Source organism: Enterococcus sp. DIV0086, assembly GCF_050498705.1.
Lineage (GTDB): Bacteria > Bacillota > Bacilli > Lactobacillales > Enterococcaceae > Enterococcus > Enterococcus faecalis.
Genome location: NZ_JBNIDN010000001.1, coordinates 403,700 through 461,370 on the forward strand (window position 1 = coordinate 403,700; position 57,671 = coordinate 461,370).

The window sequence follows — 57,671 nt, forward strand, 5'->3', positions numbered from 1 at the left end:
ATGGCAAACGATATACCATTAAACTAAGAGAAGATGGCAAGTGGTCCAATGGTGATGCTGTAACAGCCAATGATTTCGTTTTTGCTTGGCGTAAATTAGCGAATCCCAAAAACCAAGCCAATTACTTTTTCTTGTTAGAAGGAACGATTCTGAACGGAACAGCTATTACAAAAGAGGAAAAAGCACCAGAGGAATTGGGTGTCAAAGCGCTTGATGATTATACTTTGGAGGTTACTTTGGAAAAGCCTATACCGTATTTTACGTCGTTATTGGCATTTTCTCCATTTTTCCCACAAAACGAAGCATTCGTGAAAGAAAAAGGACAAGCCTATGGCACTTCTAGTGAAATGATTGTATCTAATGGTCCGTTTTTAATGAAAAATTGGGATCAGTCAGCGATGTCGTGGGATTTTGTGCGTAATCCCGACTATTACGATAAAGAAAAAGTAAAATCAGAAACGATTCATTTTGAAGTTCTTAAAGAAACCAATACCGTTTATAATTTGTACGAATCAGGTGAATTAGATGTGGCTGTCTTAACAGGAGATTTTGCTAAACAAAATCGAGACAACCCAGACTATGAAGCAATCGAACGGTCAAAAGTCTATTCCTTACGTTTAAACCAAAAAAGAAACGAAAAACCATCCATTTTTGCAAATGAGAATGTCCGCAAAGCTTTAGCTTATGCTTTGGATAAAAAAAGTTTAGTCGATAATATTTTAGCAGATGGTTCAAAAGAAATTTATGGGTACATTCCAGAAAAATTTGTATATAACCCAGAAACGAATGAAGATTTTCGTCAAGAAGCAGGCGCCCTTGTCAAAACAGACGCCAAAAAAGCCAAAGAGTATTTAGATAAAGCAAAAGCAGAGCTAAACGGAGATGTAGCCATTGAACTTCTTTCAAGAGATGGTGATAGTGACCGAAAAGTTGCTGAATTTATCCAAGGCCAGTTACAAGAAACGTTGCCTGGTCTCACTATTAATGTCAAAACAGTTCCTTTAAATAATGCGATTGAATTAATGAGAAAAGGGGATTATGAATTGTCTGTTGGCATGTGGGGACCCGATTATCAGGATCCAATGACTTTCTTAGAAAGCTCAGTTAGTGGTAACCGTATGAACTATTCTAGCCCAACGTTTGATCAACTAGTTGAAGAAGCAACAACTAAATACGCAAATGATCCTGAAACTCGTTGGCAAACATTAATTAAAGCTGAAAAAGTATTGGTGGAAGAAGATGCCGCTTTAATTCCTTTATACCAAGAGGCTCGTAGTCAGCTTATACGACCAGGTGTCAAAGGTATTCAGTATCATAACTTCGGTGCAACGAGCACATATAAGTATGCCTATAAAGAATAAATTAGTGAACGAGCGTGGGACAAAAATCACTTTGGATTTTTGCTCCACGCTCAAAAACTGATAAACGGCGGGAACAGAAACAACACTACGCGTTGCTCCGATCTCAACAACTTCTAAGGTGTTTTCTCGACATGCGTCTCGTCACAGTACAGCCTTCAAAAGAGCTACAGCTCTAAGAGTTGCGATGTTTCACTGTGAAGCATGAACAGATGAAATCATCGTACCTACTTGGTTCTCGGAGTTAAACACTTCTGTCCCGACCTCTTCCCGATAAGAGCTTCTTTTTTGTTAATAGTCAACAATTAATAAAAAAATAATTGAAAAAGGTTGACAAAAATAATGATACTCGTTAGAATAAGCACTGTTAACAAATGAATAGCGTTTTCATGTGACTAGATAATACTAGGCATGGAAGAATTTCGTAATACAATGTGGTGTACAATGGTTACGCAACATGTTTAACGGGATTGTTCTATGCTTTTTTTGTTGTTTTCACTGAAGATGTTAGAATTACTTCTGCAGAAGAGGGTCATTTATGAAAATTAAAAAGGTGCTAAATCAAAATGCTGTACTTGTTCTTGACGAAGGACAGGAGAAAGTAGCTGTCGGTAAAGGCGTCGGGTTTAATAAGACTAAAAATGATGTCTTATCTCGACAATTGGTGGAGCGGATGTTTGTGATGGAGCCAGAAGGACTGAAAAAACTTCAAGTACTGCTATCACAAATTGAAGACAAATACTTTTTAGCGAGTGAAGAAATTATCCAACATGCTGAAACGGTATTGGGTGAAAAGTTGAATGAACATATTAATATTGGGTTGAGTGATCACATTGCTTTTGCAGCTGAAAATATTCAAAATAATATTATTGTTCGGAACAAGCTTTTAAGTGAAATTGAGATTTTATATAGTGAAGAATTTGCTATTGCTCAATGGGCTGTAGAATATTTAACACAAACCTTAGAGATTCCATTTAGTTATGATGAAGCGGGATATATTGCAATTCATATCCATAGTGCTCGCAGCGGGCGTACTGATAATAGTAAAAGTATCCGTGAAGTTACAATCGTTTCTGAAATTATTCATTTAATCGAGCAGGAATTGGCTATTGATATTCATGATGATAAAAATAGTCTCAGTTATTCACGTTTGGTGAATCATTTACGTTTGTTTATTCATCGCTTCCAACAAAATCAATACGCTGTTTTAGATGAAGAAATTTTGGAAGTCGTAAAGAAAAAGTATGCTGAAAGCTATGAAATCTCAAAAAAAGTACAAGTCTTATTAATGAGAAATTTTCATTATCAAGTACCAAATGAAGAACTTGGTTATTTATCGATTCACATTGAACGATTAAGAATGACCAAATAATAAAAATTAAATAGTTTATGTGAGGAGTTACGTATAATGAAAGCGTATATGCAAAGAATGGGACGTTCGTTAATGTTACCAGTTGCTGTATTACCGGCGGCTTCTTTATTAGTCGGTATTGCTAACTGGATCGTGGGAACAATCGGCGCTAGTCCAGCCACAACTTTTCTAATGAATGGTGGTTTGGCTATCTTAAACAACTTAGCATTATTATTTGCGGTTGGTTTAGCGTTAGGAATGTCAAAAGATAAAGATGGATCGGCAGCATTAGCTGGTTTAGTCGCTTATTTAGTGCCAAAAACTGTTTTAGCGCCTGCTTCTATCCAAGCCATTAAAGGCTTCAAGGATATTGCTGAAGTAAACCCAGCCTTCAACAGCATGGACAACAATGTCTTTGTCGGGATTGTCGCTGGTTTAGTTGCTGCGGCAATGTATAATCGTTTCTCTGGTGTGAAATTGCCAATGGCTTTATCATTCTTTAGTGGAAAACGTTTAGTTCCTATTATGTCAGCTATTTCGATGTTAGCAATCTCAGCTGTCTTATTCTTCTTCTGGCCAGTTGTTTATAACGGATTAGTTGCTTTTGGTAAAGGAATCTCTAGCTTAGGTTTCGTAGGAGCTGGCTTGTATGGTTTCTTTAACCGACTATTAATTCCAACAGGCTTACACCATGCCTTGAATTCTGTTTTCTGGTTTGATGTTGCTGGTATCAATGATATTGGGAACTTTTTAGCTGGTCAACAAGCGTTAGATACTGGTAAAGCAATTGTAGGACAAACAGGGATGTATCAAGCTGGTTTCTTCCCAGTAATGATGTTTGGTTTACCAGCAGGCGCGTTTGCTATTTATCAATGTGCACGTCCTGAGAAGAAAAAAGTTACAGCTTCATTAATGTTAGCTGCTGGTTTTGCGGCTTTCTTTACAGGCGTTACTGAACCTTTAGAATTCTCATTTATGTTCGTTGCTTGGCCTTTATATGTTTTACATGCAGTCTTTACAGGTATTTCTTTAGCATTCGCTGCGTTTATGCATTGGACAGCTGGCTTTGCCTTTAGTGCAGGTTTTGTAGACTTCTTCTTAAGTTTGAAAAACCCAGTCGCAAATCACCCAATGATGTTGGTGGTTCAAGGACTTGTCTTTGCGGCAATTTACTACTTCGGTTTCCGTTTTGCAATCACTAAGTTTAACTTAATGACACCAGGACGTGAAGAAGGCGATGGCGAAGAAACGCCAGATGTTGCAGAAGGTGACAACAAATTTGCTTCTCTAGCTCGTCGTATTTATGATGGTTTAGGCGCTGATGCTAATGTAACTTCTATTGATAACTGTACAACTCGTTTACGCTTAACAGTGAAAGATACAGGCAAAGTGGATCAAGCAAAAATTAAAGCAACTGGGGTTCCAGGTGTGAAAGTCATTGATGACACCAATATCCAAGTGATCGTTGGTACGGAAGTACAATTTGTTGCTGACGAAATGCAACGATTATATAACCACCAAGCGCCAGCAACACCAGTCAAAGAAACACCTGTTTCTAAACCAGTTGTTGAAGAAAAAGCACCAGTTTCAACAAAAGAAACTGAATTATATTCTGTAGCGAATGGGAAAGTTATTCCTATTTCTGAAGTACCAGATGATGTTTTCTCAGCAAAAATGATGGGTGACGGTTTTGCTGTCGTACCAACAGACGGCGAAGTTTCAACACCCGTTGCTGGTAAAATTACTAGCATTTTCCCAACAAAACATGCGTTAGGTATCCAAACAGATTCAGGCATTGAAGTATTATTACACATGGGTCTAGATACTGTTGAGTTACAAGGTGGACCATTTACATTACATGTTGAAGAAGGCCAAGTTGTAAAACAAGGCGATAAAATTGCAACCATTGATTTAGCGGCATTAGAACAAGCTGGCAAAAAATCAGATTTAATTGTTGTTTTCACAAATCAAGATATTGTTGCTCAATACGATTTACAAAAAGCAGGTCAAACGACTTCAATGAATGATGTAATCGGAAATGTTACCGTAAAATAAAAGTAAAAAAGGGCTAGCCGTAAGGCAGCCCTTTTTTGTATTCTTTGAAAGTATTAGTGTCTGTAGAGCCAGTAATTCAAAATCGCTTGCTCTGCAGATTTTTATTTATAAATAGCCTTAGAAAGTTTCGCATAATTGAACACTTTAACCACTCACAAAAATGGCCAATGTAACGGACAGAAAACAAGGAAGCGTTTTCTTTTATATGGATTATAATAAATATATCAAGGAGGGGTTGCTATGAGTTCGAAAAAAGAACGTGGACAAAAATTGTTGTTACTTCTCTCAAAAAAACAAGATTATATGACTGCAGAAGAATTGGCAAACTGCCTAAGTACTTCTCCTAAGACAGTTTATCGTTTGATAAAAAAAATTAACGATGAATTTTCAGAAGGTTCACTCATATTATCTGAGAAAGGACGAGGATACAAGCTAGACTATGAACGATTTATGGAACAGAATCGACATTTAGTCGAAAAAGAAAGTGATTTTTCGCCAAGGGAAAGACGCAATCGAATTCTGGAGGAATTGTTGTTAGCTTCTCCACAAGCTAAAAATGTTTATGAATTATTTGCAAGATATTATGTTGGCGATTCTGTGATATTTAGCGATGAACAACAATTATCCGAAGATTTAAAGAAATATGATTTAACACTCAAACGGAAAAATCGAACGTTGGCAATTATCGGTGAGGAAAGAGCTATCAGGAAAGCCATTTCCGATAGAATACAACTGTTGAACATTATCGATATTGAGGATCTTCGAAACAACAAAGCATTAAATTTTAATAATTATGATGTCCTTTTTACGTTAGATCAAGTCAGGAACATTGAAAAAAAACTGGATATTACTATTCCACATCCATATAACGTAAACATCTTTTCGAATCTTTATATCTTAATTAGTCGTTCACGAAAAGTAGCTATTTCTGAAAAATACCAATTATCTAACGAAGAAGAACAAGAATTAACAAAGGACTTAGTACTCAAAAAGGTCGCGCAAACAACGATTCAACAGATTGAAACTTATTTAAATAAGAGACTGCCTAACGTTGAAATTTATTACTTATATCAATATTTGGTTTCTTCTAGGATGCAAGGTTCGTTTAGTAAAGTAACTAATTTTTCTTTCAAAGTAATGCAAATTACTCAATTTTATTTAGAGGAAATGAGTGCACAACTAAAAATTTTAACTGATAATGATCAGCTACTTCTTGAATTGGCTAGTCATATAAAACCAATGATAAATCGTCTTGAAAACGGCATACATGTTAAGAATAGTTTATTGGATCAAATAAAAATGACGTATGAAACAATTTTCAGAAAAATTGTGCAAGTTTCTAAGCAAGTAAGTAAAAACTATCAACTGCCGGCTATAAACGAAGATGAGAATGGGTTTATTACATTGTATTTTGCGCGAATGATTGAAACCAATCAGTTACCTATTCGTACTTTGATTATGTGTACCACTGGAATTGGAACTTCAGAACTATTGAGAGTAAAAGTTGAAAAGAAATTCCCTGAATTACAAATTGTTGAAATTATTGCCACACGAAATATAAAGAAATCATTAAAAGATTATTCTGATATTGAATTGATTCTTACAACGATTCATTTATAGGAAAAGGTCCCCATTAAATCATTGTTGGTAAGTGCCATGTTTACAATGGATGATCAGTATCGATTACAAAGAAAAGTTGAGGAAATCTATCATGAACGTTAATCCTTTATACCAAGTTTTCCTAAACCAAGAACTTCTTTCAAAACAGCAAGTATATCAATTCATTGCAGAAACAGCAGCACCTTTGTTAACGCTCGAAGAAAAAAAGCAGATTGAGGAATCTTTGGTAAATCGTGAGAAGATGGGAAGTAATCAGATTGCAGAGCAAGTTGTCTTGCCACATTTAGAGAATGCACTCTTGAAAAAAAGTGAAATATATCTGATTGGCTTAAAAACAGAAATCCAAGAATGGACGGCAGACATTAAGCAAGTGAAATTAATTATTGTCATCTTACTAAAAGAAAATGAACAGTTAAAAGTAAAAAAAGAAATCAGTCGATTTACTAGAAAATTAGCAAATGAAGACTTCTTAGAAAAGTTGTTGCGTTTAAAAACAGAAACAGATTTTTATAAAATTATAGAAAAATTTGAGGAGGAAAAATAATGAAGATAGTCGGCGTAGCAGCCTGCACAGTAGGAATTGCTCACACATATATCGCACAAGAAAAATTGGAGAACGCTGCAAAAAAAGCAGGAGTTGAGATTCATGTAGAAACACAAGGGACCATTGGGATTGAAAACAAACTAACGGATGAACAAATTAAGGAAGCGGACATTGTTATATTAGCCATTGATGTAAAAATTTCTGGAAGAGAGCGTTTTGATGGGAAACGAATCATTCAAGTACCTACAGAAGTTGCTGTAAAATCACCCACTAAACTAATTGAAAAAGCAGAAGAAGTTATGACACAAGAAAAGTAATCTTCTAGGAGGAATTGTAATGGAAGTAAAGGATATCATTGACTTAAAAACCGTTAAAACGAATATGAATGTAAATACAAAAGAGGAAGCGTTAAAAGAATTAGCCAATCTTTTGCTTGAAAATGGCAATATTTCAGATGAAAAAGGCTTTATAAAAGATATCTATGCTAGAGAGGCGGAAGGCCAAACAGGCATCGGAAACTATCTAGCCATTCCACATGGCAAAAGTGCGTATGTAAAAAAAATAGGCGTGGCCATTGGTATTAATGGTACAGAAATTCCTTGGGAATCTTTAGATGATAATGGCGTAAAAGGAATCATTCTTTTTGCTGTGGGTAATGATCATAAAGAAACAACTAGCCATCTTAAACTATTATCATTGTTTGCCAGAAAACTCGGAAATGATGAAGTAGTGAGAGAATTCCTTCAATCAAAATCGCCAGAGGATGTAGTAAAGGCATTCTCTTAATGAAATTACTAAGACAGCATATTGTGGATGTTTTCTACAGAAGAATCCACAACAGTAATTTTTTTAAATAGAAAATAAAATGAAAAGAACAATGTTTAGGAGGATAAAAATGAAAAAACTAAAAGAGTTAAATCTTAAAGGTCATTTATTAACAGCAATCTCATATTTAATTCCAATTGTCTGTGGCGCTGGCTTTTTAATTGCAATTGGTATGGGGTTTGGTGGCTCAAGTCAAGGAACCTTGGTGCCAGGTGAATTTTCGCTTTGGGATGCTTTAGCTACTATGGGTGGCGCTGGCTTAGGCTTACTGCCGGTTGTTATATCTACTGGCATTTCCTTTTCAATCGCTGGTAAACCTGGAATTGCTCCGGGCTTTATTATTGGTTTAACTGCGAATGCAGTTGGCGCTGGCTTTATTGGTGGTATCTTAGGTGGTTACTTGGCAGGATATCTTGTATTAGCTATTTTAAAATATGTGAAATTACCAAACTGGGCGAGAGGGTTAATGCCAACATTAATTATTCCATTTTTAACCTCAATTACTGGTGGATTAATCATGGTATATATTATCGGGACCCCAATAACGGCATTTACTTCATTATTAACGAACTTTTTAGATAGCTTAGGTAACTCGTCATTATTAATTTTTGGTGGTGTAATTGGTTTATTAAGTGGTATAGACTATGGCGGACCCATTAACAAAACTGTTTTTGCCTTTGTTTTGACAATGCAAGCGGAAGGACTTAATGGACCAATTACAGCATTGCAATTAGTAAATACAGCAACGCCAATAGGCTTTGGATTAGCTTTCTTCTTTGCTAAATTATTTAGAAAAAATATTTATACAAAACTAGAAGTTGAAACGTTAAAGTCTGCCGTACCAATGGGCGTGATTAACATTGTTGAAGGTGTTATTCCTTTAGTTATGAATGATATTGTCCGAGGAGTCATTGCTACAGCGATTGGCGGCTTCGTGGGTGGCGCAACAACAATGATCTTAGGGGCAGATGCGACTGTTCCATTTGGCGGTGTTTTAATGATTCCAACAATGAGTAAACCGCTGGCTGGCATTATTGCAATTGTTGTAAACGCTGTGGTTACCGGTTTAGTTTTAGCTATTATTAAGAAAGATGTAACTGAGAAAGATATGGAAGCTTTAGTAGAAAAAGAAGAAGAGGAGATAAACTTGGAAGATATTCAGATTTTCTAAACAAAATGAAAAAGCGCAACAAAATTAATGCAATTTATATTGCCTGTCAGAGATGTGTCAACGTCTGAATATAACGAGTTAGAAAAATTTTCAAAAACATCAACCAAATAATCAGATAGAAAGAGTTGAAAATTAGAATGAACAAAGTTGAATTTTCTCCGTCACTAATGACGATGGATTTGGACAAGTTTAAACAACAAATCACCTTTTTGAATGATCATGTTGCTTCGTATCACATAGACATTATAGATGGTCACTATGTGCCAAACATTACATTATCTCCGTGGTTTATTGAGGAGTTAAGAAAAATTTCGAAGCTCCCAGTATCTGCCCATTTAATGGTTACGAATCCAAGCTTTTGGGTACAACAACTAGTAGATATCAAATGTGAATGGATTTGTATGCATGCAGAGGTTTTAGATGGTCTAGCATTTCGCCTAATTGACCAAATTCACAATGCTAATCTTAAAGCAGGGATCGTCCTTAATCCCGAAACGCCTATTGAATCAATCTTTCCATATATTGAATTGTTGGATAAAATCACAATCATGACCGTTGATCCAGGCTTTGCTGGCCAGCGATTTATTGAAGGAACACTTGATAAAATTGTTGCTCTTCGTAATTTACGTGAAGAAAAAGGGTATCGTTATGTAATTGAAATGGACGGCTCATCGAATAGAAATTCATTTAAGCGAATTGATGCTGCAGGACCTGATATTTATATTGTTGGTAGAAGCGGATTGTTTGGATTGAATGAAGATATTGAAAAAGCTTGGAGAATGATGAGTAGAGACTATGAAGAAATGACTGGGAAAAAAATTCCATAAAACATTTGACTGTTTGTTAAAAGAATAGATAAGTTGTATAAAGTCAAGCCTAGAAAAGAATTTTGTTCATTCTTATCTGGGCTTTTTTGATGCAATAAATAAGCGCCAATAGAACAAAATTACTTGTTATTCTATTCTAGGTGAAAACGTTCAATCTTGCGAAGTTACGGTTTGTTCACAAAAAAGTTACTTTTATTAAATAAAACTAAAGAAGTAACAAAAACTTCGCTTTTTTCAGTTATTTCAAGTAACATAGAACGTATCTTAAAAGAAAAAGTTTGGATGATTCGATGCGTAGAGTAAGAAAAATAATTTATAAAATCATGCTACTTTTGTTTGTTGGTTTAGTTGCTGGTCTTGGCTATCTTGGCTATAAAATACATCAAAATGTTGAAACGGTAATGACCTTTGAAAAACAAGTAGAAGCAGAAGTCAAAAAAAATAAAATACCTGAATACAAAACATTAGCTTTAGCGATTATCTATACAGAGTCTAAAGGGAAATCTGGCGATATTATGCAGAGCAGTGAAAGTGTTTATGGACAACAAGAAGTGATTGAAACACCAGCGGAAAGTATCGCACATGGCGTCAAATTTCTCGCGGAAGCGTTAGCGAAAGCAAAAGAAGCTGGCTGTGATGAATGGACAGGCGTACAAGCATATAATTATGGACTGGATTATATTCAGTTTGTTAAAGAACGCGGCGGGAAACACACGACAGAGTTAGCAGAAGAATATTCAAGAGAAGTCCTTTCACCGTTGCTAGGGAATGACCAAAATACGAAATATCGTTATTATCGTTGGCAAGCGTTAGTTTACAATGGTGGTTACCTTTATCAAAATGGTGGCAATATGTTCTATGCGGAAATTGTCAAAATGAATCGTTGGTTTATTGAAAAGTTAAATTAAAACGAGAAAAGTCTAAAGAATTCTTTCAACTTACAGGAATTTTTTAGGCTTTTCTTGCAGTTTCATGAAAATGCAAGTAAACTAGAAGGGATGTAACTGATTAATTGAAAAGGTAGGGAAAGAGCTGGATGTTGAATAAAGTCGACCTGAAAAAAGGGTTAAGTACAGAAGAAGTTGCCAAGCAGAAAGAGTTAGGCCTTCAAAATAATTATGAGGAAAATGTAGCAAAATCTACAAAAGATATTATTTTTGATAACGTCATGACGTTATTCAACTTTTTAAACTTTGCAATCGCTGTTTGTTTACTATTTGTCGGAGCGTATTCCAATCTGGCTTTCTTAGCGATTATTATTGTGAACATGTCAATCGGGATTTTCCAAGAAATTCATGCCCGTAATTTAGTTCAAAAATTATCTATTGTGGCAAAAGAAAATGTTCATGTTGTTCGAAATGGCGTACAACAAGAAATTGATACAAAAGAACTAGTTATGGAAGATATTGTTATTATCTCTGCAGGGGAACAAGTTCCTTCTGATATGGAAGTTATTGACGGTAAAGTCGAAGCGAATGAAGCGTTGTTAACAGGTGAATCAGATTTAATTGAAAAGGAAATCGGCGATACCTTGCTTTCTGGAAGTTTCATTGTTAGCGGACAAGCCTATGCCTGTGTTATCCACGTTGGTGCCGAAAACTATGCTGTGAAAATCACCCAAGAAGCCAAAGTGCATAAACCAATTCAATCAGAGTTAGTCAATTCGATTCGTAAAGTCTCTAAATTTACAAGTTGGGTGATTATTCCTCTGGGGATTATTTTATTTGTTGAAGCTTTTTGGTTAAGAGATGCTGGCATTAAAACATCTGTTGTTGCTTCTGCAGCTGCTTTGTTAGGGATGTTACCAAAAGGATTAGTACTATTAATTAGTATTGCGCTGACAACAGGTGTCATTAAGTTAGCCAAAAAACGTATTCTAGTACAAGATATGTACTCAATTGAAACATTGGCCCATGTGGACACTTTGTGTTTAGATAAAACTGGAACGATTACAGAAGGTAAAATGAAAGTGCAAAAGGCGATTATCTTGCATGACAAATATGAAGAACTCTTCCCACAGATTATCGGAAGCTACCTATCTGAAAGTACGGATAATAATATTACAATGCAAGCAATTCGTGATTATTATGAAGTATCCAATCGATTTGGCGCAAAAGAAGTCTTGGCTTTTTCTTCTGAACGAAAATGGGGGGCTATTGAATTTCCAGAAATTGGGACAGTTTATTTAGGGGCTCCTGAGCGTTTGGTAGACGATAGTCGGTTGCCAGAAGCTGTTTTTACAGCACAAGAGAATGGGTATCGCGTCTTGATGTTAGCCATTGCGGAACAACAACCGTTAAACGAAACCAAAATGCCTTATTTAGAGCCATTAGCAATTCTAGAAATTGATGATCCAATTCGCCAAAATGCCAAAGAAACACTGGCTTATCTAAAAGAAGAAGGAATCGACTTAAAAGTAATTTCTGGTGATAATCCGGTGACTGTTTCAAATATTGCTCGTCGTGCTGGGCTACCCGGTTATGAGTCTTATATTGATTTGTCGACCAAAACGACAGAAGCAGAAGTGCGTGAAGCAGTTCAGCAATACACAGTGTTTGGACGTGTATCGCCTCAGCAAAAACGAACCATTGTACGTGAGTTGAAAGACACAGAGCATGTGGTGGCGATGACCGGCGATGGCGTCAACGATGTTTTAGCGTTACGAGAAGCGGATTGTAGTATCGCCATGGCAGAAGGAGATGGCGCTACTCGGCAAATTTCTAATCTAGTTTTACTAGATTCTGATTTTACAACGTTACCAGATGTCTTATTTGAAGGACGACGTGTGGTAAATAATGTAACCCGAGTTTCCAGCGTTTTCTTCATTAAAACGATTTATTCGTTTATTCTCTCAATCATTTGTGCCTTAACGGCCATTGCGTTCCCGTTCATTCCGATTCAAGTGACCTTGATTGATTTAGCAATTGAAGGATATCCAGCCTTCTTCTTATCTTTCGAAGGGGACAAACGAAAAGTTGTCGGGAAGTTTTTACCAACGGCTTTGAAAAATGCGTCTGTTAATGCGCTTTTAGTTGTAGCGAATATCATTGCTGTTTATCTGATTGGACAAAATCAAGGATTTTCTTCTTTAGACACCACGACGTTAATGTATTATTTATTAGTTGGAATTAGCTGTATGGCTGTTGTTCGAGCATGTCTGCCTTTAAATCCATTACGCATTTTCTTGGTTTTCAGTACCATTATTGGTATTTATGTAGCAGCTATGTTATTCCACAACATTTTAGAAATTGGTTTCTTAACTTCGCAAACAATGGGTCTCTTCTTTATTATGATGGCCATTAATATTGTGGTACGTGTAGCAATTGGTTTCGTACAAATGAAACGTGCTGGAAAAACAATTAAAGATTTATAAAAAACAGAGGTTGAGTTAAAAGCATTCGTCTCCAGAAATGCAGTTCTTCTTTAAATCTTGAATGAAGTCGGAGCAAGCTTGATGTTTAACTGATTATTTTAAGAGTTAGTGTCTGGGGCAGGAGTCAGGATGACTTTTGTCCTAGATACTTTCTTTTTTTGTTGAGTTGAAACAAGATACTTGAAAAACAGAGATTATGTGATACAATAAATCATGTGTAAATGTGTCCATTGGAATTCGCACTGAAATGACAGTGCGTTTTTTAAACGGTCAATCACATGAGTTAGCACAATGCTATTCTTAGGAGGTGAGGACAATGGCACAACGCATTCCTCAGGAAGTCATTGAGGAAGTTCGTCACCGAACGAATATAGTAGATATTATTGGGCAGTATGTCCAGTTAAAAAAATCCGGTAAAAATTATATGGGTTTATGTCCGTTTCACGAAGAACGTTCCCCTTCATTTTCAGTAGCAGAAGACAAACAAATTTTTCACTGTTTTGGCTGCGGGAAAGGTGGAACTGTTTTTAATTTCTTGCAAGAAATTGAAGGCATTAGTTTTCCAGAATCCGTGAAACGTGTTGCAGATTTGGAACATTTATCTGTGAACTTTGATTGGTCAGAGCCGCGTGAAGTAGCGGATACCCCAGAAAACCAACAAAGACGGAGTTTGTTACAACTGCATAGTAAAGCCGCAGAACTTTACCATCATATTTTAGTGAATACTAAAATTGGCGAACCCGCATTAAACTATTTATTAGAGCGGGGGTTAACACAAGAACTAATTGAGACCTTTCAAATTGGATTTGCGCCGCAAAAACGTGATTTCTTAAGTCAAGTTTTTAAAAATGAACAACTGGATGAAACGCTTTTTGAGCCTTCTGGGCTGTTTGTCCAAAGAGATAACGGTACGTTTTTGGATCGTTTCTATCAACGAATCATGTTTCCAATTAATGATCCCCAAGGCAATGTCATCGCCTTTTCTGGTCGCTTGTTAAAAACAGCTGATTTTCCAGGGGATGAGATGCCTAAATACTTGAATAGTCCTGAAACAACACTTTTTAATAAGCGAGAAACGCTGTTTAACTTTGATAGAGCCAGAAAAGAAATTCGTAAAGAAAATACAGTCTTGCTTTTTGAAGGATTCATGGATGTTATCGCTGCTTGGCAATCAGGCGTAAAAAGTGGCGTGGCTTCAATGGGGACTAGTTTGACCAATGAACAAATTCGGCGTTTGGAACGGGTCGCTAAGGAAGTAGTTATTTGTTACGATGGCGATAATGCCGGTGTTCAAGCCACAAACCGTGCGATTCAATTATTGCAAGAAAACAGTCATCTTGACTTGAGTATTGTCAGCATCCCTGAAAAGCTGGATCCTGATGAATATGTGCGGAAATATGGCGCAGAAGCTTTTCAAAATTTAGCCAATCATGGCCGAGAAACAGTTTTTAGTTTTAAAATGAATTATCATCGGTTAACTAGAAACATGAATAACGAAAAAGAACAATTGGATTATGTGAACGAATTGTTACGGGAGTTAACCAATGTTCAATCTCCCTTGGAACGTGATCGTTATTTAAACCAAATTGCTCAGGAATTTCAACTTTCTGTTCATAGTTTGGAAGAACAATTCAATCAATTGAAGCAAGAGCAACGTTCAGTTCAACGGCAAGAAAGGCAACAATTTTATCAAGATGAAATGATGCCACCACCAATGGAAGAACCTGTTTTTGAAGAGAATCACGTCCAGAACAAGTTACCGTTAACCCAAGTTCAAAAAGCAGAACGTTCTTTATTATTTCGTTTAATGAATGAACAAGGAGTACGGCAAACTGTTCAACAATTGCCAGATTTTTCATTCGCTCATGATGAATACCAAGAATTATATTTCTTGCTAGAAAGTTATGCGACACTGCATCAAAGTTTCGACATTGCCGATTTTATTAATTTCTTGCAAGATAATCAAACCAAACAATTAGCAATTGAAATTGCGTATCAGAATTTATCGGAAGAAAGCTCTGAGCGAGAAGTTGCCGATTTATTACATGTAATTGCCTTATCAAGTATTGCAGAGGCAATTGAGCAGAAAAAGATTCAACAGCAAGAAGCAAAACGAGTGGGCAACCAACAGCTTGAAGCCGAATTAACAATGGAGATTATCCAATTGGCTCGACAGCTTAAAGCTCAACGAACATTTACTTAAGCAATATAATGAATAGAACTAAGCGTTTTGTTCATTTTATTTTGATAAGTCTCAGTGATTTATCAGTTATTTCAAGCGTGAACCGAAAAATGAAGGGGGCCTTCTTTCATGGAAAAAGAAACAAGTAAAAAATATGAAGCTGCAGTGGCAGCATTTATCAAAGAAAACAAGCCTAAAGGAACAGTGGTTTATGATGATTTAGCGAATCAATTAGCCACACCGTATACTTTGGATGCAGAAGCTATGGAAAAATTGATCCAAAAAGTTGAAGATGCTGGTATCAGTGTGGTCGATGAAAATGGAGACCCAAGTGAACATAGCTTGAAAAAAGATGAAAAAGAAGCGGAAAAGGCCCAAGCAGAAGACTTATCTGCGCCAACAGGTGTTAAAATTAATGATCCCGTGCGTATGTACCTAAAAGAAATTGGGCGCGTTCAATTATTAACTGCCGCAGAAGAAGTTGAATTGGCACTTAAAATTGAAGAAGGCGATCAAGAAGCAAAACAACGTTTAGCAGAAGCCAACTTACGTTTGGTTGTTTCAATTGCCAAACGATATGTAGGTCGTGGTATGCAATTCTTGGATTTAATTCAAGAAGGTAATATGGGCTTAATGAAAGCTGTTGAAAAATTTGACTACCGTAAAGGGTTCAAATTCTCTACGTATGCTACTTGGTGGATTCGTCAAGCGATTACGCGGGCAATTGCGGACCAAGCTAGAACGATTCGAATTCCTGTTCACATGGTTGAAACAATCAATAAATTGATTCGGATTCAACGCCAACTATTGCAAGATTTAGGTAGAGAACCAACGCCAGAAGAAATTGGTGCGGAAATGGATTTACCAACAGAAAAAGTTCGTGAAATCCTAAAAATCGCACAAGAGCCAGTCTCTTTAGAAACACCAATTGGTGAAGAAGATGATTCACATTTAGGTGATTTCATTGAAGACCAAGATGCTACAAGTCCTGCTGAACATGCAGCTTACGAATTGTTAAAAGAACAACTAGAAGATGTTCTGGATACTTTAACAGACCGTGAAGAAAATGTTTTACGTTTACGTTTTGGTTTAGATGATGGTCGGACACGTACGCTAGAAGAAGTCGGAAAAGTTTTCGGTGTCACTCGCGAACGTATTCGTCAAATTGAAGCAAAAGCGTTAAGAAAACTAAGACATCCTTCTCGTTCAAAACAATTAAAAGACTTTTTAGAATAAACATACCGTTTAGCGGCTCTTTTCGTGCATGCGAGAAGAGCCGCTTTTGTTTTTTAAAAAGTCTCTAAATGTCATTGCTAGTTATTGGAAGAAGGCGCAAGTTATGGTAAATTAGAAGTAATGGAATATTAGCAGAATGTGAGGCGGAAGAATGACAAAGAAATGTCCGAAGTGCGGGAACGAATTCGATGCAGAATTAACGACCTGCCCAACATGTGGCTATTCACTAACTGACACAACAGTTGATAAAGAAGAAGCGGAAACGACTTCAACAAATATAGATTTTAAAACACAGGAAAATGAACAACATGAAGATCAATTAAATGAGAATATTGAATGGTCTGAGTTAAAAGATATGAGCTTAGGCCATGTGATGGAACTGTTTGGCGAATCACCAGAAGAAGAAAGTAATGATGACAAAAAAGAGGAGTCAACAGAAGATAACTTAATAGTCTCTGATTCAGAGGATGTTTCTGGTCTAGAAACATCGCTTCAAGAAGGGGCTAGTGAGGAGACTCATGATTCGGTGGAGGAATCGACACCAGCGACAGAAGAGACGCCTACTCATTCAACAGAAGAAAAACTAGCAACGGACGAAGCAGTTAATTTAGAGGAAACAACAGAAGAAACAACTACTGTTGAAGCAGAAACAGCTGAGGTATCTGAGACGGTGAAGTCAGAAGAGGAAGCTTTAACAGAGATTTCAGGAACTGAAGTTATCTCTACTACTTCTGAAGAAGAAATTTTTTCACAACCACCGATAGAAGATCAAGATGTAACACCAAACGAAACTTTGCAAGCTTATATTCAAGCGCATCGAGCAGATACAGAAATGTCTGAAAATCCATCAGAAGAAACAGCAGAGACCCAAGAGTTAGAAAACAGCGGTGAGGCAGTATTAACCCAAGCCGAAACACCAACTGAATCCATTTCAGATTCTGAAGAAGGGTTAACAAGTGCAGCATCGCTAGAAGCACCGAGTGAAGCTGATGCAACCGAGGAAAAAGTTTCAGATTCAGGTGTGATACCACCGATGAATGAAACTGGGAATGCTCAACCAGCGCCTGCTCCGAAGAAATCATCAAAAAAAGTGGCTTTCGTTGCGCTTGCGGTTGTTTTATTAGCTGGAGGTAGTGCTTGGGCGTATCATGATCAAACGCAAAAAGCTGCCGCACAAGAGGCGGCGGCACTAACCAAGAAAACAGATACGCTGAAAGATGAACTAGCAGCCTTTTATACCACGAAGGAGCAAGTTTTTATTAAACCCGATATGGTGACTGTTAGTCCAGAAAAACTCTCAAAACAAGTCGCGGAAATTAAAGATTCAGAAGAGTATTCTCAATTAAATAAACAAATTCAAACATTGAAAGAGAAGCAACAAACCATTCAACAAATCAACCAATTATTTGAGGCGCCGATTGTCAATGGCAATGAGTTGAAACCGGCAATTCTAGCTGCTGATCAACCAATTTCCGTAAAGAAATTAACAGGAAATGATCCATTTGACCAATTGATGAACCAAGCAATCGATCAAGCGAACCAACAATACAACCAATTACAAAAAGCTAAAAAAGCGGTTGAGGTCATTTATAAAGATGGAAAAACTACCAATCAGCTGAATCGAGACACGTATCAAGCTGCTAAGGCAGAAGTAGATAAAGTAACAAGTGATAAGCTGAAAAAAGAATTGGTCAAACAAGTCACGACAGCTGACCAAGCGTTAACCAAGGTTGAAGAAGAACAGAAAAGAATTGCAGAAGAACAAGCTGCCGCAGAGCAAGCAAAACAAGCAGAAGAACAAGCGAAACAAGCTGCTGCCGCGAAAAAAGAGAACGCTAAGAAGGAAGAAACAGCAAAAACAGAAGCGAATGGCTACACGGCGCCGAACAGTGACGGGGTTTACACTAGTCCGCTTTATGCGCCAGATGCTGCCGATATCGCTGATAGTAGCAATCCAGCGTGGACATGGGCACCAGGTGTGAAAGAAAAAGTCTTAGACACAGTGATTGCTCGTGGCTATGTGGTTCCTGGCGGATATTCTTTAGAACCTGCCAAAATTGTGAATGGCGAAGGTTACTACAATCTTTATGCAACAAACAATCAATCAAAATTATTAGAAGGCACTACAGAGAAAAATGTTCACATGTATTTAGTTACAATCAATGCTAAAACAGGTTGGTTCAAAGGGAACGCTTCTCGTAATGCAGGGCAATAAAAGAAAATAGAAACAATCGAACAAAAGCAGAAATCTTTTGTTCGATTGATTTTCCTTGAGGAGTTAATGATAAATGAGAGAATTACTAGCAACAACATTTACCGGCATTGTGGTCGATGAAAATGAACAATTTTATTTTGTTCAAAAAAATGGCATCACATTCCGTTTAAAAAAAGAAGAAGGTACGCATGCTATAGGGGAGGCTGTAGAAGGGTTTGGTTATTTAAATCAAAAACAAGAGCCAGCACTGACAACTACAATTCCTACTGTGCGCATTGGTAGCTATGGCTTTGGTACTGTCACAGGAACGAGACGTGATTTAGGTGTCTTTGTAGACGTTGGCTTACCAGATAAAGATGTCGTTATTTCGTTGGATGAATTACCAACTATGCGGGAACTTTGGCCTAAAAAAGAAGACCGAGTAATGGTTACTTTAAAAGTGGACAGTAAAGACCGCATTTGGGGCGAATTAGCAGATGAAAAAGTCTTTAAAGCAATGGCAAAACGTGGGAATGCTGAAATGCAAAACCAAAACTTAACTGGGCATGTGTATCGTCTGAAACTTGCAGGAACGTATATTTTAACTGATGATTTATACATTGGATTTATCCATCCTTCTGAACGATTCCAGGAACCACGTTTAGGTGAAAAAGTAGTGGGACGTGTGATTGGCGTGCGGCCGGACGGCGTATTGAATCTTTCATTAAAACCAAGAAGTCATGAAGTAATCAGCGATGATGCGTTAATGATTCTAACTTTCTTAGAAAGAGCAAACGATCATCAAATTCCTTTCACTGATAAATCAAGTCCTGATGAAATTAAACAAACCTTTGGCATTAGTAAAGCTCAATTTAAACGCGCCTTAGGCCATTTAATGAAACAAAAATTAATTAAACAAGAAGATGGTAAAACAATTCTAATTGGCTCGTTGGAACAATCAAAAGAAAAAAATTAAGGTAGCTAATTGAGAATATCTTGCAAATTACAGTTATTTCTTTTATAATTATTTTAATTTGATTGATAAATTAAGTTTCTTAATTTGTAATCATTCTAAACAAGGAGCTGTAATAATGGATTCGACTGCTGCTTTAAAAAAGACAAAAAAACAATTACATGAATCAGGCTTTAAATTAACACCACAACGGGAAGCAACCGTACTTGTATTATTGGAAAATGAAAAAGATCATTTATCAGCAGAAGAAATTTACTTCTTGGTAAAACAAAAAAGTCCGGAAATTGGTCTAGCAACAGTCTATCGAACGCTAGAAATTTTAACAGACTTAAAAGTCGTTGATAAAGTGAGCTTTAACGATGGTTTAGCTCGCTATGATTTAAGAAAAGAAGGCGCCAAACACTTTCACCACCATTTGTTATGCTTAGAATGTGGCACAATTGAGGAAGTGGAAGAAGACTTGCTTGGTGAAGTAGAGCAAATTGTTGAAAGTCGGTATCATTTTTTAGTCAAAGATCATCGCTTAACTTTTCATGGTATTTGTCAAAGTTGTCAAAGTAAACATTAAAAAAACTGCCTTGCATTAATTTATGCAAGGCAGTTTTTTATTCATTGGAATTATAAATTAGCGAATTTTTCCAATAAGCGAATCATTTGGCAAGTAAAACCATATTCATTGTCATACCAAGCCACAGTTTTCACTAATTGGAAATCGCCAGCTGTCGTTACTTCTGTTTGCGTTGGGTCAAAAATCGAACCTTCTGTCGTGCCGATTATGTCTCCAGAAACAATTTCACGATCATCATAACCGAAAGAAGGGTTATCAATGGTGTGTTTTTTCATTGCTTCATTTACTTGATCAGCTGTTACTTTTGTTTTTAAAATGCTAACTAATTCTGTTAAGGATCCATCCACAACGGGAACACGTTGGGCATGGCCTTGTAATTTTCCATTAAGTTCTGGAATAACTAAGCCAATTGCTTTAGCAGCACCAGTTGAATGGGGAATAGTATTGTCTGCAGCAGAGCGTGCCGCACGAAGATTTCCGCCACGAACAGGGCCATCTAATAGCATTTGTGTTGATGTGTAGGCATGGACAGTTGTCATGGTACCAACTTCAATACCAAATTCATTATTTAAAAAGTAAGCCATCGGTGCTAGACAGTTTGTCGTACATGAGCCGGCAGAAATGATTTTATCGTTGGCATCAAGTGTATCATCATTGACGTTATAAACGATTGTTTTCATTGCGCCTGCAGGAGCAGAGATAACCACACGTTTCACACCTGCATCTAAATGAGCTTGTGCTTTTTCTTCAGAGGTATAAAAACCTGTACATTCAAGGACAATGTCTACTCCGTTTTCTTTAACCCAAGGGATTTTACTTGCATCTGGTTCTGCGTAGACACGGGTTTCTTCGCCGTCAACCACAATGCCATTTTCAGTGGCTGTCACGGTGCCAGGATAGGTGCCATGCGTAGAGTCAAATTGTAATAAGTGAGCCAACATTGTTGGGCTAGTCAAATCATTGATTGCCACAACTTCAATATCATCAGAAACTTCTTTTATTCGGCGAAAGGCTAAACGACCAATTCTTCCAAAACCGTTAATTCCTACTTTGACTGTCATAACAAAAATTCCTCCTTTAGATGTTTGTGTTTCTTTGGACCCTTGCTGAAAAAGTGATTTTCTTCAACTATCTATAGTATGAACCTCTAAAATTTTTTTGTCAAAAGACTGATAGCGAAGCGACAAAAAGAAAGCGAAAGATTCATGAGAAATTTTGCTTTTTCCAACGATAACTAACTAGAATTGCTAGACAAACGGTTGTTTTCCCGATACAATAATAAAGACTTTCGAATCACGCTTTTTGAGGTGATTAAAGATAGTAGAAGTAGAATAGGAGGACAAATTATATGTCCATGTTTTTAGATCAAGTGACGATTGATGTCAAAGCTGGTAAAGGCGGCGACGGAATGGTTGCTTTCCGTAGAGAAAAATATGTACCAGACGGGGGTCCCGCTGGTGGTGATGGCGGACGCGGTGGCGACGTTGTTTTAGTTGTTGAAGAAGGATTACGTACATTAATGGATTTCCGGTTTAATCGTCATTTTAAGGCGACACCTGGAGAAAATGGTATGAGTAAAGGAATGCACGGTCGTGGTTCAGAAGATTTACTTGTCAAAGTTCCACCAGGTACAACAGTTCGTGATGCAGAAACTGGAGCTTTAATTGGGGATTTAATTGAGAATGGTCAGACCTTAGTAGTAGCAAAAGGCGGACGCGGTGGTCGCGGGAATATTCGCTTTGCTTCCCCAAGAAACCCTGCACCAGAAATTGCCGAAAACGGCGAACCGGGCCAAGAACGTAAAATCGAATTAGAATTAAAAGTTTTAGCAGATGTTGGCTTAGTTGGGTTTCCTTCTGTAGGAAAATCAACGTTACTCTCTGTTATCTCATCCGCACGTCCGAAAATTGGTGCCTATCATTTTACGACGTTAGTTCCAAACTTAGGGATGGTGACTACTAGTGACGGTCGAAGCTTCGCTGCAGCAGATTTGCCAGGCTTAATTGAAGGAGCTTCTCAAGGTGTCGGCTTAGGAACACAATTCTTACGCCACATTGAACGGACGCGTGTTATTTTACATGTCATTGATATGAGTGGCATGGAAGGACGCGATCCTTATGAAGATTATTTGGCAATCAATAAAGAATTGGCTTCACACAATTTACGTTTGATGGAGCGACCTCAAATTATTGTTGCCAATAAAATGGACATGCCTGAAGCAGAGGAGAATTTAGCAAAATTTAAAGAGCAACTTGCGAAGGAACGCACAGATGAGTATGCTGATGAGCTACCTATTTTCCCAATCTCTGGGGTTACTCGTAAAGGTATTGAACCTTTATTAAATGCAACAGCTGACTTGTTGGAAGTAACGCCTGAATTCCCATTATATGAAGATGAAGTGGTAGAGGAAGAAACCATTCGTTATGGCTTCCAACCAGAAGGTCCAGAATTTACGATTGATCGTGAACCAGATGCTTCATGGGTTTTATCTGGTGAAAAATTAGAAAAATTATTTGAAATGACGAATTTCGATCATGATGAAACAGTAATGCGTTTTGCACGTCAATTACGTGGTATGGGTGTCGATGAGGCATTACGAGCACGTGGCGCGAAAGATGGCGACATTGTTCGGATTGGTAATTTTGAATTTGAATTTGTCGAATAAGCATAAAACCAGTTCACTCAGTGAACTGGTTTTTTATTTTAAAATTAGTATTAAATCAGCGAATAGATTGAAATAATATTTTTAATAGCTTATAATTTTAAATGTAACAAAATAACAAACGAAAGGAGCGAAATTGAAATGGAAAACAATCAAGCAATGGTTCCTAAGTTTTCAGTTAAAAGTGCCGGTTTTCTTTTTAGTATGGGGCTCTTATGTGGTGTCCTGTTGCCGAGTGTTTTATTATGGACTTTCAATCTGCCGTTTAATATTGGTGCCATGATTTTTTTGCCTGTTGGGATTGCTTTTGCGTTAGCGTATAGTCATTATTTTATTGAAACGAAAACAGGTTTTTGTAAGCGTTTTATTTGGTTGTTTTTAATTTCTCTTATTTTATTAGAGCTTATCTCTTATTTATGGCTGATTAAAGGAGTTATTTTTTAAGAGAAAAACAGAGGAGAGTGTTATTTATGTTAGATAAACTGACTGTTTGGATTGAAAATCATCTAGCTGGACCAATGGCTAAAATTGCCAATCAGCGCCATTTACGTGCGGTGCGGGATGGGATTATTGCGACATTACCTTTAATTATTGTCGGTTCTTTTTTTCTAATTATTGCGTTTCCGCCGTTACCAGAATCTTGGGGCATTACTCAATTTTTAACAAGTAATGCTGCTACAATCTTACTGCCTTACCGAATGACAATGTACATTATGGCGTTATATGCGACTTTTGGCATTGGCGCTAGTTTAGCGAAATCATATAATCTTGATCAAGTCTCTGGAGGGATTTTGGCTACGATTGCTTTTTTATTAACATTAGTACCTGTAGCGATTCCTGAAGAAGCCAGTAAAGCAGCTGGCGTTTCTGGGTTTGTTTTACCAATGGCTAATTTGGGTGGTGCAGGGATGTTTGTCGGGATTGTGACGTCAATTATTGCTGTCGAAATCTATCGAGTAACAGATAAGTCTAAGTTCAAAATTACAATGCCTGATAACGTTCCACCTGCTGTTGCTCGTTCATTTGAATCGTTGACTCCGACGTTAATTGTCATGTTATTGATTGGTTCAATCACTTATTATTTAGGCTTTGATTGGCACACATTTGTAGGGAACTTAGTAGGACCACTAGTTCAAGCAGCGGACTCTTTATTGAGTGTCTTGCTGTTGGTCTTTTTAACCACATTTTTCTGGTTCTTTGGGATTCACGGCGCTTCAATCGTAGGATCGTTGGCGCGTCCTCTATGGCTACAACTATTAGAGGAAAACACGACTGCTAAAGCAGCTGGCGAAGCATTACCTCGGATTGCGGCAGAACCTTTTTACCAATGGTTTATTTGGATTGGTGGTGCTGGAGCCACAATTGGTTTAGCTATATTATTAGCCTTTCGGGCAAAATCAGAATATGGTTCAAAACTAGGAAAAGCTATTTTAGCACCGTCTATTTTTAATATTAATGAACCAGTTATTTTCGGTGTACCGATTGTCTTAAATCCGATTTTAATGATTCCTTTTATCTTTGCACCAATGGTTTTAGCAACGATTGCTTGGTTTGCCACAAAATTAGGTTTAGTAAGTGAAGTTGTCTTTACCGCACCGTGGACCTTACCAGGGCCAATTGGCGCCTTTATGGCGACAGGCGGCGATTGGCGTGCTGCTGTTTTGAATGTTGTTTTAATTCTAGTGGCCATCTTGATTTACTATCCGTTCTTTGTAGCTTATGATAAAAATGAGCTTGCCAAAGAACAAGGCAAACAAATAGAAGAATAAAGAGTGCAGCCGTTTAGTGTCCAGAACAAAAGGTGATGACCTTTTGTTCTGGACCTATTTGTTTATAGGTGATGAAAATTCTCAATTTTTTTGAAATGTATAGAAAATTTTGAGAAAAGAAACGCATAAAAAAAGTGTAAAATATTATATATATAATGAAAATGGTTTTCTTTTGCGTGAACATAATAAAGTTATTGTTAACTAAAAGAGAAAAGGGGTATGAAAATGGTTAGAACGAAGGTATATACAAAGGAAAAAATCTTAAACGTAGCTGAAAAAATTTTAGTAGATAAAGGTTTTTCTAATTTAACTGCTAGAAATATTGCAGATACTATGGGGATTTCTACGCAGCCAATTTATTTAGAATTTGTCAACATGGACGATTTAAAACGAACCTTAATTAAATCGTTATTTCATCGTATGCAATTATTTTATAAAGCAGATGTCGGTGCCTCAGACCCAGTGATTGCATTGGGTCTGAACTTTATATTATTTGCCCAAAAACATCAAAAAATCTATACGGCGTTATTTATGAAAGCACATGGTTATGAAGAAGAATTGCAGCAAATGCTTCAAACTTTTTTTGAAGAGCGTTTATTATTGGATAAAAAATATGTACAAATGGACAAAGGAAAATTTGTCGAATTATTTCCTAAAATGGTGGTAATCTATTTAGGTTTAGCCACAGCGGTTACAATGAAAACAATTGACTTAACTAAGAATCAAGAAATTCAATTATTAAGTCAATTATTGATAGAAGAGTAGTGTTTTGTTATTTATTCAAAATAACAAAAATACGACATAAGTCTGAGGAAAAACTGGTCGTTGCGCCCGAGGAAGGATTGTTTAAAACTTGCTATACTTTGGAAGAAGTAACAGAGAATAATTACTCGGGAGGATTTATGTGATGAAATTTATTAAATTTTTAGTGGTGACAGCAATTGTTATTGGTGGTGGTTTATTTGGGGCCAAGTTTTACGCAGAGAAGAACTCTGGCGAATTAGCTGGTGTGTTAGATCAATTAAATCCATTGGTTAAAGAAGGAAATGTGTATGTTAAAACAAAGAAAGCCGATAGCGTTAATGGCTATGGAATTGCTAGTTATACGCAAGTAGCCGCAGATGAGGAAGGCAAAACGCGAGAAATAACTTTCACAGCGGACCATGAATTAAAAACAGATCATTATCTAAAAGTCTCAAATAAAGGGGCCCACATCAATACGTATGAAGAGGTCAATCAAGACCAAGTACCAGAAAAGGCATTACAAGCGATTCAAAAATAACAAAAAGTCAGAACGTATCTTCAGCGTACGTTCTGACTTTTTGTTATTTTTTTGCTTCTTGAAGAATATTGATTTTTTCAATTTTAACATCAGTTTTTGGTTTATCGTTGGCACCAACTTCGACTTTGGCAATTTTATCGACAATATCCATTCCTTTGGTAACTTGACCGAAAACAGTATGTTTTTTATCAAGAGAAGGATAGCCGCCTTTTTTGTAAGCATCAATGATTGCTTTTGGATAATCATCATATAAAAGACCATCAGATTGATCATCTGTATTTTGGACAATAAAGAACTGACTGCCGTTAGTATTAGGTCCTGCATTCGCCATTGATAATGCGCCACGAATGTTATATAACTGGTTTGAAAATTCATCTTCAAATGGTTTATTCCAGATGCTGTTTCCGCCAGTTCCATCACCGCTAGGATCGCCACCTTGGATCATAAAGTTATTGATGACGCGGTGGAAAGTCAAGCCATCATAATAGCCATCTTTGGCATGTTTCATAAAGTTCTCGACAGTTTTTGGAGCCTGTTTAGGAAATAGTTTGATTTCAATATTTCCCATTGAAGTAACCATTTGGACTAAGTCTTGATCTTCGGCAACTTTGTCATCTAGTTGTGGTAAATCTAGTGAATTTAAGTCGACCGAATCCTTTGTTTTGCTTTCACTGGATTTAGCGACAGAATCACTCGTTGCGGTCGTGCCTTTATTATTGGTTGTGTTACAGCCTGCTAAAAGCAAGGCGAATGCTGCAACTGAAGCAACAGCAAGCATTTTCTTATGTTTCATCTGTTTTCCTCTTCCTTTCACACTGACAATTAGGTTCTTTTTTATCATAACAAAAGAGAAGATAACAAACCAGTGGAATTTTTATAAGATTTCCTATAGGAAAGGTGTAGACCACTTTTGTTTTTTTTGTTACAATGTAAGCAGATACATTATTATGTTTTACAATTTAGGAGGCAATCACATGGGAAAATTAGGTATTTCAATTTATCCAGAACGTTCAACATTTGAAAAGGACAAAGCATATTTGGATTTGGCTCATAAATACGGCTTTAAGCGTGTCTTTACTAGTTTATTGCAAATCAATGATGATCGGGAAAAGGTATTAGCAGAGTTTAAAAAAGTCGTAGATTACGCCAACCAATTAGGTATGGAAGTGATGGTCGATATTAATCCTGCATTGTTCGAACAATTAGGCATCTCTTATGATGATTTATCATTTTTCCATGATATGGGCGCTTACGGTATTCGTTTAGATCTTGGCTTTACTGGGCAAGAAGAGGCGAATATGACAAGAAACCCTTATGGCATTAAAATTGAAATTAATATGAGTTCAGGGACAAGTTATGTAGATAATATTATGGCCTACTCACCAAATACAGAAAATTTACTAGGCTCACATAATTTCTATCCACATCGCTATACAGGCTTAGGCTATGATCATTTTGTTTATTGTTCAGAAAAATTTAGAAAATATAATTTAAATACGATGGCGTTTGTGAACTCACACGATGCTACATTTGGGCCATGGCCGACACAAGATGGGTTATGTTCTTTGGAAGACCACCGCGATTTAGAAATTGCAACGCAAGTTAAGCATTTAGTTTTAACAGGATTAATCGATGATATTTCTGTCGGAAATGCTTATGCCTCAGAAGCAGAATTAGCAGCAATGGCAGAAGCCTTTCATGCACCTTATCCTTCGATCAAAGTGGATACAGAACCAGAAATCACAGAAGATGAAAGAATTGCATTGTTCGATAACTTACACAGTTATCGTGGAGATCGTTCTGATTACGTTTTGCGTTCAACAATGACACGTGTTTACTATAAAGATCGTCCTTTCCCAGCTCATACAACGAGAGATATTGTTCGAGGCGATGTCTTGATTGACAACGTTGGCTATGGACAATACAAAGGGGAAACACAAATTGCTTTAAAAGAAATGAAAAATGATGGCCGTGTAAATGTGGTTGGTCGTATTTCTGATGACGAACGTTTCTTATTAGAATTTTTGAAACCATGGTCAAGTTTTAAACTTATTGAAAATAAATAATTTTTAGTTTCCTATAAATAGATAAGTGGAGCATAGCGTAAAAGGTAATATTTTTGTGCTATGCTTTTTTTGTCGCAACAAAATTGTCTCATTGTAGTGGTAAAGAAAGATGGCTGAATCTTTGAATGGTAGTTGTCAAAAAAAGGGCGACAACTTATAATGAATCATACAGTTTAAATAAAAGGAGTACGTAGATGAATCGATGGTTAAAAATTTTGATTGCGCTTATTGTAGTAATTGCAATTGGTTTAATTGCGGCAGGCTTATATTTTTATAATTATGCAGTAGTTCCAGGAAAGAAAGACTTTATAAATGAGAATACCCCAGGGTCAAAAGTGGTCCAGACACCTGAAGGCGCGTGGTTTAAAGATGACAAAAATCGACAAGAATGGTCAATTACTTCGGAAGATGGGCTACGTCTAAAGGCCATTTATTTACCAGCCGACAAAAAAAGTAATCGTACCGTTATTATGGCGCATGGTTATATGGGTTCGGCAGAAACGATGTCTGTCTTTGCGAAAATGTATCATGATTGGGGCTACAATGTGTTAGCGCCAGATGCGCGTGGTCACGGGAAAAGTCAAGGAGATTATATTGGGTTCGGCTGGCCCGATCGTAAAGATTATGTCCAATGGATTGAGAAAGTTTTAACCGAAAATGGTCAGCAAGAACAAATCACTTTATACGGTGTCAGTATGGGTGCTGCTACAGTTATGATGACGAGCGGGGAAAAATTACCAGATAACGTGAAAGCCATTGTGGAAGATTGTGGCTATTCTACAGTCAATCAGGAGTTGCAATATCAATTGAAAGAGCTTTTCAATTTACCAAGTTTCCCATTAGTTAATGTTACTAGCGGGATTACGAAACTTAGAGCTGGCTATTTCTTTGGGGAAGCAAGCGCTGTTAAACAATTACAAAAGAATCATTTACCAATGCTCTTTATTCATGGTGAAAATGATACGTTTGTGCCGTTTAGTATGTTAGACGAAGTTTATAATGCAACCCAAGGACCTAAAGAGAAATATGTCGTGCCTGGAGCAGAGCATGCGAAAGCTTATAATAAAAACCCAGAAAAATATAAGGAAACAGTATCTGCTTTTCTAGATAAATATATAAAATAACAAATTTATTCTTTACTAATAGTAGCAAAAACAAAAGACTTGTTCTTAAGTTAACGACTTAGTGAACAAGTCTTTTGTTGTCAGTTGATTTTTTTTAATAAGTTGGAATTTACCCATGCAATCTAGGGCATAATCTGATAGGATAGTACTAGAAATGAGGGAAGGATAATGGAAGAACAATTAGTCGATTATTTACACTATTTACAAATAGAGCGGGGCTTATCAAATAACACACGACGGAGTTACGAACGAGATTTAAAAAAATACGTAGCCTTTTTACAAGAACAAGGCTTGCATTCTTGGGACGAAGTTGACCGTTACATGATTACAGAATTTTTGCAATCCCTTCACGAAGAACAGCAAGCTTCAGCAAGTGTGATTCGGATGATTTCTAGTTTGAGAGGATTTCATCAATTTTTACGTCAAGAACGCTTAAGCGAACATAATCCGATGCAACATATTGACTCCCCCAAGAAAGTTCAAAAATTGCCAAGTACATTATCTGTTGACGAAGTGACTCGATTAATTGAAACGCCTGATTCAAGTAAACCACTAGGTATGCGGAATCGTGCTATTTTAGAAGTGATGTATGCAACGGGCCTGCGAGTTAGTGAGCTAATTGAAATAAAATTAGGGGATCTGCATTTATCCATTGGTTTATTGCAAACAATCGGAAAAGGGGACAAAGAACGAATTATTCCTTTAGGCGATTATGCGATTCAATGGATTGAGCGCTATATGAACGAAGCCAGACCTCAATTGATTAAAAATCATCCGAATGAAACACACCTATTCGTTAACCATCATGGCGAACCGTTATCTAGACAGGGCATTTGGAAAAATTTAAAACAGATTGTTCGAGAAGCCCAGATAGAGAAAAATATTACCCCGCATACATTACGGCATAGCTTTGCGACACATTTGTTGGAAAATGGCGCAGACCTTAGAATCGTACAAGAATTATTAGGACATGCAGATATCTCCACGACACAAATTTATACACATATTACCAAACAACGAATGGCAGATGTTTATAAGGAACATTTTCCTCGGGCTTAATTTGCGAGAATGCCCACAAACGAATAAATTTATGGTAAACTAGGAAGTCGAGAAAAGAAAGTAGGTGTCGTTTTTGCAAGAAATTAATTTAAAACTAGATGTCTTTGAAGGACCACTGGATCTTCTACTACATTTAATTCAAAAATTAGAAATCGATATCTATGACATTCCCATTACAGCAGTAACTGAACAATACATGTCTTATATTCATGCGATGCAAACCTTAGAGTTAGAAGTCGCTGGAGAATATCTAGTCATGGCTGCCACCTTAATGGCTATTAAAAGTCAGATGTTGCTTCCAAAACAAGAGCTTGAAATCATTGATGATGAAGATTTTTTTGAAGAGGAAGACCCACGGGAAGCTTTAGTAGCTCAGTTATTGGAGTATCGGAAATTTAAATATGCAGCGACTGTTTTACATGAAAAAGAAGAAGAACGTAAACTCTATTATACAAAAGAACCAATGGATATGGATGATTATAAAGAGGAAGATACAACACTACCGCCTAATCAAATTAATACAATTGATTTATTTCTAGCCTTTCATGCCATGTTAGAAAAGAAAAAAAATCGCCAGCCTGTTGAAACAACTGTTGCCAGTGACGATGTTTCCATCGAAGAAAAAATCTCCGCTATTTCAGAGCGTATGCGTCAAGTACAGAAAGGGAAGGCAGTGTCGTTTGATTCTTTCTTCGATTCTTATTCCAAACAAGAAATTGTGACAACGTTCATGGCTCTTTTAGAATTAATGAAAACGGGCGCGATTTATGCTGAACAAGAAAATAATTATAGTGAAATTTTGTTATTTAATACAGAAACCCAGCAGGAAGATACAACAGAGGTGGAGGAAACACAGTGACATTAGTTAGTCAAATTGAAGCAATTTTATTTGTGGTTGGCGAAGAAGGAATTGGCTTGGAAGAGCTTGCGTACTTATTAGAGAAGTCAACAGCAAAAACCTATGAAGAATTAACGAAATTGAAAGAACATTATGTTTCTGACAATAAATCGGCGTTGAATATTTTAGAAGTCGGCAATCATTTTGTCTTAACAACGAAGAAAAAATATGCCTCATTACTAAAAAAATATGCGCAATCGCCTATGTCGAACGCCTTATCACAAGCGGCGCTAGAAACATTATCCATTATTGCTTATAAGCAACCAATTTCGCGTATTGAAATTGATGAAATTCGTGGCGTACAGACTTCTGGCTCTATCCAAAAGTTAGTTGCCCGTCAGTTGATAGAAGAAAAAGGCCGCGTAGATGGTCCTGGTAGAGCAATTTTGTATGGCACAACGAAGTATTTTATGGATTACTTTGGGTTGAAAAGTTTAGATGAATTACCAGATATCCAACAAATGGAAGATGAATTAGAAGAAGAACTACCAATGGATCTATTTTTTGATCGTTATCAAGAAACGAACCCAATGTCTGAAACAACAGAAGGCGAGGAAGCTTAAACAATGGAAAGATTACAAAAAGCAATTGCTCATGCTGGGGTGACTTCGCGTCGCAAAGCAGAGGAATTAATTGTCAAAGGTCGCGTAAAAGTCAACGGCCAAGTGGTCAAAGAATTAGGAACACAAGTAAGTAAACAAGATACCGTTGAAGTTGATGGTGTACCAATTTATCAAGAAGAATATGGTTATTATTTATTCTATAAACCAAGAGGGGTTATTTCTGCGGTGTCTGACGATAAAGGCCGTAAAGTAGTAACGGATTATTTTACAGATGTTACTGAGCGAATTTATCCAGTCGGTCGTCTGGATTATGATACTTCTGGGTTGTTACTTTTAACGAATGATGGAAGTTTTTCACAAAAATTAACCCATCCTAAACATGAAGTAGATAAAGTCTACGTAGCAAAAATTAAAGGTGTACCAACTAAACGGGATCTATTGCCATTAGCCAAAGGCATTCGCATTGATGGCAAACGCACAGCACCAGCCAATTTTCAAATTCTTTCAGCGGATATTAAAACAGGTAGCAGTGTCGTGGAATTAACGATCCATGAAGGGCGTAATCATCAAGTGAAGAAAATGTTTCAAGCTGTTGGTTTCCCTGTTCAAAAATTAAAACGTGAACGTTACGGTGAGTTGACCTTACAAGGTTTGCGACCAGGGCAATATCGTGATTTAACTAAAAAAGAAATCAGTCAATTATTAAATCAAGCTAAATAAGATAAAATGACTCGATCTCTTCGCGCTTATGGCGGAGGGATTGTTTTTTTTGAGAAACGAAACAATCAATGAAGTTTAATAAAAAAGCTTAGTTAGTTGCATTCATTGTTCAAATCGGTTACACTAAGTAAGTAAAAAAATATAATACAAGGTTCGTCTTCAGGGGCAGGGTGTAATTCCCGACCGGTGGTTATAGTCCACGACTCGTTTTTAACGATTGAATTGGTGTAATTCCAATACCGACAGTATAGTCTGGATAAAGAAGATAGGGCTTATTTGAGACGCTTTTTCATCAGATAATCCTACTCTATTTTTCCCTGCAGAAAAATAGGGTTTTTTTGTATGACAAAGAAGCGAATCAAAAAGTTCGTTGAAGATGGGTCCTTAATTGGAGGATTTCAGATGAACAACAAGGTACAAAAAATGGTCAGCATTGCAATGTTGGCCGCAATCGGTACAGTATTACAATTTGTGGCATTTCCGATTATGCCGGCGTTTAGTTTTTTGAAAATCGATTTTAGTGATATTCCGATTTTACTCGGAATGTTCTTGTACGGACCGTTAGCAGGAGTAATTACTGCTTTTGTTCGTTCGTTGCTACACCTGTTCTTAACCGGACTAGCACCGCAAAATATGGTGGGAGATTTCGCTAGCTTTTTAGCAAGTAGTATCTTCACCTTGCCAATTTTTTATTTCTTTGGTAAAAAGAAAAATATTCGTACAAATCGGATAGTGGGCTTAGTAAGTGGGGTTTTAGCCTTGACAATTTTCATGAGTATTGCGAATTATTTTGTCATTACACCCATTTACTTACAATTATATGGTGTGACCACACAACAATTTTTAGGAACATCTTTAGCAAGCTATGTGGCGATTGGTATTGTGCCATTCAACCTTATTAAAGGCCTCTTAGTCAGTGGTGTTTTTCTAGTACTACATGCGAAGTTATTGCCATGGCTATCAAAAAAACAACATACTATTCAGAAAAAAACACCGTTAACAAAATAAATGATAAAAAACCTGCTGTTGAACAATGTTTGACAGTGGGTTTTTAAAATTTACGCCTAAAAGAAAAGAGGTTGTCATAATCTGTCATCATTCTGTTAAAAAATACTAAACCATCTGCATTGTAATTTTAACTTTCCCTTGGTATGATAGAAATCATCAAAGAAAGAGGAGTTTTCCTGAGTGAAAAAGTGTAAAAATTGTCGTCACGTGAATCGTGATACGGAGTCCTTTTGTGAAGAATGCGGCGCTCCGCTAATGAATGAATCAATGCATCAAGAGGAAAACCAAGCACAACCATCAATGAATAAAGGGAACGAATCTACTCCTCTCAGATCAAAAAGAAGCTGGATCTGGGTGTTTCTTTTTGTGTTCATCGTTCTTGGAGCGGGTAGCTATTTTCTCGGGACGCATTATTTTTCTAAGGAACAACAAATTTCTCATTTTATTGAAGCGATTGAGAATGGTGATGCCCAAGAATTAAGTAAAAAAATGAGGACGAACGAGTCTGAATTTCAAGTGAATCCGCAAAGCATTAAGCCTTTAATCACTTATTATCAAAAAAATCCAACTGAGCTAAAAAAATTAGAAAAAGCGCTATTAAAGGATAAGAAGCTACATGGTTTAACTATTCGTGAAACAAGTCAAACAGCATTTTTCTTTCACCGTTATCAATTCATTTTAACGCCTGTTTCTGTTCAGTTAACGACGAATCAGCGCGGTGTGACGTTGGCAATGAACGGGCGGGAAGTGGGCACTTCCGACTCAACCACTTATCAAAAGGAATTGGGACCCTTAGCGCCAGGACAATATACCTTTACAGCCACAGTGAAAGATAGCACCGGTGAACCTGTTATCACAGAAGAGTATCGTTTATTAGAAGAGGAAAATTATATTTCTAGTATTCCTTTAGATTTTAAACGAATGAATTTTGTTGTGGAGAGCAATCTGCCAGACGCAGATATTTATATTAATGATCGGAAAGTTGGTACGCTAACGAATGGAAGCAAAACGATTGGCCCTTTGTTCTGGTCCAAAGGGATGACGATTCAACTTAAAAAGACGATTAATGGAGAAGAAATTCAAACATCAAAAGAAACGATTGGTGAAAATGATTTTGTCGAAGCGCTCTCCGATAATCCAACGCTACAATTGAATTTTCCGTTAGCTAGCGACTATGATGCCCGCAAAGCGCTAGAAACCTTTTATCAAGCATTTGCCAAACAAGTGAAAAGTCATACGGATAGTACAGAATTTGCTAAAAAATATCTCGTTGGTGGGGAAAATAATCCTCAATTTCCTTCTTTTATAGAAGCGCTTGAACGATTACGTGAAAAGAAATCGACCGATGTTTCACCAGATTTTGAAGTGACCATTAATACGCTACAATTGGATGGTAAAGAAAATTACCATGTCAATTATTATTTAGAAGCCAAAAATTCTAAAGCAAAAGAAAATGGTCTTCGTTATGAATGGATCAATGGCCTAAATGATCAAATTCATTTAGTCAAAGAACCGCTAAAAGAAGGACAATTACAGTTTGTTTCGATAGATGAGCAAACACTTGCTTGGCTCGAAAAAATACTCTAAGCAAAAATGAGTGCTAAATTATTTAGCACTCATTTTTGCTTATTTCTATTGCACGCGTGGGACATTTGCGGTACGCTTTTAACACATTCTCGCGTTCGTTTTCTGAAATAAATTGTTGTCGAGCATGCGGCTCGTCTTTAAAAAGGACAATTCCATGATCATCATAATCAAATATATTGGGCGCATAAACTTGACAAAGTCCACAAGCAATACATTTTTCAGGAACTAAACGTGATTGCATAAACAGTGACACATCCTATCTAAAAGAGGTTTACTATGGAAGCAACTTTTATTTTAGCGTTATTATCTCACGGATACAAGGTACGTGCATCAACTTTGTATCATCTTTTAAAAGGCAAACGGACTAGCTCTGTTTTGATTTATGGTTTTTTATATGATTGTTTACGATTCATTGGCTGGTGGCCAACGATTTCCGAACAAGCCTATTTTCAATTTCTTGAAAAACTTTCGAAGGCGAAACAAATTCAGTATCACAAAGAGACAAATGAAATTCAACTAACAAAAGAAGGGCAACTATTTTTAAAGGAGCACCATTTTTCGTTGCTGGATTATCCTGCAATTGATCTTTATCGTTTTGGCAGAAGTGATCGAGAAAGTTGGCAACTCATTCAATTTGCCGTGCAAGTGACTTCGTATTTATCATTTGAGGAAAAACAGTATATTCCACTTTTATCAACACCGATTCCGCAACTATATTTGAAACGATGGTTACAACAAGACAAGAAAGAGCAGCGCATTCAATCAATCAAAGAAGAACTGTTGCGAGGGTTTGAGTTACTACCTGAAGCAGAAAGCGACTATTTGGTTGCGCAACTTTCTGGTTATCAGCAAACTGGCAAAGTTCCTCAGCAATTAACAAGCCATAAGACAGCTCTTGAACAGCGTTTATGGCATACGCAAGCGGTTCATCATTTACTGCAGTTGATAATGTACGGAGGAAACTATCCTGCTTTACAAACGCTTGTATGGCCGTATCTAGAAAAAAATCTAAACCAAAGTATGCAAGAAACCCAACGATTGTTAACGGAAGGCAAGACGCTTCAAGAAATTGCTGAGCAGCGAAAAATAAAACTGAGTACCATTCATGATCATCTATTAGAGTTGGCTATTCAAGGGCAGCTGCAGGTGTCTGTTTATCTTGAAAAGGAGGCAATACTCCAAAACTTGGCTCAAATAGAACAAGATCCGCGGTTGTGGGTGTATCGGAATTGGCGAGCGCAAGAAGCGACGCTTTCTTATTTAGATTTTCGGTTATATCAAATCCAACAAATTTGGCAAGAAAAGGAGTGAGTGTTGTTGACATTAGAACAAGAATTATTCACTCGATTTGGTTACGCAGCGTTTAAGCCTGGTCAAAAAGAAGTGATTACAAACTTACTTGACGGTATGAATACATTGGCTGTTTTGCCAACAGGCACTGGCAAATCATTGTGTTATCAATTTGTGGGTCAGAAGTTAGAGGGACTAACGGTAATTGTTTCTCCCTTACTTTCGTTAATGGAAGATCAGGTGCGTCAATTACAAAGACAAGGAATTAAAGGTGCGGTTGCCTTAAACAGTACGTTACAGTATTCAGAAAAGCGTTATATTTTAGCGAAAATGTTCCAATACGATTATCTGTTTTTAAGCCCAGAAATGCTTTTGCAGCAAGAAGTACTTAGTGTGTTACAACGCCAAAAAATTGCATTATTTGTGGTGGATGAAGCCCATTGTGTTTATCAGTGGGGCGTCGATTTTCGCCCTGAATATAGTAAATTAGATCTGGTCCAAAAACAGCTAGACTTTCCTTTGACCTTGGCGTTAACTGCCACAGCGACACCTGTTGTACAGCACGCAATTATAAAACAATTATTTTCTCATGGTAGCTATCAAGAAGTTCTTTCTTCAGTGAATCGAAAAAATATTGGCTTGTTCGTGAAGGAAACGTCAGAAAAAGAAGAAGTGTTACTAGATTACTTATCTAAAACGGCTGGTAAAATCATTATCTATTGCGCCACGCGCAACAAAACAGAACAAATTAGTCAACTTATTCAGGCGAAAACCAGTTTTAAGGTGGCCTATTATCATGGGGGCTTGGAGGCTAGTGAACGTAGTCGCTTGCAAGAACAATTTATTGATAATCAAATCGATATTCTTTGTGCAACGAATGCTTTTGGGATGGGAATCGACAAACCTGATGTTCGTGGAGTGATTCATTTTGATTTGCCTGATAGCTTAGAAAATTACCTGCAGGAAATCGGGCGAGCTGGACGTGATGGTCAAAAAAGTTGGGCGCTATTATTGTATAAAAAAGGGGATGAATTTATTCATCGGTTTTTCTTAGAAGAGACAAGAGCGAATCGAGCGACCTTAAAATCGCTGATTGAAGGAGAAGAACAAGCAGGTTTGTTAGAAAATGCCACCGAGTTACAACAAAAATGGGTTCAAGGCTATTTAGCCAAGGATTATTCTTTTGAAGAGCTAGAGCATCGTTTAGAGGAGAAAGAAAAAGATCGTCAAGCGCAATTAAGAGGGATGCTGACGTATATTGAAACCACAACCTGTCGAAGAACGTTGATTCAAACTTATTTTCAAGAACCGATTGTAAAACAATCACCGGAAACTTGTTGTGATAATTGTGCGTTATTCTTTGACATTTACCAAGATTCAATAGTAAAATCGAACAAGACCAGCAATCAAAATGAAGAAGGTTGGCGTTCTAAATTTCTAAAATTATTTAAAGAACGTGATTAATTCATTTTTTTAGTCGGCAGTTGGCAAAAGCTATGATATAATAACAAGCGAGAGAAGTTTAGGAGGAAATTAGCAGTGAGTAAAAAGGACAAAAAGAAAAACCAAGCTCGTGAGCCATGGGAACAATCAATTTATGAACCTGATCAAAATGGTGGTGGTTCTCGTTTAGCAAAACGCCAACAGCAACGAGGAAATTCATTATTTCTAACTGTTTTAGTTATTTTGCTATTATTAATTATTGCCATTCCAATTGGGACTTTCTTATGGATGATGCAAGACAAGAAACCGAACGAAAGTGCTAGCAAAAATAGCCAGCCATCTTCTTCATTAGTCCAATCATCATCAAAAGAGAAGAAAAAAGAAAGTACGTCAAAATCAGTGGAAAGCTCAGAACCAGCAAGCAGCCAACCAGCTGAAAATACAACACCTTCAAGTTCTGATGCTGCTGCACAGCAACAACAGGACCAACAAGCACAACAACAACAACAGCAACAACAAGAGCAGCAACAACAACAAGAAGCTCAAAATCAACAACAGCAACAAGCGCAGAACCAACAACCTGTTTATGATACCGTTCAAAGTGGCGAAGGGGCACGTCAAGTTGCCGAACGTAACGGAATGACATTAGAACAAATTTTAGCGTTAAATCCTGGGATTGATACATCTGTGTTTTATCCGGGACAACCATTACGTATTAAATAATCCAGAAAAAGAGGTTTGGACAGCACTTTCAAGGGCTAAACCGCGACGGATGATTACATGAGAATGCCAATAAGCAGAAATTTCCGAAAGATGTTTTGCGTCTTTCGAGGGATTTCGGCTTATTGCTTTTTCGTTAGAAACTCGTCATCAGTTTAAATCCAAGTTCTTTTCTTATGATTTTAATATAAAAGAAGAAGCGCATTTTAAAGGATGCATATCAGTTAAGGAGTTTTTTCATGGGGAAAATCAGTATTGCTATTGACGGACCAGCTTCGTCAGGCAAAAGTACAGTTGCAAAAATTTTAGCAAAACAATTGAATTATGTGTATTGTGACACGGGTGCCATGTACCGAGCGATTACGTATCTGGCCTTGCAAAATCAAATCGACATTCAAGCGGAAGAACCATTAGTAGCGCTTTGTGTCAACCACACTATTTCTTTTCAGCAAGCAGAGAATGGCCAACGTGTTTTTATCGACGGTCATGAAGTGACCGAAGCGATTCGCCAGCCAGATGTAACGAATGCTGTTTCAGCTGTTTCAAAACATGCAAAAGTTAGAGAAGAAATGGTGGCGTTACAACAGAAAATTGGTCAAGCCGGTGGAGTTGTCATGGATGGTCGAGATATTGGTACTGCAGTTTTACCAAAGGCCGAAGTAAAGATATTCTTGGTGGCTAGCGTTGAAGAACGTGCAGAACGTCGTTTTAAAGAAAATCAAGAAAAAGGGATTGAGACGGATTTTGAAACCTTGAAGGCGGAGATTGAACGTCGGGATTATTTAGATTCAACGAGAGAAGTATCACCCCTTGTCCAAGCAAGTGATGCTGTGAAAATCGATACAACAGGGTTGACGATTGAAGAAGTCGTCGCCGCCATACAAAATGTGATTAAACAAAAAGGTTTTGAACTTTTTTAAAGAATTTTAAGAAAAATAGAAGAAATCGCTTTATTTTTTTACAAAAATCTCGTACTATGTAAGTATATATAGCTAAGTTTTGGAATTTTTGTTGGCATAGGAGGATAAGAGGCATGACAGATTTTGAAGACAAACAAGTAGCAAACAACGAAACAATGGAAGATGCAATGAACAGCGTTCAAGAAGTCAGTGTTGGCGATATTGTTAAAGGCGAAGTTTTAGCCATCGAAGATAAACAAGTTGTTATCGGCATTGAAGGAGCGGGCGTTGAAGGCGTTGTTCCTGCAAAGGAATTATCGACTTTACCAGTTGAAGATGTACACGAACTTGTGAAAGTCGGTGATGTGTTAGATTTAGTTGTTATCACATCAATTGGCAAAGATAAAGAAAACGGCAGTTATTTACTGTCAAAACGCCGTTTAGATGCTAAAAAAGTTTGGGAAGAAATTGAACAAGATTTCCAAGCGGGCAAAGTAATCGAAGCACCTGTTACAAATGTTGTTAAAGGTGGTTTGGTTGTTGATGTTGGTGTTCGCGGATTTGTTCCTGCCTCAATGGTTGAAGATCATTTTGTTGCAGATTTTTCTGAATATAAAGGTCAAACACTAGCATTTAAAATTATTGAAATCGAACCTTCAGAAAACCGCTTAATTCTTTCACATAAAGCAGTTGTTGAAGCTGAAAAAGAATCGAAAAAAGAAGAATTACTTTCTTCTTTACATGACGGAGACGTTGTTGAAGGGAAAGTAGCTCGTTTAACAGATTTCGGCGCATTCATTGATTTAGGTGGCGTGGATGGTTTAGTTCATGTTTCTGAAATTGCTCATCAGCATGTGGGCAAACCAAGTGATGCGTTAACTGTTGGCGAAGACGTTCAAGTAAAAATTCTTTCAATTAATCCAGAAGAAGGACGTATTTCTTTATCTATTAAAGAAACATTGCCTGGACCATGGACAGATATCGAAACAAAAGCAGCCGCTGGGACTGTTTTAGATGGCACAGTAAAACGCCTAACAAGCTTCGGTGCCTTTGTGGAAGTTTTCCCTGGTGTGGAAGGATTAGTGCATATTTCTCAAATTTCTCACAAGCACATTGCAACGCCTCATGAAGTCCTTCATGAAGGGGATCAAGTACAAGTGAAAGTTTTAGAAGTTAATCCAGAGGAACATCGTATTGCTTTAAGTATCAAAGCGTTAGAACCAAAACCTGAGTCTCAAGAAGAACCAAAAGAAGAACAGGAATATGAATTGCCTGAAGAAAATACTGGTTTTACCATGGGCGATATTTTAGGTGACGCTTTATCTGATGCGAAAGAAGAGGAATAACACGTTACTTTCTTGAAATTTATGAGTTTGACATAGCCGTAAACAGATCGGCTATGTCAAACTCATTTTTTCTTGAATTGGTTAGAAAATCAGCAGAAACTAAAACTTTTCTTGCACTTTAAGGTTTGATTAGGTAAACTAGTAAGGATTGAAATTCTCAAGGAGGGAATCAAATGGCAAATCCAACTATTGCGATTGTCGGTAGACCGAATGTCGGTAAATCGACTATTTTTAACCGCATTGCCGGTGAGCGTATCTCGATTGTAGAAGATACTCCTGGCGTAACACGCGACCGTATTTATACAACTGGAGAATGGTTAGGGCGTGAATTTAGTATTATTGATACAGGTGGGATTGATTTAGGTGACGAACCATTTATGGACCAAATCAAACACCAAGCAGAAATTGCGATTGATGAAGCAGATGTGATTATCTTTGTTGCTAGTGGCCGTGAAGGAATTACTGATGCAGATGAGTTAGTAGCAAAAATTTTATATCGTAGTAATAAACCAGTGATCTTAGCTGTTAATAAAGTTGACAATCCTGAAATGCGTAATGATATTTATGAATTTTATGCTTTAGGACTAGGGGATCCTTTCCCAGTTTCTGGTAGTCATGGTTTAGGCATTGGCGATGTGTTAGACGAAGCAGTTAAACATTTTCCTAACACTTCAGAAGAAGAGGACGAAGATACAATTAAATTTAGTTTAATCGGGCGTCCAAATGTCGGTAAATCATCATTGATTAATGCTATCCTTGGTGAGGATCGTGTGATTGTTTCAGATATTGAAGGAACAACGCGAGATGCAATCGATACGTATTTTGAATCTGAAGAAGGTCAAAAGTTCTTAATGATTGATACGGCTGGTATGCGTAAACGTGGGAAAGTATACGAATCAACTGAAAAATATAGCGTCATGCGCGCAATGCGGGCGATTGAACGCTCAGACATTGTTTTAATGGTCTTGAATGCAGAAGAAGGTATTCGTGAGCAAGACAAGCGTGTGGCGGGCTATGCCCATGAAGCAGGTCGCGGTATTATTATCGTGGTCAACAAATGGGATACAGTCAAAAAAGATACAAATACAATGCGTGATTTTGAAGCGGAAATTCGTGATGAATTCCAATATTTAGATTATGCACCTATTATTTTTGTGTCTGCATTAACCAAACAACGTTTAAATAAACTGCCTGAACTAATTGAAACAGTAAGTATGAATCAAAACTTACGGATTCCTTCAGCGTTGTTAAATGACGTTGTAATGGATGCTGTAGCAATTAATCCGACACCAACCGATAAAGGAAAACGTTTGAAGATTTTTTATGCAACACAAGTGGCAGTCAAACCACCTACATTTGTTATTTTTGTCAACGAAGAAGAACTAATGCACTTTTCTTATGCCCGGTTTTTAGAAAATCAAATCAGAAAAGCATTTACGTTTGAAGGTACGCCAATTAAAATCATTCCGCGACGCCGAAAATAGTGCATTCTACCATACTTTTTTTAGATATTCAAATAAATTTATCAACTTTGAGAAAAAATGATTATTTTTTGAAAAAACTGGTTAAAATACACTAAAAACCTTGCTATTACAACTTTCTTATGCTATCTTGTTAACAGAATATTGAACCAGATCAATATTTGCTGTCTGTTTTTGGACCACTCAAAAATAGACGGAACTTTAGGTGTGTAAAAACATCGTATCTCTTATAGAGGAGGTGAAATGATCCATGGCAAATAAAGCAGAATTAATCGAAAACGTTGCATCTTCAACTGGTTTAACTAAAAAAGATGCTACTGCAGCAGTAGACGCTGTCTTTTCAACAATTCAAGAAACTCTTGCTAAAGGTGAAAAAGTTCAATTAATCGGTTTTGGTAACTTTGAAGTTCGCGAACGCGCAGCTCGTAAAGGACGTAACCCACAAACTGGACAAGAAATTCAAATCGCTGCAAGCAAAGTACCTGCATTCAAACCAGGTAAAGCATTGAAAGATGCAGTGAAATAAGACAGACAATTAGAACCCTTGGTTTCCAAGGGTTCTTTTTTGAATCATACATAAAAAATGTTATTTTAAGAGGTGGTCGAAACAGTACGCTAAAAGGCTAAATTGTAACGAACCTTAGGTGAGAAAAACGTGCTTCGCTCCGAGAATCAAGCGGGAACGGTTCGACACTCGCTCCTTGCTTTTTTGATAAAAAGAGAAAGATTTATGAATGAAGGACAAAAATAAGTTGTTGCCAGTAGCTGTTTTTTAGTGGTTATGCTAGACTTGGGGTGAAGGAAGAGGAAACAGTCTTAAGGTGGTGAATCAATGAAATACAACTATTCTAGAGGGGAAAACAAGGTCGCTATTATTTATGGAGAAACATTTGCTTCCGTCCTAAAAAAACGACCAGTAACGACGGAGTCAATCGTTGTTTTGGCGAATCAGCGTTACTATGATCTTTTTTCGGAGAAGATTAATTATGCCTTTGGGGAACAGTTGGGATTAAACTGGTATATTTGTCGCAATGATGTTCATTGCAATGACTTATCAGAATTAGAAAGTGTGTTACGTTTCTTAGCTGATTGGCCAGAAAATCAGGATGTTTTATTGATTGGTTTGGGTAATGAAGGGGTACTACAATTAACCGCATTTTTGCACCAAGTAAGTAAGTGTTCCTCCAAATGTTGGCTGATGCCTGTGTCTGTTCAAGCGTTACGGCAAGGACTTTTACCAAGTGTCACAATTCAGCAAGCACAGCATGCAACTATGCATATAGAAAATCATTCAGAAGAAATTTTGTTTGATAGTACCTTGACCAATAAAAAAGGTGCTGCCCCTTTAATTGATTTGCTCGTTTTTATTCGAGCGAGTCTTGTCTGTGATTATGCTTATTTACAAATGCTATACCAAACGTATCCAGATAAAAAACGGTTGAATCAAACGTCATTTAATGGTATTTTAGACGAGTTGTTATCTTTTTATGAACAAGCAGGGGAAAAAGTGGATCAATTTGGCCGAGTTTTTGAAGCGGCCTTTGCTACAACCGAAAATGGCCATTTGTTATCAGGTCCCATGAAACGATTATTGGGATTATTGTTACAAGTTTTATGGAGCCAGCAAGTCAATCACTTTGACTTTCAATTTAAAAATTTTATCGTTTGGTTTATTCGCTTAGGTTTTCCGGTGGCGTTTCCAAAAGAAATTTTAAGTGCTGATTACGCAGAACAAGTCTTGGCTCACACAGAAACACTAGGTCCTCCTATGGTGTTGGAAAAAATCGGTCAACTAGGAGCAGCTTTAAAGCCAACGCCCGATCAACTGTTAACAACGATTGAAAGATACCAAGAAATTTTAAAAGAGATTTGAGGGGAAATTATGTCATATAGTGAAAAAATGGTTCAAGCATTACAAGCTGAAAATTTAGCAGAAGCACAGTTAATGTTTGAAGAAGCATTAAAGAAAGATGATGAAAATACCTTAGCTGATTTAGGGGAAACGTTATTATCTTTAGGTTTTCTAGAAGAAGCCAAACAAATTTTCCAACAGTTGTTGGAACAATTTCCCGATGCAGATGGCTTAAACATTCCATTAGCAGAAATCGCCATTGAAAATAATGAAATAGATGACGCATTCATCTATTTAGAAAAAATTCCAGAAACTAGTGACAGTTATGTCCAAAGCCTCTTAGTTACTGCGGATTTGTACCAAGTTTTAGGGATTCCAGAAGTCAGTGAAGCGAAATTAAAAGAAGCAGCCAATCTTATGCCAGAAGAGCCGTTAATTCAATTTGCTTTGGGAGAACTATACTTTACAAATGGTCAATTTGTCGAGGCTATTACTCGTTATCAAAGCATTGTAGAAAGCGGGACAGCGCAAATCTCTGCTATTTCCTTGAATGAACGCTTAGGAAGTAGTTACAGCATGTTAGGTGATTTTGAAGAAGCAGTTCCTTATTTGGAAGCCGCGGTCAAAGAAGAACAAACAGACGATCGTTTATTCCAGTTAGCTTTCACTTATTTACAGTTACATGAGAATCAAAAAGCCATTACGTTGTTCCAGCAATTAAAAACACTAAACCCACATTATCAATCACTTTATCTATATTTAGCGGAAGCGCTCCAAGAAGAAGAGCAATTAGAGGAAGCAAAAGCGGTGATCGAAGAAGGAATTGCGGAAAACCCCTTCCAAGTAGAGTTATACCAATTTGCCTCTGAAAATGCCTATCGCTTACACGATATTGCTGGTGCTGAAAACTGGTTGTTAAAAGCTTTGGAATTAGGTGAGAAAACAGATGAAAGTCGTTTGACCTTAAGTAATCTCTACCTCACGGAAGAGCGTTTTGAGGAAGTAATTACTATCTTAAATGATTTAGAGGAAACGGATCATCCTTATGCTGAATGGAATTTAGCAAAAGCGTACAACGAATTAGAAGACTTTGCCGTCGCTAAAGTTCATTATGAACAAGCAGCGCAAGAATTGTCTCACGAACCAGAATTTCTAAAAGAATACGCATTGTTCTTACGAGAAGAAGGCGAACTTGAAAAAGCAAAACACTTGTTATACCACTATTTGGAACATGAACCTGGTGATGTAGACATGCAATCTGTGCTAGCAGATATGGAAGAAAGATAGGAAACGACGATGTTTGTTAGTTTATCAGAAAAGAAAAAATTTTTAACTTGGTTAGTGAATACCGTGCCTTTTGGAAGAAGAGAAGTACTGTGGATTTTAAATTACTTATTAACGCACGATGCGATTTTAAATAATGTTCATTTTGTTGAGAACGTAGAGAAAACCGATCGGGGGATCCGTGTGGTAGCGGATGGTTTAGGTAAGGAGCCGTTATTGCTTTTTATCCAAGCACAAGAATTTACAGATCCGGAACAAATTTTTCACGAGATTCGGATGAATTGGCGGAAAGCTCTTTATTTAGAATGTGTATTTCCAGAGGCTTGGCAAACGAGCCAGTATTTATCTGTTTTAGAAGACAATCCGTTTGCGCCATGGAATGAACAAGTGGATCAGGAAGTTGCCAGAGCGATTGATCAATACTTTAAGCAAGAAGAACAAACGCAACGAATGGCATTACTTAAAGCTCAAATTGATGATGCTTTAGAAACAGGCAACAAAGAAGCGTTTTTAGAATTATCCGATGAATTAAATCGTTTGAAACAACAATAAATAAAACCCAGCATTTTCAATAAATGCTGGGTTTTATTTATTGTTTTAATTTAAAGCGCCGTTGTTTGCTGGGTTTTGCATAAGTAAAGCCTTCGCCAATTGCTTCATGTACGTTAATGATGGACACAAAGGCTTTTTCATCTATTTCATTAGCAATCCGTTTGACTTCCATTATTTCTCGAGGACTGACTACCGTGTAGAGAACCCGTTTTTCCACTTGTGAATAAGCACCTTCACCATTTAAATATGTTACCCCACGTTCTAAAGAAGCCATTAAACTTTGACCGATTTCTTCGGAATGATTGGAAACAATTAAAATTCCTTTCGCAGCATAGGCTCCATCGAGTACAGAATCAACAACACGACTGAAAACAAAGGACACAATTAAAGTATACATCATTCGTTTGACATCAATATAGGTCAACGAGAGGAGTAAGACTGCAACATCAAAAAGTAACAACGAACGGCCCATGCTAATCCCAAAGTATTTTTCGAAAATGCGGGCAATGACGTCGGTCCCACCAGTGGTTCCGCCTACGCGGTAAACAAGGCCACTCCCGAATCCTGCGGCCAAACCAGCTAGGAGAGCAGCAATCAATAAATCATGATCTAAATTAATTTCAACAGGAAATTTTTGCCAAAACCACAAAAATACCGATAACGACACGGTACCAATTAGCGTATAATAGAGGGAACGTTTGCCTAAAATTTTCCCACCAATTAATAAGAGCGGAATATTGATTAATAATGTCGTATATGCTGGGTTAAAATGAAATAAGGCTCTTAAAATCAAAGTAATCCCCGTGACACCACCTTCGGCCAGGTCATTGGCAATATTGAAAGTAATCAAACCAAAGGCATAGATACAGCTTCCTAATACAATAAATAACACATCTTTAAAATAAAATCTTTGTTCTTCCATTTAATCACGTCCTTTTACAGTATAAACTGTATCATTCTCTATATAAAACAACAAGTAGAACCTTTCCAGATAGCCAAGTTTTTGATAAGATGTAGGAGGTAGAGTAAGAAAGGTTGGGGTAAAATGTCAGAATCAGAACAACGTAGTTTGCAATCGATGCAAACGGAAGTTGATGATTATATTCAACAGTTTAAAACAGGCTATTTTTCACCATTAGGACAAATGGCTCGTTTGACGGAAGAGGTCGGAGAATTAGCCCGTGAAGTCAATCATTATTATGGTGAAAAACAGAAAAAAGCAGACGAAAAACCAAAGACAGTATCAGAGGAACTTGGAGATGTCTTTTTTGTATTGATTAGCATGGCAAATTCTTTAGAGATTGATTTAACCGAAGTTTTTGAAGAAAATATGGCCAAATTTAACAAGCGGGATCGCTATCGCTTTGAAAGAAAGGATGGGAAAACACATGATTAAAATAATTGTCGCTGGGTTTAAAGGACGGATGGGCAGTACTGCTACACAAATGGTCTTAGAAACCGCAGACTTTGAATTAGTAGGTGTGTATGATCCTCATGAAGCACAAGAAACTGTTTCTTTCAATGATGAAACCGCAGTTCCCGTTTTTCAGCGTTTAGAAGAAGTCCTAGCTGTCAAACCAGATGTTTGGATTGATTTTACGGTTCCTGAAGCCGCCTATCCAAATACACGTTTTGCGTTGGAGCATGGTATGGCGCCTGTTGTTGGGACGACAGGCTTTACGGAGGAACAAATCAACGAATTGACAAACCTATCTCGAGAAAAAGCCATCGGCGGCTTAATTGCGCCAAACTTTGCAATTGGGGCAGTTTTAATGATGCAATTTGCCCAAAAAGCGGCACAGTATTTTCCGAATGTGGAAATCATTGAATTACATCATGATAACAAATTGGATGCACCGAGCGGAACGGCTATAAAAACTGCAGAATTGATTCAAGAAGTTCGGCCAGCAAAAAAACAAGGGAATCCGCAAGAGGTAGAATCAATACCAGGGGCACGCGGGGCTGATTTCGAGGGTCTGCGAATCCATAGTGTCCGCTTACCTGGTTTAGTGGCACACCAACAAGTCCAATTTGGCAGTGTAGGTGAAGGGCTCACTATTCGGCATGATTCCTATGATCGACGTTCATTCATGACAGGAGTGGCGTTAGCTTGTCGGCAAGTGGTACAGAGAACAGAACTACTTTACGGATTGGAACAGATGCTATGAAATTGACAACTATTCCAAACGAATTTAAAGAAGCCGCTCCCGTTATTCGTGAAATCAATGCACAGGGCTTTGAAGCGTATTTTGTCGGGGGCAGCGTCCGTGATGCTTTATTAAATAAACCAATCCATGATGTCGATATTGCGACAAGTGCCTATCCAGAAGAAATTAAGCAAATTTTTAAACGAACCGTTGATGTGGGCATTGAACATGGTACAGTCCTTGTATTGATGGAAGACCAACAGTATGAAGTAACAACCTTTCGTACCGAGTCAACTTATCAAGACTTTCGTCGACCAGATGAAGTCACCTTTGTTCGCTCCTTGAAAGAAGATTTAAAACGGCGAGATTTTACGATTAATGCCTTGGCGCTCGACAGCACAGGCGAAATCATTGATTTATTTGATGGTATCGAAGATTTAACTAATCAAACCATTCGTGCAGTCGGTAATCCCCATGAGCGGTTTCATGAAGATGCTCTGCGGATGATGCGGGGCTTACGCTTTGCTAGCCAATTAGATTTTAAAATTGAAGAAAAAACCTTAGCCGCTATCGCTGAATTTCATCCTTTATTGGAAAAAATTTCAGTAGAACGCATTACAATTGAATTTGTAAAAATGCTTTTAGGGGTTAATCGACAAGGTGGCTTAGCTCCGTTTATTGAAACAGAATGCTATCAATACTGTCCAAAATTACGAGAACAAGGGGCTGGACTTTTTCGTTTAATGGACTTGCCTGCTCGTCAAATTGAAACAGAAGCAGAAGTGTGGACGTTACTTATCCAATCGTTGAATTTACCAGAAGCAGAAATTCGCTCCTTCTTAAAAGCTTGGAAACTTTCAAATCAATTAATTCAAAACGTTTCACAATTAGTACGCGGTTTGCGTTTTCGCTTGAGTAACGACTGGCAGCCAATGATGCTTTATGAATTAGGCGAAGAATCAGCAGTACTTGTTGAAAGGCTTTTATATTATTACCAACAAGAGAGTCAAGTACAAGTAACAAAAGAGTTAGTTAAGGCATTACCCATCCATCAAAGACATGAATTGGCCATAACAGGAAAAGACCTTTTAGCCGTCTTAGAAGAAACACCAGGCAAATGGTTAGGGGAACTGATTGCTGAAATCGAGCAACACGTTGTTGAAGGTAGCTTAGAGAATAAACAAGAAGTTCTGCTTTCGTTTGCCAAAAAACAACGTTCAAAAGGAGAGAAAGCATAATGCCAACAGAAATGTTTACAAAAGAATTCTTGGTGAAAGAATCACAAACGGCTAAAATGCTCGGTTCTGGTGACTTAGAAGTTTTAGGAACCCCTGCTTTAGCTGCCATGATTGAACAAACAGCCAAAGAAGCTGTGAAGGACCAATTATCAGTTGGGGAAACAACTGTCGGAACGGTGTTAGAATTGCGCCACTTATTTCCATCCGCGGTAGGGGCGACAATCGTTGTTACGATGACCAGCATTGAACAGACTGCACACAAAATACGCTATGAATTTGTTGCTTATGAAGGAGAACGACAAATTGCCAAAGGTTCTCACCAACGTGCAGTAGTTGAGATTGATTCTTTTTTAAAAAGAATAACAAAAGATTAAGAATCTACAGCGAAAGTTTGTGACCGTTTATCAAAAGTATGGTAAACTAATAATGTAAGAAATTATTTTTAAGTAAGGAGATTTGTGCTATGGCTAGAGAAATGACAGGACTTAAATTTTATTTCAGAAATGGTGAAACTTGGACGATTGATCGTCGTTTTATTGGTGATTTATGGATCAAACATATTACAACAAGTTTTGGCCGTATCCATGGTAGTGAATTTGTTGAAATTCATCCATGTGAAGGGTTCAAAATTGAAATTTTCCAAGAAGGAGATCATGTTCAAACCCACGATATTAACTTAGGTGGCTTAGAATTAGGGATGTTCTCTCGTGCTTTAAAATATGAAGATATCGAACGTATGGAAATTCTTTACAAAAATGGCACACCAGATTTAGTTTATTTCCCTTACAAAGATAAAACAGATGAGGGCTTGGATAACATCTATCAATCTACAAAAGTCAGCGAAAAAACTAAAAACTTATACATTGTTATCGATCCAACACAAACAGTTGATGATGTATACGCTGAAGAATTAAAATAATTTTTGCTCCACAGGAATCAGTGAAATGACTGGTTCCTGTGGCTTTTTTAGTCTTTTGGCGAATAAAATAACATTGGTTTTAATGGAATAGTCGAAAAAATAAGCGAATAAGTGTTGACACATGTTTTTTCTAGCGGTATACTGTTAACAATTCTTAATTAAATCAGTTTTGGAGTGATTCTTATGACAACAACGAAGAAAAACCATACACAACTGAATAACTTTTACTTTAGCTATTTTAGATAGGTTTGTATTCATAACATTATGGGTACAGACAACAAACGTTTGTATCTATAATGGCTAGGGAAATTTAAGATGACTTTCAGCCATGTAGATTTAAGAAAATCTATAGTGGCTTTTATATTGCTTTTTTGTAGGGTATTCACTGTAGATTTTTCTTAAAATTTACTGTGAATATCCTTTTTGTTTGGCCAAAAATTAGGATTTCAGAAACTTACTAAAAAAATTTCGTAAAGGAGCACACAGGATGAAAGAAATAACTGGAGCCACTCGTTTAGCTGGGTTATTCGCGAAACCTAGCCAACACAGTATTTCACCGTTGATTCATAATACAGCATTTCAAAATTTAGGAGTTGATGCTCGGTATCTGGCGTTTGACGTTGGACAAGAGACATTGCCACAAGCAATTGAAGCGATTCGAACGTTTCACATGTTAGGGGCCAACTTATCAATGCCCAATAAAGTGGCGGCTGTAAGTTATATGGATGAACTAAGTCCTACCGCTCAACTGGTTGGCGCAATTAATACGATTGTCAACAAAGATGGAAAACTTTACGGAGACAGCACGGATGGTACTGGTTTTATGTGGAGTTTGAAAGAGAAAAAGGTTGACGTTTTTCAGAATAAAATGACCATCTTAGGAACAGGTGGTGCAGCCTTATCAATCATTGCCCAAGCTGCTTTAGATGGCGTGAAAGAAATCGCCGTTTACAACAGGAAAAGCGCGGGGTTTAACGACAGTCAAAAAAAACTGGCAAATTTCACTGAACGAACCAACTGTGTAATCCATTTAAACGATTTGGCGGATACTGAAAAACTAGCAAAAGATGTTGCTGAAAGCGTCTTGTTAGTTAATGCAACGAGTGTGGGTATGCATCCACATGCGCATAGTAGTCCTATAGAAAATTATGCAATGATTCAACCGAAGTTATTTGTGTATGATGCTATTTATAATCCCAGAGAAACACAGTTATTAAAAGAAGCCCGTTTACGTGGTGCAGAAACAAGCAACGGCTTGGACATGCTACTTTATCAAGGAGCTGCTGCTTTTGAACAATGGACAGGACAAAAAATGCCTGTATCAGTCGTAAAACGTAAAATTGAAAATAGATAAAAAGAGCGCCGTTTAAAGGCATGAGGAGAGAATATAATGATCGTAATTATGAAAGAAAATGCAACCGAAAAGCAAATGAAACAAGTCATTGATTTAGTAACAGGTGCAGGCTTAACTACTCAAACAAGTCAAGATAATGGAAAAACAGTGATAGGCTTGATTGGTGATACAGAAAAATTAGTTGAAGCAGAGTTAACAGCATTAGAAGGCGTGGAAAAAAGTGTCCGCATTTCGTTGTCATACAAACTAACGAGTCGTTTATTTCATCCAGAGAATACAGTGGTTGATGTGAACGGTGTTAAAATCGGTGACGGCAGTATGACCATGATGGCGGGCCCTTGTTCAATCGAAAGCTTAGATCAGATTCGTGAATGTGCGCGAATTGCTAAAGCTGGCGGTGCAACAATTTTACGAGGTGGTGCATTCAAACCTAGAACGTCGCCATACGCTTTCCAAGGACTAGAAGAAGAAGGACTAAAATACATTCGCCAAGCGGCTGATGAATTAGATATGCAAGTCATTACAGAAGTGATGGATGAAGCGAATTTAGAACTTGTCGCAAAATACAGTGACATTTTACAAATCGGTGCGCGCAACATGCAAAATTTCAAGTTATTACAAGCGGTTGGTAAAACTGGAAAACCTATTGGCTTAAAACGCGGGATTGCTGGTACGATTGATGAATGGCTAAACGCAGCTGAATACATTGCTGCGCAAGGAAATTTCAATGTGATCTTCATTGAACGTGGGATTCGTACGTACGAAACCGCTACGCGCAATACACTTGATTTAAGTGCGGTGCCTTTAATTAAAAAATTAAGTCATTTTCCAATTATTGTTGATCCGAGTCATGGTGTTGGTATCTGGGATTTAGTACCGCCAATGGCCCGAGCAGGTGTTGCTTCAGGTGCGGACGGCTTGATTGTAGAAATTCACCCAGATCCAGCGAATGCGTGGTCAGATGGGCCACAATCCTTGAATGAAAAAACTTACCTACGTATGATGAAAGAAGTTCATATCATCGAAAAAGCAATGAAAGAAATTAATGCTTTAGAAGATTAGTAAAGACAGAGGAGTAGAGGACATGAAATTAACCGTAACGTTACCTATACATTCATATGATTTAACCATCGAAACAGGTGTCTTAGATAAAATTGGCACCTGGGTACGTAGCCTGTGGCAGCCACAACGGGTAGCGATTATTACCGATGAAACGGTGAATAAATTATATGGCGCAGCTGTTGAGAAAGAACTGCAAGCTGCTGGTTTTGAAACATCATTGATTGCTGTAGCGGCAGGTGAACAAAGTAAGAGCCTCGAAACAGCTCAACTGCTTTATGATTTTTTAGCGGAACAGCAATTGACTCGAAGTGATGGTCTAATTGCTTTAGGTGGAGGCGTTGTGGGAGATCTAGCTGGATTTGTCGCTTCAACCTATATGCGCGGTATTCACTTTTTGCAAGTACCAACAACCTTACTGGCACAAGTAGATAGTAGCATTGGAGGTAAAACAGCGGTTAATACTAAAAAAGCCAAAAATCTTGTCGGTACTTTTGCCCAACCAGATGGGGTTTTAATTGATCCTAATACACTTAAAACATTAGAACCTAGACGTGTGCGTGAAGGAATTGCAGAAATTGTAAAATCAGCAGCTATCGCTGATGTTGAATTGTGGCACCGTTTATCCTCTTTGGAAAATGAACAAGATTTAGTGGTACATGCAGAAGAAATTATCACGGCCTGTTGCAAGATTAAACGTGATGTCGTCGAAGAAGATGAATTAGATTTGGGCTTACGTTTGATTCTGAATTTTGGGCATACGATCGGCCACGCATTAGAAAATACAGCTGGTTACGGGGTGATTGCTCACGGTGAAGGCGTTTCTTTAGGAATGATTCAAATAACTCAAGTCGCAGAACAACGAGGGCTTTCCCCACTTGGGACTACCCAAGAGTTGGTCACCATGCTAGAAAAGTTTCATTTACCAGTAACCACAGATCGTTGGCCAGAAGAACGTCTCTATCAAGCAATTACACATGATAAAAAAACACGTGGGGGACAGATTAAAATCATTGTCTTAGAAAAAATTGGTCAAGCGAAAATTGTCTCTTTACCAACGGAAGAAATTCGAGCATTTTTAAACAGAGAAGGAGGAATTTAAGATGCGCTTTATTACAGCAGGCGAATCACATGGACCTGAATTAACTGCTATTATTGAAGGCTTACCAGCCGGTCTGCCTTTAAGTAGCGAAGAGATTAACCGAGAATTAGCAAGACGTCAAGGCGGTTACGGTCGTGGGGGACGGATGAAAATTGAAAAAGACCAAGTATGTATTACTTCGGGTATTCGGCATGGTAAAACACTTGGCTCACCAGTAACGTTGATTGTCGAAAACAAAGACTGGAAAAATTGGACCTCCGTGATGTCAGTAGAGCCAGTTCCTGAAAAACAAAAGAAAATCCGCTGCGTCAGCAAACCACGTCCAGGACATGCTGATTTAGTCGGTGGCATGAAATATCAACATGATGATTTACGGAATGTTTTAGAACGGTCTTCGGCACGAGAAACAACGATGCGTGTGGCGATTGGTGCGGTTGCTAAAAAACTCTTAGCTGAACTGGATATCCAAGTCGCTGGGCATGTCGCGGTATTAGGTGGGATTGAAGCTACGATCCCTGAAAATTTAACGATTCGTGAAATTCAAGAACGATCTGAACAATCTGCCGTTCGCGTATTAGATCCTTCCGTAGAAGAAAAAATGAAAGAACTAATTGACCAAACCAAGAAAAATGGCGATACAATTGGTGGGGTAGTAGAAGTACTTGTGGGTGGCGTTCCAGCTGGCTTAGGTAGCTATGTTCAATGGGATCGTAAACTAGATGCCAAAATTGCGCAAGCTGTTGTAAGCATCAATGCTTTTAAAGGTGCTGAGTTTGGCATTGGATTTGAAATGGCGCAACGCCCTGGTAGTCAAGTGATGGACGAGATTGTTTGGGACGAAAGTACTGGTTATACCAGAACTTCCAACAATTTAGGCGGTTTTGAAGGAGGAATGACCAACGGAATGCCAATCATCGTTCGTGGTGTCATGAAACCTATTCCAACCCTTTATAAACCATTACAAAGCGTTAATATTGATACAAAAGAGCCTTATAAGGCCAGCGTTGAGCGCTCTGATAGCACGGCGGTACCGGCCGCTAGCGTTGTTTGTGAAGCCGTTGTTGCAACGGAAGTAGCGAAGGCTATGCTCGAAAAATTTGATAGTGACTCATTTGAACAAATGAAAGAAGCAGTGAAACGTTATCGTCTATATACTCAAAACTTTTAATGGAAGAAAGTCGCAAGTATATGGAGGGAAAAAATGAAGAAACGTATTTTAATCGTAGGATTAGGGCTAATCGGGAGTTCACTGGCTTTGTGTATCAAAAAAGGACATCCCAACAGTGAGATTATCGGTTTCGATAATCAAGCGGAGTCAACTGAATTTGCTAAGAAAACGGGTCTAATTGATGAGATAGCTGAATCTTTAACAAGTGGGGCAAGACGAGCAGAGATTATTTTTCTTTGTTCCCCAGTTAAAGCAACTTTAGTACAACTAGAAGAATTAAACCAATTATCACTAGAAACTGCTCTGATCACAGATGTGGGTAGTACCAAGGTGGAAATTAATCAGTTAGCAACAAAGCTTAACATGAAAAATTTTATTGGTGGTCATCCAATGGCTGGTTCACATAAATCCGGCGTAACAGCCGCTGATGAACGTTTGTTTGAAAATGCCTACTATATTTTTACCGATGACCATGGCGAAAAAAACAAACAGATTCAGGAGTTACAAACGTTACTAAAAGGAACGCATGCGAAGTTTATTACGATGCCTGCACAGGAACATGATGAAATTACTGGTGCTCTAAGTCACTTGCCACATATTGTTGCCGCAGCGTTAGTGAACGAAAGTCAGCAACTGAATACCACTTACCCTAGAGCGCAGCAGCTAGCGGCTGGAGGATTCAGAGATATTACTCGAATTGCTTCCTCTGATGCAACGATGTGGACGGATATTTTATTAAGCAATCGCTTAGTATTATTGGACTTACTAGAAAATTGGCAAAAAGAGATGACTACTGTTTGCCAATGGTTAACAGAAAAAAATGCCCCAGCTATTCGTAATTTTTTTGATAAGGCCAAAGAAACACGTGCTCAGTTGCCCATTCATAAAGAAGGCGCAATCCCAGCTTTCTATGATCTGTTTGTTGATGTACCAGATCAACCAGGAATCATTGCTGAAATTACGCAAATTTTAGGCGAAGCGGACCTTTCTCTTACAAATATTAAAATTTTAGAAACGAGAGAAGAAATCTATGGGATTCTTCAATTGTCTTTTAAAAATCAATCAGACTGCCAAGCTGCAAAACAAATTTTATCTAAAAAAACGAACTATACGTGTTACGAAAAATAAGAGGTGATGAGGGTGCAACTACGTACAAATGTGAAACATTTACAAGGGACTCTGATGGTTCCTAGCGACAAATCGATTTCCCATAGAAGTATTATGTTTGGAGCGATTTCTTCTGGAAAAACGACGATTACAAATTTTCTAAGAGGCGAAGATTGTTTAAGTACCTTAGCGGCGTTTCGTTCTTTAGGTGTGAACATTGAAGATGACGGGACGACAATCACCGTTGAGGGGCAAGGATTTGCAGGTTTAAAAAAGGCGAGGAATACAATTGATGTTGGAAATTCAGGGACAACAATTCGTCTAATGCTAGGCATTTTAGCTGGCTGTCCCTTTGAAACGCGCCTAGCTGGTGATGCGTCTATTGCCAAACGACCGATGAATCGTGTGATGCTTCCTTTAAACCAAATGGGAGCGGAATGTCAAGGGGTTCAGCAAACGGAGTTTCCGCCAATTTCTATTCGCGGGACTCAAAATTTGCAACCGATTGACTACACAATGCCTGTTGCGAGTGCTCAAGTGAAATCGGCTATTTTATTCGCCGCTTTGCAAGCCGAGGGCACTTCTGTAGTGGTTGAGAAAGAAAAGACACGTGATCATACAGAAGAGATGATTCGACAATTTGGTGGGACACTTGAAGTAGACGGTAAAAAAATTATGTTAACTGGACCGCAACAATTAACAGGTCAAAATGTGGTAGTTCCTGGTGATATCTCTTCTGCAGCTTTCTTTTTAGTTGCGGGTTTAGTAGTCCCAGATAGCGAGATACTTCTGAAAAATGTTGGCTTAAATCAAACGCGGACAGGTATTTTAGATGTGATTAAAAACATGGGTGGTTCCGTCACTATTTTAAATGAAGATGAGGCCAATCACTCTGGCGATTTACTTGTAAAAACGAGTCAATTGACAGCTACAGAGATTGGTGGCGCTATTATCCCACGTTTAATTGATGAGTTACCGATTATTGCTTTGTTAGCTACTCAGGCTACTGGCACGACAATCATTCGAGATGCAGAAGAATTGAAAGTCAAAGAAACCAATCGGATTGATGCAGTAGCGAAAGAATTAACAATTTTAGGCGCCGACATCACGCCTACTGATGATGGCTTAATTATACATGGACCAACTTCTTTACATGGTGGAAGAGTTACCAGTTATGGGGATCATCGTATCGGGATGATGTTACAAATTGCTGCATTACTTGTAAAAGAAGGCACTGTTGAATTAGATAAGGCTGAAGCAGTTTCAGTTTCTTATCCAGCATTTTTTGACGACTTAGAACGTTTAAGTTGTTAACGAAGGAGGATAACGAACCATGGAAAGCATTGTTTTAATTGGTTTCATGGGTGCGGGTAAAACAACTATCGGCCAAAGTTTGGCCAATAAACTAAAGATGCCTCATCTTGATTTAGATACAGCGTTAATTGAAAAAATAGGACGCTCAATTCCTGACTATTTCGAAAAATATGGTGAAGCAGCTTTCCGAGAACAGGAAACCCAACTTTTAAAGGAGCTGTCAAAAAATACAGCCGTCCTTTCAACTGGGGGCGGGATTGTTGTCGGACCAGAAAATCGTAGCTTATTAAAATCTTTTCAGCAAGTGATTTATTTACATGCGACACCAGAAGAGCTGTTAAAAAGAATCAAAGAAGATACTGAAAACCAACGACCCTTAGC

The 57,671-nt window shown here is 37.7% G+C and carries 54 protein-coding genes, 1 pseudogene and 1 riboswitch (2 of these 56 running past the window's edge); of the genes and pseudogenes, 51 read left to right on the forward strand and 4 right to left on the reverse strand.

The genetic code is table 11. From position 1 onward, the window contains the following. The 16 genes and pseudogenes from IGI63_RS01910 to IGI63_RS01985 all read left to right on the forward strand — a co-directional run. Positions 1–1,361 carry the 3' portion of a peptide ABC transporter substrate-binding protein gene (locus tag IGI63_RS01910; RefSeq protein WP_429975211.1) on the forward strand. 292 nt of this gene lie to the left of the window's left edge, so only the last 1,361 of its 1,653 coding nucleotides appear in the window; its start codon lies off the left edge, out of view; it ends in the stop codon at positions 1,359–1,361. Positions 1,362–1,896: 535 nt separating this feature from the next. Further along, a complete protein-coding gene (locus tag IGI63_RS01915) occupies positions 1,897–2,730 on the forward strand; it encodes a PRD domain-containing protein (protein WP_002357655.1) in 834 nt (277 codons plus the stop codon). A 36-nt stretch (positions 2,731–2,766) separates the two neighbouring features. Then, on the forward strand, positions 2,767–4,764 hold the full coding sequence (gene nagE, locus IGI63_RS01920; RefSeq protein ID WP_002408521.1) for an N-acetylglucosamine-specific PTS transporter subunit IIBC: 1,998 nt from the start codon (positions 2,767–2,769) through the stop codon (positions 4,762–4,764). Between the two features lie 240 nt (positions 4,765–5,004). Then, positions 5,005–6,486, forward strand: a pseudogene (locus IGI63_RS01925) (BglG family transcription antiterminator). Further along, the gene (locus tag IGI63_RS01930) at positions 6,476–6,928 is read left to right on the forward strand and encodes a PTS sugar transporter subunit IIA (protein ID WP_010709411.1); all 453 of its coding nucleotides are present in this window, start codon (positions 6,476–6,478) and stop codon (positions 6,926–6,928) included. The pseudogene IGI63_RS01925 and the gene IGI63_RS01930 overlap by 11 nt, the downstream one beginning before the upstream one ends. After that, the gene (locus IGI63_RS01935; RefSeq protein WP_002357651.1) at positions 6,928–7,245 is read left to right on the forward strand and encodes a PTS fructose transporter subunit IIB; all 318 of its coding nucleotides are present in this window, start codon (positions 6,928–6,930) and stop codon (positions 7,243–7,245) included. The genes IGI63_RS01930 and IGI63_RS01935 overlap by 1 nt, the downstream gene beginning before the upstream one ends. A gap of 19 nt (positions 7,246–7,264) precedes the next feature. Beyond that, positions 7,265–7,714 (forward strand): PTS sugar transporter subunit IIA, encoded by a 450-nt coding sequence (locus tag IGI63_RS01940; RefSeq protein WP_368025711.1) that lies wholly within the window; start codon positions 7,265–7,267, stop codon positions 7,712–7,714. Between the two features lie 109 nt (positions 7,715–7,823). Next, on the forward strand, positions 7,824–8,924 hold the full coding sequence (locus IGI63_RS01945) for a PTS fructose transporter subunit IIC (RefSeq protein WP_002369426.1): 1,101 nt from the start codon (positions 7,824–7,826) through the stop codon (positions 8,922–8,924). A gap of 137 nt (positions 8,925–9,061) precedes the next feature. Beyond that, entirely contained in the window at positions 9,062–9,751 is a 690-nt protein-coding gene (gene alsE, locus IGI63_RS01950) for a D-allulose 6-phosphate 3-epimerase (protein WP_429975212.1), read from the forward strand. A 290-nt stretch (positions 9,752–10,041) separates the two neighbouring features. Beyond that, positions 10,042–10,659, forward strand: coding sequence for a lysozyme family protein (locus IGI63_RS01955; protein ID WP_429975213.1), 618 nt, complete (start codon positions 10,042–10,044; stop codon positions 10,657–10,659). A gap of 128 nt (positions 10,660–10,787) precedes the next feature. Further along, on the forward strand, positions 10,788–13,124 hold the full coding sequence (locus tag IGI63_RS01960; protein ID WP_429975214.1) for a cation-translocating P-type ATPase: 2,337 nt from the start codon (positions 10,788–10,790) through the stop codon (positions 13,122–13,124). A gap of 316 nt (positions 13,125–13,440) precedes the next feature. Continuing rightward, positions 13,441–15,327, forward strand: a complete 1,887-nt coding sequence (dnaG, locus tag IGI63_RS01965) for a DNA primase (protein ID WP_429975215.1) — start codon at positions 13,441–13,443, stop codon at positions 15,325–15,327. Positions 15,328–15,435: 108 nt separating this feature from the next. Further along, a complete protein-coding gene (rpoD, locus tag IGI63_RS01970) occupies positions 15,436–16,542 on the forward strand; it encodes an RNA polymerase sigma factor RpoD (RefSeq protein WP_002360364.1) in 1,107 nt (368 codons plus the stop codon). Between the two features lie 151 nt (positions 16,543–16,693). Then, on the forward strand, positions 16,694–18,757 hold the full coding sequence (locus IGI63_RS01975; RefSeq protein WP_429975216.1) for a cell division site-positioning protein MapZ family protein: 2,064 nt from the start codon (positions 16,694–16,696) through the stop codon (positions 18,755–18,757). A 73-nt stretch (positions 18,758–18,830) separates the two neighbouring features. Beyond that, entirely contained in the window at positions 18,831–19,712 is an 882-nt protein-coding gene (locus tag IGI63_RS01980; protein ID WP_002361792.1) for a CvfB family protein, read from the forward strand. Positions 19,713–19,827: 115 nt separating this feature from the next. Then, positions 19,828–20,277 (forward strand): Fur family transcriptional regulator, encoded by a 450-nt coding sequence (locus tag IGI63_RS01985; protein WP_002357640.1) that lies wholly within the window; start codon positions 19,828–19,830, stop codon positions 20,275–20,277. A gap of 50 nt (positions 20,278–20,327) precedes the next feature. Here the strand turns inward: IGI63_RS01985 and gap are convergent, their stop codons facing one another. Then, positions 20,328–21,338 carry a type I glyceraldehyde-3-phosphate dehydrogenase gene (gene gap, locus IGI63_RS01990; RefSeq protein WP_002357638.1) on the reverse strand — a complete coding sequence of 337 codons (1,011 nt, stop codon included), beginning with the start codon at positions 21,336–21,338 and terminating at the stop codon, positions 20,328–20,330. Between the two features lie 287 nt (positions 21,339–21,625). On the opposite strand from gap, the gene obgE reads away from it, so the two are divergent. From obgE to IGI63_RS02015, 5 genes are all read left to right on the forward strand, one after another. Continuing rightward, complete coding sequence (gene obgE / locus IGI63_RS01995; protein WP_104846096.1) at positions 21,626–22,942, forward strand: GTPase ObgE; 1,317 nt, start codon at positions 21,626–21,628, stop codon at positions 22,940–22,942. A 138-nt stretch (positions 22,943–23,080) separates the two neighbouring features. After that, positions 23,081–23,383, forward strand: coding sequence for a hypothetical protein (locus IGI63_RS02000; protein WP_002357636.1), 303 nt, complete (start codon positions 23,081–23,083; stop codon positions 23,381–23,383). A gap of 26 nt (positions 23,384–23,409) precedes the next feature. Beyond that, on the forward strand, positions 23,410–24,708 hold the full coding sequence (locus IGI63_RS02005; RefSeq protein ID WP_429975217.1) for a PTS sugar transporter subunit IIC: 1,299 nt from the start codon (positions 23,410–23,412) through the stop codon (positions 24,706–24,708). Positions 24,709–24,927: 219 nt separating this feature from the next. Next, positions 24,928–25,473 (forward strand): TetR/AcrR family transcriptional regulator, encoded by a 546-nt coding sequence (locus tag IGI63_RS02010; protein WP_002360361.1) that lies wholly within the window; start codon positions 24,928–24,930, stop codon positions 25,471–25,473. A gap of 142 nt (positions 25,474–25,615) precedes the next feature. After that, complete coding sequence (locus IGI63_RS02015) at positions 25,616–25,990, forward strand: YxeA family protein (RefSeq protein ID WP_002357632.1); 375 nt, start codon at positions 25,616–25,618, stop codon at positions 25,988–25,990. A 43-nt stretch (positions 25,991–26,033) separates the two neighbouring features. On the opposite strand, the gene IGI63_RS02020 is transcribed toward IGI63_RS02015, so the two are convergent. After that, a complete protein-coding gene (locus IGI63_RS02020; protein ID WP_010708185.1) occupies positions 26,034–26,783 on the reverse strand; it encodes a peptidylprolyl isomerase in 750 nt (249 codons plus the stop codon). A gap of 181 nt (positions 26,784–26,964) precedes the next feature. Here IGI63_RS02020 and IGI63_RS02025 point away from each other — a divergent pair, with 181 nt between their 5' ends. From IGI63_RS02025 to IGI63_RS02060, 8 genes are all read left to right on the forward strand, one after another. Then, entirely contained in the window at positions 26,965–28,056 is a 1,092-nt protein-coding gene (locus IGI63_RS02025; RefSeq protein ID WP_002357630.1) for a DUF871 domain-containing protein, read from the forward strand. A gap of 194 nt (positions 28,057–28,250) precedes the next feature. Next, complete coding sequence (locus IGI63_RS02030; RefSeq protein ID WP_429975218.1) at positions 28,251–29,180, forward strand: alpha/beta hydrolase; 930 nt, start codon at positions 28,251–28,253, stop codon at positions 29,178–29,180. A 168-nt stretch (positions 29,181–29,348) separates the two neighbouring features. After that, positions 29,349–30,239 (forward strand): site-specific tyrosine recombinase XerD, encoded by an 891-nt coding sequence (gene xerD, locus IGI63_RS02035; RefSeq protein WP_429975219.1) that lies wholly within the window; start codon positions 29,349–29,351, stop codon positions 30,237–30,239. Positions 30,240–30,303: 64 nt separating this feature from the next. Further along, positions 30,304–31,098, forward strand: a complete 795-nt coding sequence (locus tag IGI63_RS02040; protein ID WP_002382313.1) for a segregation/condensation protein A — start codon at positions 30,304–30,306, stop codon at positions 31,096–31,098. Beyond that, on the forward strand, positions 31,095–31,700 hold the full coding sequence (gene scpB / locus IGI63_RS02045) for an SMC-Scp complex subunit ScpB (RefSeq protein WP_002360351.1): 606 nt from the start codon (positions 31,095–31,097) through the stop codon (positions 31,698–31,700). Before IGI63_RS02040 ends, scpB begins: the two co-directional genes overlap by 4 nt. 3 nt (positions 31,701–31,703) lie before the next feature. Further along, positions 31,704–32,420, forward strand: a complete 717-nt coding sequence (locus tag IGI63_RS02050) for a pseudouridine synthase (RefSeq protein ID WP_002357624.1) — start codon at positions 31,704–31,706, stop codon at positions 32,418–32,420. Between the two features lie 151 nt (positions 32,421–32,571). Then, positions 32,572–32,691: riboswitch (FMN riboswitch) on the forward strand. 71 nt (positions 32,692–32,762) lie between these two features. Beyond that, the gene (locus IGI63_RS02055) at positions 32,763–33,428 is read left to right on the forward strand and encodes an ECF transporter S component (protein WP_002393404.1); all 666 of its coding nucleotides are present in this window, start codon (positions 32,763–32,765) and stop codon (positions 33,426–33,428) included. Positions 33,429–33,683: 255 nt separating this feature from the next. Continuing rightward, a complete protein-coding gene (locus IGI63_RS02060) occupies positions 33,684–35,015 on the forward strand; it encodes a zinc ribbon domain-containing protein (RefSeq protein ID WP_002398998.1) in 1,332 nt (443 codons plus the stop codon). A gap of 22 nt (positions 35,016–35,037) precedes the next feature. Here the strand turns inward: IGI63_RS02060 and IGI63_RS02065 are convergent, their stop codons facing one another. Then, positions 35,038–35,256, reverse strand: a complete 219-nt coding sequence (locus IGI63_RS02065; RefSeq protein WP_429975220.1) for a ferredoxin — start codon at positions 35,254–35,256, stop codon at positions 35,038–35,040. Between the two features lie 35 nt (positions 35,257–35,291). Between IGI63_RS02065 and IGI63_RS02070 the strand changes: the two genes are divergently transcribed. The 10 genes from IGI63_RS02070 to IGI63_RS02115 all read left to right on the forward strand — a co-directional run bounded on the left by IGI63_RS02070 (position 35,292) and on the right by IGI63_RS02115 (position 45,882). Continuing rightward, the gene (locus IGI63_RS02070) at positions 35,292–36,326 is read left to right on the forward strand and encodes a helix-turn-helix domain-containing protein (RefSeq protein ID WP_429975222.1); all 1,035 of its coding nucleotides are present in this window, start codon (positions 35,292–35,294) and stop codon (positions 36,324–36,326) included. Next, a complete protein-coding gene (locus IGI63_RS02075; protein WP_002390631.1) occupies positions 36,327–37,769 on the forward strand; it encodes a RecQ family ATP-dependent DNA helicase in 1,443 nt (480 codons plus the stop codon). Positions 37,770–37,844: 75 nt separating this feature from the next. Then, positions 37,845–38,471, forward strand: a complete 627-nt coding sequence (locus tag IGI63_RS02080; RefSeq protein WP_002360346.1) for a LysM peptidoglycan-binding domain-containing protein — start codon at positions 37,845–37,847, stop codon at positions 38,469–38,471. A 236-nt stretch (positions 38,472–38,707) separates the two neighbouring features. Then, positions 38,708–39,388: a (d)CMP kinase gene (gene cmk, locus IGI63_RS02085; protein ID WP_002357612.1), complete on the forward strand. Its 681-nt coding sequence runs from the start codon at positions 38,708–38,710 to the stop codon at positions 39,386–39,388. Positions 39,389–39,501: 113 nt separating this feature from the next. Then, positions 39,502–40,713, forward strand: a complete 1,212-nt coding sequence (gene rpsA, locus IGI63_RS02090) for a 30S ribosomal protein S1 (protein WP_429975223.1) — start codon at positions 39,502–39,504, stop codon at positions 40,711–40,713. A gap of 173 nt (positions 40,714–40,886) precedes the next feature. Continuing rightward, complete coding sequence (gene der, locus IGI63_RS02095; RefSeq protein ID WP_002357608.1) at positions 40,887–42,197, forward strand: ribosome biogenesis GTPase Der; 1,311 nt, start codon at positions 40,887–40,889, stop codon at positions 42,195–42,197. 247 nt (positions 42,198–42,444) lie between these two features. Then, entirely contained in the window at positions 42,445–42,720 is a 276-nt protein-coding gene (locus IGI63_RS02100; protein WP_002357604.1) for an HU family DNA-binding protein, read from the forward strand. A gap of 306 nt (positions 42,721–43,026) precedes the next feature. Next, positions 43,027–44,067, forward strand: a complete 1,041-nt coding sequence (locus IGI63_RS02105; protein WP_429975224.1) for a hypothetical protein — start codon at positions 43,027–43,029, stop codon at positions 44,065–44,067. A 9-nt stretch (positions 44,068–44,076) separates the two neighbouring features. Then, a complete protein-coding gene (locus tag IGI63_RS02110; RefSeq protein ID WP_002388106.1) occupies positions 44,077–45,333 on the forward strand; it encodes a tetratricopeptide repeat protein in 1,257 nt (418 codons plus the stop codon). 9 nt (positions 45,334–45,342) lie between these two features. Then, positions 45,343–45,882, forward strand: coding sequence for a ReoY family proteolytic degradation factor (locus tag IGI63_RS02115; protein ID WP_002360333.1), 540 nt, complete (start codon positions 45,343–45,345; stop codon positions 45,880–45,882). A gap of 37 nt (positions 45,883–45,919) precedes the next feature. Here the strand turns inward: IGI63_RS02115 and IGI63_RS02120 are convergent, their stop codons facing one another. Continuing rightward, on the reverse strand, positions 45,920–46,804 hold the full coding sequence (locus IGI63_RS02120) for a YitT family protein (protein ID WP_429975225.1): 885 nt from the start codon (positions 46,802–46,804) through the stop codon (positions 45,920–45,922). 123 nt (positions 46,805–46,927) lie between these two features. Here IGI63_RS02120 and IGI63_RS02125 point away from each other — a divergent pair, with 123 nt between their 5' ends. From IGI63_RS02125 to IGI63_RS02180, 12 genes are all read left to right on the forward strand, one after another. Further along, positions 46,928–47,278: a nucleotide pyrophosphohydrolase gene (locus IGI63_RS02125; RefSeq protein ID WP_002363944.1), complete on the forward strand. Its 351-nt coding sequence runs from the start codon at positions 46,928–46,930 to the stop codon at positions 47,276–47,278. After that, positions 47,271–48,050: a 4-hydroxy-tetrahydrodipicolinate reductase gene (gene dapB / locus IGI63_RS02130; RefSeq protein ID WP_429975226.1), complete on the forward strand. Its 780-nt coding sequence runs from the start codon at positions 47,271–47,273 to the stop codon at positions 48,048–48,050. The genes IGI63_RS02125 and dapB overlap by 8 nt, the downstream gene beginning before the upstream one ends. Then, positions 48,047–49,267, forward strand: a complete 1,221-nt coding sequence (locus IGI63_RS02135; protein ID WP_218391565.1) for a CCA tRNA nucleotidyltransferase — start codon at positions 48,047–48,049, stop codon at positions 49,265–49,267. Before dapB ends, IGI63_RS02135 begins: the two co-directional genes overlap by 4 nt. Further along, positions 49,267–49,641: a thioesterase family protein gene (locus tag IGI63_RS02140; RefSeq protein WP_002357588.1), complete on the forward strand. Its 375-nt coding sequence runs from the start codon at positions 49,267–49,269 to the stop codon at positions 49,639–49,641. The genes IGI63_RS02135 and IGI63_RS02140 overlap by 1 nt, the downstream gene beginning before the upstream one ends. Before the next feature lie 89 nt (positions 49,642–49,730). Further along, on the forward strand, positions 49,731–50,186 hold the full coding sequence (locus IGI63_RS02145) for a hypothetical protein (protein ID WP_002357586.1): 456 nt from the start codon (positions 49,731–49,733) through the stop codon (positions 50,184–50,186). Between the two features lie 487 nt (positions 50,187–50,673). Then, positions 50,674–51,540, forward strand: a complete 867-nt coding sequence (aroE, locus tag IGI63_RS02150) for a shikimate dehydrogenase (protein ID WP_002369402.1) — start codon at positions 50,674–50,676, stop codon at positions 51,538–51,540. A 36-nt stretch (positions 51,541–51,576) separates the two neighbouring features. Beyond that, positions 51,577–52,602 carry a 3-deoxy-7-phosphoheptulonate synthase gene (gene aroF / locus IGI63_RS02155; protein WP_002363948.1) on the forward strand — a complete coding sequence of 342 codons (1,026 nt, stop codon included), beginning with the start codon at positions 51,577–51,579 and terminating at the stop codon, positions 52,600–52,602. 22 nt (positions 52,603–52,624) lie between these two features. Then, positions 52,625–53,701, forward strand: a complete 1,077-nt coding sequence (aroB, locus tag IGI63_RS02160; RefSeq protein WP_429975227.1) for a 3-dehydroquinate synthase — start codon at positions 52,625–52,627, stop codon at positions 53,699–53,701. Position 53,702: 1 nt separating this feature from the next. Further along, positions 53,703–54,869, forward strand: coding sequence for a chorismate synthase (aroC, locus tag IGI63_RS02165; RefSeq protein WP_429975228.1), 1,167 nt, complete (start codon positions 53,703–53,705; stop codon positions 54,867–54,869). 33 nt (positions 54,870–54,902) lie between these two features. After that, positions 54,903–55,997, forward strand: a complete 1,095-nt coding sequence (locus IGI63_RS02170; RefSeq protein WP_002374855.1) for a prephenate dehydrogenase — start codon at positions 54,903–54,905, stop codon at positions 55,995–55,997. 6 nt (positions 55,998–56,003) lie between these two features. Beyond that, positions 56,004–57,290, forward strand: coding sequence for a 3-phosphoshikimate 1-carboxyvinyltransferase (gene aroA, locus IGI63_RS02175; protein WP_002378283.1), 1,287 nt, complete (start codon positions 56,004–56,006; stop codon positions 57,288–57,290). 19 nt (positions 57,291–57,309) lie between these two features. Continuing rightward, positions 57,310–57,671, forward strand: partial view of a shikimate kinase gene (locus IGI63_RS02180; RefSeq protein ID WP_368021022.1) — the 5' portion only. 145 nt of this gene lie beyond the right edge of the window; the window shows 362 of its 507 coding nt (coding positions 1–362); its start codon is at positions 57,310–57,312; its stop codon lies beyond the right edge, outside the window.

Excerpts from the sequence above, each read along its gene's own strand:
- IGI63_RS01935 (WP_002357651.1), top strand. The coding sequence starts at position 6,928 with ATGAAGATAGTCGGCGTAGCAGCCTGCACAGTAGGAATTGCTCACACA.
- IGI63_RS02065 (WP_429975220.1), bottom strand. The coding sequence starts at position 35,256 with ATGCAATCACGTTTAGTTCCTGAAAAATGTATTGCTTGTGGACTTTGT.
- IGI63_RS02025 (WP_002357630.1), top strand. The coding sequence starts at position 26,965 with ATGGGAAAATTAGGTATTTCAATTTATCCAGAACGTTCAACATTTGAA.
- alsE (WP_429975212.1), top strand. The coding sequence starts at position 9,062 with ATGAACAAAGTTGAATTTTCTCCGTCACTAATGACGATGGATTTGGAC.
- cmk (WP_002357612.1), top strand. The coding sequence starts at position 38,708 with ATGGGGAAAATCAGTATTGCTATTGACGGACCAGCTTCGTCAGGCAAA.
- IGI63_RS01960 (WP_429975214.1), top strand. The coding sequence starts at position 10,788 with ATGTTGAATAAAGTCGACCTGAAAAAAGGGTTAAGTACAGAAGAAGTT.
- aroA (WP_002378283.1), top strand. The coding sequence starts at position 56,004 with ATGAGGGTGCAACTACGTACAAATGTGAAACATTTACAAGGGACTCTG.
- IGI63_RS01975 (WP_429975216.1), top strand. The coding sequence starts at position 16,694 with ATGACAAAGAAATGTCCGAAGTGCGGGAACGAATTCGATGCAGAATTA.
- IGI63_RS02070 (WP_429975222.1), top strand. The coding sequence starts at position 35,292 with ATGGAAGCAACTTTTATTTTAGCGTTATTATCTCACGGATACAAGGTA.
- IGI63_RS02005 (WP_429975217.1), top strand. The coding sequence starts at position 23,410 with ATGTTAGATAAACTGACTGTTTGGATTGAAAATCATCTAGCTGGACCA.
- xerD (WP_429975219.1), top strand. The coding sequence starts at position 29,349 with ATGGAAGAACAATTAGTCGATTATTTACACTATTTACAAATAGAGCGG.
- IGI63_RS02135 (WP_218391565.1), top strand. The coding sequence starts at position 48,047 with ATGAAATTGACAACTATTCCAAACGAATTTAAAGAAGCCGCTCCCGTT.
- IGI63_RS02000 (WP_002357636.1), top strand. The coding sequence starts at position 23,081 with ATGGAAAACAATCAAGCAATGGTTCCTAAGTTTTCAGTTAAAAGTGCC.
- IGI63_RS02100 (WP_002357604.1), top strand. The coding sequence starts at position 42,445 with ATGGCAAATAAAGCAGAATTAATCGAAAACGTTGCATCTTCAACTGGT.
- IGI63_RS02125 (WP_002363944.1), top strand. The coding sequence starts at position 46,928 with ATGTCAGAATCAGAACAACGTAGTTTGCAATCGATGCAAACGGAAGTT.
- IGI63_RS01955 (WP_429975213.1), top strand. The coding sequence starts at position 10,042 with ATGCGTAGAGTAAGAAAAATAATTTATAAAATCATGCTACTTTTGTTT.
- IGI63_RS02060 (WP_002398998.1), top strand. The coding sequence starts at position 33,684 with ATGAATGAATCAATGCATCAAGAGGAAAACCAAGCACAACCATCAATG.
- rpsA (WP_429975223.1), top strand. The coding sequence starts at position 39,502 with ATGACAGATTTTGAAGACAAACAAGTAGCAAACAACGAAACAATGGAA.
- IGI63_RS01985 (WP_002357640.1), top strand. The coding sequence starts at position 19,828 with ATGGATTCGACTGCTGCTTTAAAAAAGACAAAAAAACAATTACATGAA.
- dapB (WP_429975226.1), top strand. The coding sequence starts at position 47,271 with ATGATTAAAATAATTGTCGCTGGGTTTAAAGGACGGATGGGCAGTACT.
- aroB (WP_429975227.1), top strand. The coding sequence starts at position 52,625 with ATGAAATTAACCGTAACGTTACCTATACATTCATATGATTTAACCATC.
- IGI63_RS01945 (WP_002369426.1), top strand. The coding sequence starts at position 7,824 with ATGAAAAAACTAAAAGAGTTAAATCTTAAAGGTCATTTATTAACAGCA.
- rpoD (WP_002360364.1), top strand. The coding sequence starts at position 15,436 with ATGGAAAAAGAAACAAGTAAAAAATATGAAGCTGCAGTGGCAGCATTT.
- IGI63_RS01980 (WP_002361792.1), top strand. The coding sequence starts at position 18,831 with ATGAGAGAATTACTAGCAACAACATTTACCGGCATTGTGGTCGATGAA.
- IGI63_RS02050 (WP_002357624.1), top strand. The coding sequence starts at position 31,704 with ATGGAAAGATTACAAAAAGCAATTGCTCATGCTGGGGTGACTTCGCGT.
- IGI63_RS01940 (WP_368025711.1), top strand. The coding sequence starts at position 7,265 with ATGGAAGTAAAGGATATCATTGACTTAAAAACCGTTAAAACGAATATG.
- dnaG (WP_429975215.1), top strand. The coding sequence starts at position 13,441 with ATGGCACAACGCATTCCTCAGGAAGTCATTGAGGAAGTTCGTCACCGA.
- aroE (WP_002369402.1), top strand. The coding sequence starts at position 50,674 with ATGAAAGAAATAACTGGAGCCACTCGTTTAGCTGGGTTATTCGCGAAA.
- IGI63_RS01930 (WP_010709411.1), top strand. The coding sequence starts at position 6,476 with ATGAACGTTAATCCTTTATACCAAGTTTTCCTAAACCAAGAACTTCTT.
- IGI63_RS02030 (WP_429975218.1), top strand. The coding sequence starts at position 28,251 with ATGAATCGATGGTTAAAAATTTTGATTGCGCTTATTGTAGTAATTGCA.
- nagE (WP_002408521.1), top strand. The coding sequence starts at position 2,767 with ATGAAAGCGTATATGCAAAGAATGGGACGTTCGTTAATGTTACCAGTT.
- der (WP_002357608.1), top strand. The coding sequence starts at position 40,887 with ATGGCAAATCCAACTATTGCGATTGTCGGTAGACCGAATGTCGGTAAA.
- IGI63_RS02145 (WP_002357586.1), top strand. The coding sequence starts at position 49,731 with ATGGCTAGAGAAATGACAGGACTTAAATTTTATTTCAGAAATGGTGAA.
- IGI63_RS02105 (WP_429975224.1), top strand. The coding sequence starts at position 43,027 with ATGAAATACAACTATTCTAGAGGGGAAAACAAGGTCGCTATTATTTAT.
- IGI63_RS02015 (WP_002357632.1), top strand. The coding sequence starts at position 25,616 with ATGAAATTTATTAAATTTTTAGTGGTGACAGCAATTGTTATTGGTGGT.
- IGI63_RS02170 (WP_002374855.1), top strand. The coding sequence starts at position 54,903 with ATGAAGAAACGTATTTTAATCGTAGGATTAGGGCTAATCGGGAGTTCA.
- IGI63_RS01915 (WP_002357655.1), top strand. The coding sequence starts at position 1,897 with ATGAAAATTAAAAAGGTGCTAAATCAAAATGCTGTACTTGTTCTTGAC.
- IGI63_RS02140 (WP_002357588.1), top strand. The coding sequence starts at position 49,267 with ATGCCAACAGAAATGTTTACAAAAGAATTCTTGGTGAAAGAATCACAA.
- gap (WP_002357638.1), bottom strand. The coding sequence starts at position 21,338 with ATGACAGTCAAAGTAGGAATTAACGGTTTTGGAAGAATTGGTCGTTTA.
- obgE (WP_104846096.1), top strand. The coding sequence starts at position 21,626 with ATGTCCATGTTTTTAGATCAAGTGACGATTGATGTCAAAGCTGGTAAA.
- aroF (WP_002363948.1), top strand. The coding sequence starts at position 51,577 with ATGATCGTAATTATGAAAGAAAATGCAACCGAAAAGCAAATGAAACAA.
- IGI63_RS02010 (WP_002360361.1), top strand. The coding sequence starts at position 24,928 with ATGAAAATGGTTAGAACGAAGGTATATACAAAGGAAAAAATCTTAAAC.
- IGI63_RS02115 (WP_002360333.1), top strand. The coding sequence starts at position 45,343 with ATGTTTGTTAGTTTATCAGAAAAGAAAAAATTTTTAACTTGGTTAGTG.
- aroC (WP_429975228.1), top strand. The coding sequence starts at position 53,703 with ATGCGCTTTATTACAGCAGGCGAATCACATGGACCTGAATTAACTGCT.
- IGI63_RS02055 (WP_002393404.1), top strand. The coding sequence starts at position 32,763 with ATGACAAAGAAGCGAATCAAAAAGTTCGTTGAAGATGGGTCCTTAATT.
- IGI63_RS02110 (WP_002388106.1), top strand. The coding sequence starts at position 44,077 with ATGTCATATAGTGAAAAAATGGTTCAAGCATTACAAGCTGAAAATTTA.
- IGI63_RS02120 (WP_429975225.1), bottom strand. The coding sequence starts at position 46,804 with ATGGAAGAACAAAGATTTTATTTTAAAGATGTGTTATTTATTGTATTA.
- IGI63_RS02020 (WP_010708185.1), bottom strand. The coding sequence starts at position 26,783 with ATGAAACATAAGAAAATGCTTGCTGTTGCTTCAGTTGCAGCATTCGCC.